The organism is Flavobacteriales bacterium, assembly GCA_016716605.1.
In the GTDB taxonomy this organism is placed as follows: domain Bacteria; phylum Bacteroidota; class Bacteroidia; order Flavobacteriales_F; family PHOS-HE28; genus PHOS-HE28.
Genome location: JADJWA010000002.1, coordinates 54962 through 110355, shown reverse-complemented (window position 1 = coordinate 110355; position 55394 = coordinate 54962). Strand labels below are relative to the sequence as shown.

The 55394-nt window shown below is 62.6% G+C and carries 58 protein-coding genes (1 of these 58 cut by a window edge); 27 read left to right on the top strand and 31 right to left on the bottom strand.

The genetic code is table 11. The features are described 5' to 3' along the window. Positions 1 to 220: 220 nt before the first annotated feature. The 6 genes from IPM12_15440 to IPM12_15415 all read right to left on the bottom strand — a co-directional run bounded on the left by IPM12_15440 (position 221) and on the right by IPM12_15415 (position 5700). Positions 221 to 1234, bottom strand: coding sequence for a serine protease (locus IPM12_15440; protein MBK9149198.1), 1014 nt, complete (start codon positions 1232 to 1234; stop codon positions 221 to 223). 172 nt (positions 1235 to 1406) lie between these two features. After that, a complete protein-coding gene (locus IPM12_15435) occupies positions 1407 to 2267 on the bottom strand; it encodes a T9SS type A sorting domain-containing protein (GenBank protein MBK9149197.1) in 861 nt (286 codons plus the stop codon). Positions 2268 to 2640: 373 nt separating this feature from the next. Then, positions 2641 to 3252 (bottom strand): hypothetical protein, encoded by a 612-nt coding sequence (locus tag IPM12_15430; GenBank protein MBK9149196.1) that lies wholly within the window; start codon positions 3250 to 3252, stop codon positions 2641 to 2643. Positions 3253 to 3845: 593 nt separating this feature from the next. Continuing rightward, positions 3846 to 4415, bottom strand: coding sequence for an ester cyclase (locus IPM12_15425; protein MBK9149195.1), 570 nt, complete (start codon positions 4413 to 4415; stop codon positions 3846 to 3848). Between the two features lie 119 nt (positions 4416 to 4534). Then, positions 4535 to 5020 carry a hypothetical protein gene (locus IPM12_15420; protein ID MBK9149194.1) on the bottom strand — a complete coding sequence of 162 codons (486 nt, stop codon included), beginning with the start codon at positions 5018 to 5020 and terminating at the stop codon, positions 4535 to 4537. Beyond that, positions 5017 to 5700 carry a hypothetical protein gene (locus tag IPM12_15415; GenBank protein ID MBK9149193.1) on the bottom strand — a complete coding sequence of 228 codons (684 nt, stop codon included), beginning with the start codon at positions 5698 to 5700 and terminating at the stop codon, positions 5017 to 5019. Before IPM12_15415 ends, IPM12_15420 begins: the two co-directional genes overlap by 4 nt. Before the next feature lie 66 nt (positions 5701 to 5766). On the opposite strand from IPM12_15415, the gene IPM12_15410 reads away from it, so the two are divergent. The 3 genes from IPM12_15410 to IPM12_15400 are packed head-to-tail and all read left to right on the top strand — an operon-like array spanning position 5767 to position 8005. Next, positions 5767 to 6276, top strand: a complete 510-nt coding sequence (locus IPM12_15410) for a hypothetical protein (GenBank protein ID MBK9149192.1) — start codon at positions 5767 to 5769, stop codon at positions 6274 to 6276. After that, a complete protein-coding gene (locus IPM12_15405) occupies positions 6273 to 6839 on the top strand; it encodes a hypothetical protein (protein ID MBK9149191.1) in 567 nt (188 codons plus the stop codon). Before IPM12_15410 ends, IPM12_15405 begins: the two co-directional genes overlap by 4 nt. Beyond that, entirely contained in the window at positions 6836 to 8005 is a 1170-nt protein-coding gene (locus IPM12_15400; GenBank protein MBK9149190.1) for a hypothetical protein, read from the top strand. Before IPM12_15405 ends, IPM12_15400 begins: the two co-directional genes overlap by 4 nt. 59 nt (positions 8006 to 8064) lie before the next feature. Here the strand turns inward: IPM12_15400 and IPM12_15395 are convergent, their stop codons facing one another. Further along, positions 8065 to 8439, bottom strand: coding sequence for a hypothetical protein (locus IPM12_15395; protein ID MBK9149189.1), 375 nt, complete (start codon positions 8437 to 8439; stop codon positions 8065 to 8067). Positions 8440 to 8463: 24 nt separating this feature from the next. Beyond that, positions 8464 to 8736 (bottom strand): heavy-metal-associated domain-containing protein, encoded by a 273-nt coding sequence (locus IPM12_15390; protein ID MBK9149188.1) that lies wholly within the window; start codon positions 8734 to 8736, stop codon positions 8464 to 8466. Between the two features lie 109 nt (positions 8737 to 8845). On the opposite strand from IPM12_15390, the gene IPM12_15385 reads away from it, so the two are divergent. Together IPM12_15385 and IPM12_15380 are read left to right on the top strand one after the other, a co-directional pair. Then, positions 8846 to 9133 (top strand): hypothetical protein, encoded by a 288-nt coding sequence (locus IPM12_15385; GenBank protein MBK9149187.1) that lies wholly within the window; start codon positions 8846 to 8848, stop codon positions 9131 to 9133. Positions 9134 to 9513: 380 nt separating this feature from the next. Then, complete coding sequence (locus tag IPM12_15380) at positions 9514 to 9765, top strand: RNA-binding protein (GenBank protein ID MBK9149186.1); 252 nt, start codon at positions 9514 to 9516, stop codon at positions 9763 to 9765. Between the two features lies 1 nt (position 9766). Here IPM12_15380 and IPM12_15375 read toward each other — a convergent pair whose 3' ends face one another. The 3 genes from IPM12_15375 to IPM12_15365 are packed head-to-tail and all read right to left on the bottom strand — an operon-like array spanning position 9767 to position 12021. Further along, the gene (locus IPM12_15375) at positions 9767 to 9916 is read right to left on the bottom strand and encodes a hypothetical protein (protein MBK9149185.1); all 150 of its coding nucleotides are present in this window, start codon (positions 9914 to 9916) and stop codon (positions 9767 to 9769) included. Beyond that, positions 9916 to 11751, bottom strand: a complete 1836-nt coding sequence (locus IPM12_15370) for a ferrous iron transporter B (protein MBK9149184.1) — start codon at positions 11749 to 11751, stop codon at positions 9916 to 9918. The genes IPM12_15375 and IPM12_15370 overlap by 1 nt, the downstream gene beginning before the upstream one ends. Continuing rightward, positions 11752 to 12021: a ferrous iron transport protein A gene (locus tag IPM12_15365; protein ID MBK9149183.1), complete on the bottom strand. Its 270-nt coding sequence runs from the start codon at positions 12019 to 12021 to the stop codon at positions 11752 to 11754. It lies immediately after the preceding gene. Between the two features lie 174 nt (positions 12022 to 12195). Between IPM12_15365 and IPM12_15360 the strand changes: the two genes are divergently transcribed. Next, entirely contained in the window at positions 12196 to 12924 is a 729-nt protein-coding gene (locus tag IPM12_15360) for a hypothetical protein (GenBank protein ID MBK9149182.1), read from the top strand. A 240-nt stretch (positions 12925 to 13164) separates the two neighbouring features. On the opposite strand, the gene IPM12_15355 is transcribed toward IPM12_15360, so the two are convergent. From IPM12_15355 to IPM12_15335, 5 genes are all read right to left on the bottom strand, one after another. After that, positions 13165 to 14352: a TIGR03862 family flavoprotein gene (locus IPM12_15355; GenBank protein ID MBK9149181.1), complete on the bottom strand. Its 1188-nt coding sequence runs from the start codon at positions 14350 to 14352 to the stop codon at positions 13165 to 13167. Between the two features lie 34 nt (positions 14353 to 14386). After that, the gene (locus tag IPM12_15350) at positions 14387 to 15496 is read right to left on the bottom strand and encodes a hypothetical protein (protein MBK9149180.1); all 1110 of its coding nucleotides are present in this window, start codon (positions 15494 to 15496) and stop codon (positions 14387 to 14389) included. A 221-nt stretch (positions 15497 to 15717) separates the two neighbouring features. Further along, entirely contained in the window at positions 15718 to 17982 is a 2265-nt protein-coding gene (locus tag IPM12_15345) for an AAA family ATPase (protein MBK9149179.1), read from the bottom strand. A gap of 183 nt (positions 17983 to 18165) precedes the next feature. Beyond that, positions 18166 to 19242, bottom strand: coding sequence for a hypothetical protein (locus IPM12_15340; GenBank protein ID MBK9149178.1), 1077 nt, complete (start codon positions 19240 to 19242; stop codon positions 18166 to 18168). A gap of 10 nt (positions 19243 to 19252) precedes the next feature. After that, positions 19253 to 19531 carry a hypothetical protein gene (locus IPM12_15335; GenBank protein ID MBK9149177.1) on the bottom strand — a complete coding sequence of 93 codons (279 nt, stop codon included), beginning with the start codon at positions 19529 to 19531 and terminating at the stop codon, positions 19253 to 19255. 60 nt (positions 19532 to 19591) lie between these two features. Here IPM12_15335 and IPM12_15330 point away from each other — a divergent pair, with 60 nt between their 5' ends. The 5 genes from IPM12_15330 (at position 19592) to IPM12_15310 (ending at position 23632) form a co-directional block, all read left to right on the top strand. Next, entirely contained in the window at positions 19592 to 20323 is a 732-nt protein-coding gene (locus IPM12_15330) for a hypothetical protein (GenBank protein ID MBK9149176.1), read from the top strand. Positions 20324 to 20391: 68 nt separating this feature from the next. After that, on the top strand, positions 20392 to 21132 hold the full coding sequence (locus IPM12_15325) for a TerB family tellurite resistance protein (protein MBK9149175.1): 741 nt from the start codon (positions 20392 to 20394) through the stop codon (positions 21130 to 21132). A 74-nt stretch (positions 21133 to 21206) separates the two neighbouring features. Then, positions 21207 to 22505 carry a hypothetical protein gene (locus tag IPM12_15320; protein MBK9149174.1) on the top strand — a complete coding sequence of 433 codons (1299 nt, stop codon included), beginning with the start codon at positions 21207 to 21209 and terminating at the stop codon, positions 22503 to 22505. Continuing rightward, a complete protein-coding gene (locus IPM12_15315; GenBank protein ID MBK9149173.1) occupies positions 22505 to 23446 on the top strand; it encodes a glycoside hydrolase family 16 protein in 942 nt (313 codons plus the stop codon). Before IPM12_15320 ends, IPM12_15315 begins: the two co-directional genes overlap by 1 nt. Next, positions 23447 to 23632 carry a DnaJ domain-containing protein gene (locus tag IPM12_15310; protein ID MBK9149172.1) on the top strand — a complete coding sequence of 62 codons (186 nt, stop codon included), beginning with the start codon at positions 23447 to 23449 and terminating at the stop codon, positions 23630 to 23632. A gap of 30 nt (positions 23633 to 23662) precedes the next feature. Here IPM12_15310 and IPM12_15305 read toward each other — a convergent pair whose 3' ends face one another. Beyond that, complete coding sequence (locus IPM12_15305) at positions 23663 to 25888, bottom strand: insulinase family protein (protein ID MBK9149171.1); 2226 nt, start codon at positions 25886 to 25888, stop codon at positions 23663 to 23665. Positions 25889 to 25896: 8 nt separating this feature from the next. Then, positions 25897 to 27216, bottom strand: coding sequence for an insulinase family protein (locus IPM12_15300; GenBank protein ID MBK9149170.1), 1320 nt, complete (start codon positions 27214 to 27216; stop codon positions 25897 to 25899). Between the two features lie 193 nt (positions 27217 to 27409). Here IPM12_15300 and IPM12_15295 point away from each other — a divergent pair, with 193 nt between their 5' ends. Continuing rightward, positions 27410 to 28978, top strand: a complete 1569-nt coding sequence (locus tag IPM12_15295; GenBank protein ID MBK9149169.1) for a hypothetical protein — start codon at positions 27410 to 27412, stop codon at positions 28976 to 28978. 104 nt (positions 28979 to 29082) lie between these two features. Here the strand turns inward: IPM12_15295 and IPM12_15290 are convergent, their stop codons facing one another. Beyond that, a complete protein-coding gene (locus tag IPM12_15290; protein ID MBK9149168.1) occupies positions 29083 to 29436 on the bottom strand; it encodes a PUR family DNA/RNA-binding protein in 354 nt (117 codons plus the stop codon). A 228-nt stretch (positions 29437 to 29664) separates the two neighbouring features. Between IPM12_15290 and IPM12_15285 the strand changes: the two genes are divergently transcribed. The 4 genes from IPM12_15285 (at position 29665) to IPM12_15270 (ending at position 32986) form a co-directional block, all read left to right on the top strand. Continuing rightward, positions 29665 to 29856: a cold-shock protein gene (locus IPM12_15285; GenBank protein ID MBK9149167.1), complete on the top strand. Its 192-nt coding sequence runs from the start codon at positions 29665 to 29667 to the stop codon at positions 29854 to 29856. A gap of 121 nt (positions 29857 to 29977) precedes the next feature. Further along, on the top strand, positions 29978 to 31087 hold the full coding sequence (locus IPM12_15280) for an alkane 1-monooxygenase (protein ID MBK9149166.1): 1110 nt from the start codon (positions 29978 to 29980) through the stop codon (positions 31085 to 31087). Positions 31088 to 31135: 48 nt separating this feature from the next. Beyond that, positions 31136 to 32680: a hypothetical protein gene (locus tag IPM12_15275; protein ID MBK9149165.1), complete on the top strand. Its 1545-nt coding sequence runs from the start codon at positions 31136 to 31138 to the stop codon at positions 32678 to 32680. Positions 32681 to 32704: 24 nt separating this feature from the next. Beyond that, positions 32705 to 32986 carry a DUF551 domain-containing protein gene (locus tag IPM12_15270; GenBank protein ID MBK9149164.1) on the top strand — a complete coding sequence of 94 codons (282 nt, stop codon included), beginning with the start codon at positions 32705 to 32707 and terminating at the stop codon, positions 32984 to 32986. A gap of 72 nt (positions 32987 to 33058) precedes the next feature. On the opposite strand, the gene IPM12_15265 is transcribed toward IPM12_15270, so the two are convergent. The 6 genes from IPM12_15265 to IPM12_15240 form a co-directional block, all read right to left on the bottom strand. Continuing rightward, positions 33059 to 33757, bottom strand: coding sequence for an FKBP-type peptidyl-prolyl cis-trans isomerase (locus IPM12_15265; GenBank protein MBK9149163.1), 699 nt, complete (start codon positions 33755 to 33757; stop codon positions 33059 to 33061). 152 nt (positions 33758 to 33909) lie between these two features. Then, the gene (locus IPM12_15260; protein MBK9149162.1) at positions 33910 to 34542 is read right to left on the bottom strand and encodes an ABC transporter ATP-binding protein; all 633 of its coding nucleotides are present in this window, start codon (positions 34540 to 34542) and stop codon (positions 33910 to 33912) included. 34 nt (positions 34543 to 34576) lie between these two features. Further along, positions 34577 to 35797, bottom strand: a complete 1221-nt coding sequence (locus tag IPM12_15255) for an alanine dehydrogenase (GenBank protein ID MBK9149161.1) — start codon at positions 35795 to 35797, stop codon at positions 34577 to 34579. 140 nt (positions 35798 to 35937) lie between these two features. Beyond that, positions 35938 to 36360, bottom strand: a complete 423-nt coding sequence (tsaE, locus tag IPM12_15250; GenBank protein ID MBK9149160.1) for a tRNA (adenosine(37)-N6)-threonylcarbamoyltransferase complex ATPase subunit type 1 TsaE — start codon at positions 36358 to 36360, stop codon at positions 35938 to 35940. 54 nt (positions 36361 to 36414) lie between these two features. Continuing rightward, the gene (locus tag IPM12_15245) at positions 36415 to 36765 is read right to left on the bottom strand and encodes a hypothetical protein (GenBank protein MBK9149159.1); all 351 of its coding nucleotides are present in this window, start codon (positions 36763 to 36765) and stop codon (positions 36415 to 36417) included. Positions 36766 to 36944: 179 nt separating this feature from the next. Continuing rightward, a complete protein-coding gene (locus IPM12_15240; GenBank protein ID MBK9149158.1) occupies positions 36945 to 38498 on the bottom strand; it encodes a PglZ domain-containing protein in 1554 nt (517 codons plus the stop codon). Positions 38499 to 38707: 209 nt separating this feature from the next. Between IPM12_15240 and IPM12_15235 the strand changes: the two genes are divergently transcribed. The 11 genes from IPM12_15235 (at position 38708) to IPM12_15185 (ending at position 51205) form a co-directional block, all read left to right on the top strand. Continuing rightward, on the top strand, positions 38708 to 39922 hold the full coding sequence (locus tag IPM12_15235) for an HD domain-containing protein (protein ID MBK9149157.1): 1215 nt from the start codon (positions 38708 to 38710) through the stop codon (positions 39920 to 39922). A gap of 275 nt (positions 39923 to 40197) precedes the next feature. Then, complete coding sequence (locus IPM12_15230) at positions 40198 to 42192, top strand: hypothetical protein (protein ID MBK9149156.1); 1995 nt, start codon at positions 40198 to 40200, stop codon at positions 42190 to 42192. A gap of 71 nt (positions 42193 to 42263) precedes the next feature. Continuing rightward, positions 42264 to 42413 carry a hypothetical protein gene (locus IPM12_15225; protein MBK9149155.1) on the top strand — a complete coding sequence of 50 codons (150 nt, stop codon included), beginning with the start codon at positions 42264 to 42266 and terminating at the stop codon, positions 42411 to 42413. Between the two features lie 9 nt (positions 42414 to 42422). Beyond that, positions 42423 to 43199 (top strand): SDR family oxidoreductase, encoded by a 777-nt coding sequence (locus IPM12_15220; GenBank protein ID MBK9149154.1) that lies wholly within the window; start codon positions 42423 to 42425, stop codon positions 43197 to 43199. A 29-nt stretch (positions 43200 to 43228) separates the two neighbouring features. Further along, the gene (locus tag IPM12_15215) at positions 43229 to 43666 is read left to right on the top strand and encodes a hypothetical protein (protein MBK9149153.1); all 438 of its coding nucleotides are present in this window, start codon (positions 43229 to 43231) and stop codon (positions 43664 to 43666) included. Positions 43667 to 43668: 2 nt separating this feature from the next. After that, positions 43669 to 44223 (top strand): DUF2911 domain-containing protein, encoded by a 555-nt coding sequence (locus tag IPM12_15210; GenBank protein ID MBK9149152.1) that lies wholly within the window; start codon positions 43669 to 43671, stop codon positions 44221 to 44223. A gap of 6 nt (positions 44224 to 44229) precedes the next feature. Then, positions 44230 to 45279, top strand: a complete 1050-nt coding sequence (lpxD, locus tag IPM12_15205) for a UDP-3-O-(3-hydroxymyristoyl)glucosamine N-acyltransferase (protein ID MBK9149151.1) — start codon at positions 44230 to 44232, stop codon at positions 45277 to 45279. Between the two features lie 33 nt (positions 45280 to 45312). After that, a complete protein-coding gene (locus IPM12_15200) occupies positions 45313 to 45540 on the top strand; it encodes a hypothetical protein (protein MBK9149150.1) in 228 nt (75 codons plus the stop codon). 18 nt (positions 45541 to 45558) lie between these two features. Then, a complete protein-coding gene (locus tag IPM12_15195) occupies positions 45559 to 48417 on the top strand; it encodes a hypothetical protein (GenBank protein ID MBK9149149.1) in 2859 nt (952 codons plus the stop codon). A gap of 6 nt (positions 48418 to 48423) precedes the next feature. Continuing rightward, positions 48424 to 49707 (top strand): glycosyltransferase, encoded by a 1284-nt coding sequence (locus IPM12_15190; protein MBK9149148.1) that lies wholly within the window; start codon positions 48424 to 48426, stop codon positions 49705 to 49707. A 22-nt stretch (positions 49708 to 49729) separates the two neighbouring features. Next, positions 49730 to 51205 carry an oligosaccharide flippase family protein gene (locus IPM12_15185; GenBank protein ID MBK9149147.1) on the top strand — a complete coding sequence of 492 codons (1476 nt, stop codon included), beginning with the start codon at positions 49730 to 49732 and terminating at the stop codon, positions 51203 to 51205. Here IPM12_15185 and IPM12_15180 read toward each other — a convergent pair. The 6 genes from IPM12_15180 to IPM12_15155 form a co-directional block, all read right to left on the bottom strand. Then, positions 51202 to 51750, bottom strand: coding sequence for a class I SAM-dependent methyltransferase (locus IPM12_15180; protein ID MBK9149146.1), 549 nt, complete (start codon positions 51748 to 51750; stop codon positions 51202 to 51204). The two genes, IPM12_15185 and IPM12_15180, sit on opposite strands and share 4 nt — an antisense overlap. Before the next feature lie 135 nt (positions 51751 to 51885). After that, positions 51886 to 52626 carry an FkbM family methyltransferase gene (locus IPM12_15175; GenBank protein ID MBK9149145.1) on the bottom strand — a complete coding sequence of 247 codons (741 nt, stop codon included), beginning with the start codon at positions 52624 to 52626 and terminating at the stop codon, positions 51886 to 51888. A gap of 12 nt (positions 52627 to 52638) precedes the next feature. Next, positions 52639 to 53154, bottom strand: a complete 516-nt coding sequence (locus IPM12_15170; protein ID MBK9149144.1) for a glycosyltransferase family 4 protein — start codon at positions 53152 to 53154, stop codon at positions 52639 to 52641. Positions 53155 to 53191: 37 nt separating this feature from the next. Next, the gene (locus tag IPM12_15165) at positions 53192 to 53710 is read right to left on the bottom strand and encodes a hypothetical protein (protein ID MBK9149143.1); all 519 of its coding nucleotides are present in this window, start codon (positions 53708 to 53710) and stop codon (positions 53192 to 53194) included. A 33-nt stretch (positions 53711 to 53743) separates the two neighbouring features. Continuing rightward, positions 53744 to 54163 (bottom strand): DUF2147 domain-containing protein, encoded by a 420-nt coding sequence (locus IPM12_15160; GenBank protein ID MBK9149142.1) that lies wholly within the window; start codon positions 54161 to 54163, stop codon positions 53744 to 53746. A 6-nt stretch (positions 54164 to 54169) separates the two neighbouring features. Then, positions 54170 to 55394, bottom strand: partial view of a M1 family metallopeptidase gene (locus IPM12_15155; protein MBK9149141.1) — the end only. The gene runs 1985 nt beyond the window's last position; the window shows 1225 of its 3210 coding nt (coding positions 1986–3210); its start codon lies off the right edge, out of view; the stop codon is at positions 54170 to 54172.

The window sequence follows — 55394 nt, the reverse complement described above, 5'->3', positions numbered from 1 at the left end:
CGCGGCTGCGTGTGGCTCCGTGGCCTTTTGCCATGAGTTGGGTATCGTGCAGCATTAGGCCCTGCTTCGTATCCGCGAAGCATTCTGCCTTTGGCAGGCGGTAGGTGTTGAAGGTAGAGGCGGTGGGGGGCGCTGGGTACCATGCACCAGGATAGTTGTCACTGGGTGCAAGCGCAGGTTGTCGAAGACCCTGCTGCGGCCTAGTATTTTGAGATGCCCTCTAATAGGGCGGTGGTCCCTCGCGCAGGTTGTCATCCAGCCGCACGGCGCGCACGTGCTGTTCCATGCCGGCCAGCTTGTCACCTGCTGCGTGGAGCACTTCGCCCAAGCGCCAGGTGGCGTAAGCATGCGTGGGGTCGCTGGCCAGTAGGCTCTCGTAAGCGGTGCGCGCGGTCTTCAGGTCGCCGCTGCGCTGGATGCAACGCGCCATCAGGTAAAAGGCGGTGATGCTGTTGGGGCCGTTCTCCGCCGCGATCAGGCCCAGCGTATCCAGCACGGTGGCGCACTCGCCCATGCGCCAGCGCCGCCAGGTGCGCAGCCAGCGGGCATCGGGCGCGGGCAGGTCGTTGCGTGCTTCCACGGTTGCATCCTCCACGCGCTCCATGGGTATGGCGAAATTGAGGGCCTGCCCGCCACCATCGCTGAACCACACCGTGGGTATGCCGATGAGCGCGCCGCGCGCATCCACCAGCGCGCCACCACTGTTGCCTTCGCTCACCGGTGCGCTGAACTGGATGAGCTTCTGCGCGGTGTCCTGCCTGTTCGGTCGCAGGCCGCTCACCAGACCGTAGCTGATGGTGAGTTCCACACCGCGCGGATTGCCCAACGCATAGGCGTCCATGCCCGGGCGCAGCGCATGGCTGTATACGATGGGCAGTGCGGGCACCGCATCCCATGCCGCCTTCGGCGTGGTGCCCAGCACATTCACCACCAGCACATCGCGCGCCTTGTCCGCACAAAGGATGTTGCCCAAGTGCAGCGGCGTGTTGCCAAGCCGCGCGGTAAGCGTGCCACCGCTCTTGTACACATGGAAATTGGTCACCAGCAGGCCCTGGTCCTTCAGCACCACACCGCTGCCCCGGTACCGGTGCAGGCTATCCGTGCTTATGCTCTCCACCCAGGCCACCGCGCCGCTCACGCGCGCGTAAATGGTGCTGCCGTGGTCTTGCGCTTGCGCGTTGGGCGCAAGCAAGCCCGCGAACAAGACCGTTGCCGTGATCCTACCGTATGCCATGCCTCGCTGTGTTCAAACCTAAGCAAGGCACCGGGCCTTGCGTACCCTGCCCGGAGCGCGCTGGCAATCCGGGGCCATGGCACGCAAGGCCCAGAAGACGGGAGAATCTGCGCGGGCCGAGACTCCCGCGCCAGTGCGGGGGATGGTTCGGCTGTGATGCGGAGGCCCGGTGTTAGAGCTTCTGCACCAGTTTCACGCAGGTGTCGGCACCGTTCTGCAGGCGCAGGAGGTAGGTGCCCGCTTGCACATGGTCCATGCGGATCCGCGGCGAGCCCGTGCCGACCGACCTCTGGTGATGCACCGTGCGGCCTTGCGCATCGAACAGGGTGATGTCCATCGGTCCTTGCGCTCGCGTTTCGATGGCGAGCCGATCAACCACCGGGTTGGGCCAGACGGTCACATCGCGGAGGGAAGGACCTTCCGCGATAGCGGACGCACCGGGGAAGACAAGGTGACCCCAGGAAGAGGGAGCCAGCCGCGACGCACCGGCCGGCCACATGTTCCAACTGGTGGCCGTGTTGGTGAGCACCACCGCGATGCCGATGGTATCGCCGGGCTGCGGGGTTATCCCCAGGAGGTACCACCAGGGAATGGCGATCTCCACCATATCGGTCATGGGCGGACCTGGGCTGATGTTCGGATGGGCCGACCAGTTGTTCGGCAGGGGCGAACAATCGTCGTACACCCCATAGGCTCCTTGGTGGTGGCAACTGGTCGCTGAGACATGGTACCAGCGATCATCGCCGCTCCAAGCCGGTGTGCGATCGTGATCGATGTCCAACAGCACTTCCGGGAACAGCTGGTTGCTCTCCAGATGGCCCATGAAACCAAGGAACAAGCCCCATCCATCCACTGCGAAGGCGACCTGGCTCAGGTCGCCGCCGCCTGCTGGCACGTCCACCGTTGGGGCCTGGTCCCATTCACCGGCACTGAATTGACCATCTGCGAAGATCGATCCCCACAACGGGTGGATCACATTCTGCGCGTTCGTGGTCAGCGACAAAAGGAGGAGTGCGATGGGCAGCTTGCGCATGTTGCTGTTTTTGTTGCGAACCTATGCGCACGACCGGTGCTCTTGTGCGCGCTGCCGTCACACATCCAACCGTTCACCTTCGCGCGTTGAGGAACGGTCGACAGTGGGCGATCAAGGGTAGCGTGCGGACCGTGCATCCATGCGGATGCCCCCGAACCCGCCCCATTGCGAGCGAGCGTCCACGCTCGTGCGCTGCTCGTGTTCATGTGAAGCGCACCAACGCGAGAAACTCGAGCGCGGCGAACGGATCAGCAAGCTGGAAGCCGAACTGGCCCAGCTGCGCATGCTTGCCGCGAGAAGGATGCAGCGCAGGGTCCCCGAGGTCGGGAGAGCCTGCGGGAGGCTAGGCCACTAGTGTGCCCTGCCCACCAGGCTAGTCGGCCGCAGGGCCGGGCAGCAATGAATCGAGGAAGAGCCAATCGAGGATGAGCAGTGCGAGGAGCACTGCCGCCATGTAAGGCGCTGATTCGAGGTGGAGCAGCATGCAGACCAAGGGTGCGGCATAGCCCAGGTTCACCGCCACCCACCACCAACGTTTCATGGCTTCAGGTGTGTCGTCCTTGGCGGGTTTCCGAGACAGGATATCGGTTATTAGCCACGCTGTGCTGGCCACCAAGGCGGCGAGCATGCACCAGCTCATGACATACGGGTCCTCCAGGAAGTAGATAGCGGGGGCCCAGCAGAGCCAGGAGATATAGCCCAGGATCAAGCCCGCCTTCAGGGTGCGCTTTGCTTTCGCCGAAGCCTTGAAATCCCCACGGTCGACGGAAGCAAAGAATTCATCATCGTCGTGCATCATCTTGCCCCGGAAGAAGATCATGAACACGCCCATCAGGATCACATAGAGGGACGATGCACTCACTCCGGTTTCGAACCAGGTATGGCCACTCTCGTGATGCTGCATGGCCAGCTTGGCCAGCACGCTGAGCACGGTGGCGAGGGTGATGCTTACGGAGATGTTCTGGTAGAGCCCTATCCTGTTCATCGTGGCGGTGTTGAGCGCATTCAAGGTTAGGGTCTTTGCGTGTTCGGGCTGCGGGCTTGTAAACTCCCCCTGGTCAGGTGCCTTGTGAAACGCTCGGGATGGCTGTGCCAGCTGCCTGATGATCCCGACCTTCAACCAACCGGCATGAACCCTTCCAGAACCGACCGGGACGAGGCGCCACCGAAGAAGAGGCCTTGCATGCCGCACGGGACAGTCTGTTGCGGGTGAAGCGGAGAGGGATGCCGCTGGATGCCTCTTGGGGCCCTTGAGTTAAAGCCATTCACCGCTGTCGCGGACGCCAGGCTTGTCCGCGGCAGATGGGGTGGCTCCGGTGCTCATGGCCTTTTTCTGAAGATGTCATTCTTCAGCGCATGTCGCCGTGCGTCGCGGTCGGCCTGCTCATGCCTCGTGCCTCGTGGACTTCATACCCGCCAAGATCGCGATCGCGCACGGCATGGGCTGCCCTGTGCCCACGGACCGCCTTGCTCATGCAATGCGAGGGACGCGCCATCACGGGCGGGCAAAGCGACGCACGCGCTCGAAAGAGGGACGGCGGAGCACTGCCCCGCCGTTCCTTCAGGTCGTTGTTCGGTTCACTTCTTCTCCTCCGCGCCCGGCTCCGGCATCAGGCCCAGCTGGGTCATCATCTTCATCTCTTCCATGTAGCCCCAATGCTCAACGGCCTTGCCGTTCTCGAAGCGGATCACGTCCACGCCCATCACATCCATGGTCTTCCCAGTGGCGGGCATTTCGCCCCAGGGTCCGGTGTTCGTGCCTTTCATGCGGAAGTGAACGAAGGACATATCGCCGGTGGTGCTCATGGAAACGATGTCCTGGTGATAGTCCGGATAGGCGCCGCGCAACAGGCCCACCATGTCCTTGAGGCCTTGGATGCCGGTGGTGGTGATGGAAGGGTCCTGCTGATGATCCACGAAGTTCTCGGCGACCAGGTCGCCGATGTTGTCGAGGTTGCCGGTGTTCATGGATTCGAAAATGGCGCGCACGCCCGCCTCCCTGGCGGCCGTTTCGGCCTTGGCGGTGCTATCGGCCTTCATCATGGCCGCGTGCTCGGCGGCGGCGTGGTCGTGGCCGCCTCCGTCGCAGGAGGCGAGCAGTAGGCCGATGGCCAAGGGGGCGGATGCAAGGATCAACTGGTTGCGCATGGGTGGGAGGTTTGGGTTTGGAGCCGCAAGCTAGAATTCACGCTGGAACCGGCAAATCGACCCACGGTGCTAGGCCGATGGCCAAGGACGCCATGGCTGGTTGCGGCGTTGCGCGGTGCTCAGCGGCCGGCGCAGTGCTTCCGCTGCTCCTCCACGAAGCCCGGGCAGTCCCGGATCATCTCCAGCTTCAGGTGCTCCCGGTTCCTGCGTGCTTGCATGCGCCCGCCGAACAGGTTGATCGCACCGGGGATCCCTTCCTGCGCGCCGTAACAGCGCTCGTGCTCGGAGCCATCGATGATCACGCGCAGGCCGATGGTGCTATGCCCGGGCCAGAGGTCGAGCTTGGCGATGCAACGGTCCCACTCGGCATCGACCACGCCCGGTTGGCGGCGAAGGAAGGCCGCAAGGCTGTCGAAGGTCTGGTGGTGTGCGATGTAGGTGGTGGAAGGCGTGGTGACGGGGTGCCCCTTGCGATGGCGGTGCAATTCCCCCTTCATCCAGCGGTCGAGCGCGCGTTCGCTGCGCAAGGCCCGTGCGAAGCGACCCGTGTCCTGGGCCAGGGCAACGCACGGCAGGAGCAGGAGGATGGTCAGGAGCGGTCTCATTCGTTCAGCCAGTTCCGCCAGTCGGCGATGGCTTGCTGCACGCCGGCTTCGCTGCGATGCAGGCGCATATCACCTTCAGGCTCGGTCATGTGGTACTTCCCGGTGAAGAGGTCGAGCGTGAGCATCGCCTCGCGCAGATAGACGGAATGGATGGCAGCGTTCTCGCTTCCGTTGATGTGCATCGGCGTGGTCTCCATCACCTGCACCAGGTAACGCACCGCAGCACGGTCCTGCATCCCCAGTTTCGCCGCGCCTTCCTTGGTGGTGCACATCAATGGACGCATCCGCCGGTACTCCTGCAGTTCGCGCAGTCCGTCTATGCGCGTGTCGGCGAACCAGTGCGCGGTGGCGGCCATGGCCAGCGGGAAGCTCAGGTGCCGGCGGATGTAGGCATGCGTCCGTCTGGCATGCGGGTCCTCGCTCCAGTATTTCCGGGATAGGCGATCGAAGCAGTAGCTCGCGCTGTCGTCCTTCAGTTCCTCCTGCAGCATGCCGAGCAGTTCGCACGAGAGCGGCGCCACGGGCGGGAAATCGCGCGCGAACATCCCGGTGCTGTCGGTGAGCGTCCGCGAGATGTGCGCGGAGAAGGAGGGGGGGACGACGGTGCAGTCGTTCTGCTGCGCAACAAGCCCCGCGTTCGGCAAGGTCAATGACAGGAAGAGCGGAAGAAGCTTGCGCATGCCGGTCGGTACACTTTTCTCAGTGCGAAGTTCGAACCATCCGGCTCCTGAGGTGTACAGGCCCGCATGAGGATCGCCTGCATGCTGCTCGGCCTGCTCCCAGTTTGGCTATCCGCACAGCACTGCGGCTTCGATTCCTACTCCATCATCGTGGTGCGGCCCCATGCCGAAGGCGATACAGCACTGATCGAGGGGCTGCGGATCATGCTCCTCGACAAGGACAATCTCCCAGCCACGGCAACAGGAACGCCATTCTACCTTTTCCAGCGCAACACGGACCGGCCGACGCGATGGATGCATCCGACCACGTGGAAGCGCCATGGCAAGCGCCAGTTCCCTTTCGCACAGGACAACTACATCCTGGTGGTCCCGAACCATTTCCGCATGGAGGATCACCGCGTGCTCGTGCTCGATGAACGGCCAGGCAACCATGGGCCACGCTACCGGCAGCAGTTGCTGCATCTTCACGCCAGCCAATCCCATCGACTTTGTGGACGATTCGATGATGAAGTGTACGCTGTGGGGCCCGGAGAAGCCGCTTTCACCCCCGTGAACATCTCACTCTTCGAACGATGAGGTCATTGTTCTTCATTCCCGTGCTGCTCCTGGGTGCTCCAGCCTTCGCACAGCCCGGCTTCGACCGCAACTACTGCGGCTTCGCACCGAGCGACAGCATCGACATCACCCACGACGGTATCCCGGATCTTGTAGTGCAGGGTTTCAGCAGCGGCACCGACGATGAGCCGAGCAGTTCCGGCAATTGCTACCTCCATGTCATGAACCTGCCCGGTACCACCATCCTCAACATGCGCGATGAGCAAGGCTTCTGGCGCACCAGGGTCTGCGCCGAAGGGGAACGGATCCCTGCGATGCCCACCCGGCCCCAGGACGACCTGCAGATCCCGCTGGTGAGCTACACGGATGGCTCCATGCAAGTGGCCCACTGGGGCTACGGGCACCAGTCGGCGTTGGTAACGGTGATGCCCGGGCTGGCTGCCCAACGCTACGTGTTCCGAACGATGCACCAAGGCAAGCTGTGGCACGGTTCGTTCGCGATCGACCGATCCACCAGCACGGGCCACGTGATCATCCGCGTGGGTGCGCTGGTGCCGGCCGATCAAGCCTTCGTGGTGCGATGAGGACGCAGGCCCTGCTCATCGGCCTCGGTGCGCTCGCCGTGCAGCTGCAGGCGCAGACCAACCGCATCATCCCCGGCCCTGCGCCCGATGAGTACGTGGACGTGACCGGCGATGGACGCGCCGATCTGCTGATCACCAGCCGCACCATTCATGTTTCGGATCCCCAGCAACCCGGATACCTGGGATCGTACAAGGTGGGTGTGCGTACGTTGAGCGGCACCTCCGTCCTGATGTGGAGCACGCGGAGCAATCAGCGCTGGTACACCTTGGACAGCGCTGCGCGATTGGATACGGCGGTGCTCGCAGCGCGCATCCGGTTCAAGCAACTGCGCTGGACCGATCAGGATCAAGCCACGGAGTTCTGGTTGTTGGAGCGCCCCTTCGGGCCTGCGATCACGCAAGCGGAGGATGGCTGGTACGGCACCGGTGATCATCACGACGGGCACACGCTGGTGCTGCGCAGCGCCAATGAGCGCGGCACGAGCATCGCAGCTTTCGAATTTGAGCTCCCTTATCCCTATGGCCGCGTCGTGGTCAAGTCGAAGGAGGCCATCCGTGTTCCGAACGGCTACGGTGAGGAAGGCGATCCGAGGCCGACGAAGCCGATCGTGAAGGATGGCTACGATTTCGGGCACGAAGAGAGCGAACCACAGGTGATGGTGCCGCCGGGCCTGGCCCCGGATGAGTTCGTGGACCTCCACGATGATGAGGTGAACGATCTGGTGATTACAACCGTGGATGAGCACTGGCACGGCACCGACGGATCCGGGTACTACGTGCGTGGCATATCGCCCCTGCCGGGCACAGCCATCCTCATGACGAACACGCGCTGGGGCATTTGGGGTCCGTTCACGCTGACCGAGGTTGATGAACTGACGCCGGAGCACCTGGCCACCGGCCTGAAGAGCGGAACCATGCGTTGGGCTTCATCAGAGGGCGAGCGCGTGTTCATCGAAATGCTGCGCCACCCGCATGGCATCGACGGCACCGCGAAGGAATGGACCGCCACACCCGCTGCTTCCGCCGGCTACCTCGTGTACCGCACCACCACATACGGGCGGGTTCACATCGGGGCGATGGAGATCATGTACTCGCTGCCCGGTGGTGAGCTCGGTGCTCGGCCGCGGAATTGGGTGGAGGAAGGGCAGGTGCTCCAGGTGCGATGAGCACGATCCATTGGCGCCATCGACATCCGCTCCGACCAGCGGAGCAGGGCCTCAGTCCATCAGCACTTGTTCTGCGATACGCGCTCCACGTGCACGTGGAGGAATTCGACGGAAGTGGTGATGCCGGCCTCGTTGAGCAGCCGCCGCACGAGCGTGATGGCATCGGCCTTCTCCTGGATGGTCGGGCGTTCAAAGCGCACCACGATGATGCCCGCGCGCTGGCAGCTGTATTCGATGTTGGCACCGGTTTCCTTGCCCACGCGTAGGGCGAAGCGCTGCCACGCCTGCGCATCAACGCCGGGATCGTGCAGGGTGACGATGGCTTCCATGACACCGGAAGGACTGTCTTGCGCGCTGGCCGTCGAGGCCTGTAGCGTGAAGAGCGAGGCCAGCAGGAGGGCGGGCAGGCTGAGGCGGGAGAGGAAGCGGATCATGGCGGTGCAGGGGTTAGCGTTTCACTATTCGCCGTGGATGCGGCCGATGGCGCAGCTCACGTATGATTTTGCTTTCTCGGTGATGCCGCCGGTGCCGCTGAGCGGATAGCCCAGCTTATGCAGCAGCAAGGTGATGGTGCTGCGCTCCGTGGTGCCGTCGTGCGCAACGGTCACTGTGCCGTTGTCCACATCCACCGAGGTGGAGACCACTCCGGGCAGCTCATTCAAGCGCTTGCGCACGGTGCTGGCGCAGCCGCCGCATTTCAGGTTGTCCACATTCAGGTCGAGGATGGGCATGGGCTAAGGGTGATGGGCGAAACTTAGCCCGACGGATCGGCGAAGGGCCTGATCAACCTCACCTGCGGAGGTGATCGTGCTCAGTCGCAAGCGCGCATCTTCGCGGCCGATGGCGACCCTTCCTCTCGTTCGCTCCCTGCGCACCCTCAGCCGCACCGTGCTCATGCTCCAGACCGAATTGCGCCATGGCCGCGTGGACGAGGGCCTCATCGCCGACATCGAGGCGCAGATGGAGCAGGGCATAGCACTGGATGCGCGGTGCACGCCACTGGTGGGCGCTGTGGATGCCTTGCGCGAGAGCATCCTCACGCCGCGCGATGAGCTCCTCAACGATACCGTGCGTGCATGCGAGAAGCTGAAGGATGCGATTGAAGAGTCGGTTGTCGCGTTGCGCTGATCAGAAGCCATCTCAGCATGGTAGTTGGTTGCGAGCCGGAGGAATTCCGCGGCCAGCCGAGGCATGAAACCCAGGCATAGCTGGACGCTCGGTAAGGATTGAGAAACGAAGGATGGCCAGGGAAGGCCCTGGCGCAGCCCGAAGGATGATTTCAAGATGGCTTCTAGCCTGTTCAATTCCTCAATCGCAGGAAAGTCGCGCCAGGCGGGGCATTGAGCGCGCTCAGCAAGCGCCATGAATGATGCGATCGATGATGCTTCGTCGGGAAGGCCCTGCGTGAGCCGTACATTGCAATCCGGCATACAGGCGCTCGAGGGCCCATCGGGTCCGGCCTTGAGGGGTCAGCGCCGCTCTTCTTTATCAACCTGAACCGCTGACGCATGAACATATTCGTGGGCCGACTTTCGCATTCCATCACTGACCTCCACCTGCAGCTGCTCTTCGGCCACTTCGGCGAGGTGAAGCGGGCCGAGGTGGTCACCGACAGCATCACGGGCGTGAGCCGTGGCTTCGGTTTCGTGGAGATGAGCGATTCAAGCGAGGCCAGGAAGGCCATTGACAAGCTCGATGGCGTGAAGCTGGTGGACACGCGGCTGCTGGTGAAGCCCGCACGCACCGAGCAGGGGGACTGAGTCAGCGGCCCGAGCAGCCGCTGCAACCGGTGCAGGTGCCGCTAGCATCCTCTGAGGCGTTCGTCGCGGCCCCCTGCCGCTTCGGCGCCCACAACCACGCCAGATAGCCCGCTGCGGCGAGTACGATCCCGATGGTGATCACGGTCTGCATCAAGGTGCGCAGAGGAAAGCGGTGAGCTGGTAGGTGATGAGGCTGGCAAGGTAGGCCAGTGCGAAGAGGTAGCCGCCCATGATCCACATCTGCTTCCACGAACCGGTCTCGCGCTTCACCACCACGAAGGTGCTGAGGCATTGCGGGGCGAAGACCATCCACAGCAGGAGCGAGAGCTTGGTGGCCAAGGGCCATTCGCGCGTGATGCGCTCGCGGAGCTGCTCATCCAATTCGTCCTCGTCGCCATCCATTGCGTAGGCAGTGCCCAGCGCGCTCACCACCACTTCGCGCGCGGCCATGCCGGGCACCAGCGCGAAGGAGATCTGCTCGTTGAAGCCGATGGGCTTGAACACCTGGTGCAGAGCATGACCGAGCTCGCCGGCGAGGCTTCGTCCATTGTCGCGCGGAGAGGGCACGGTGTAGAGCGCCCACATCACGATGGTGATGGCGAGGATGATGGTGCCCACGCGGCGCAGGAAGATCACGGCGCGCTCCCACAGCCCGATCACGAGGCTGCGCACATCGGGCCATTGATAGGCGGGCAGCTCCATGAGCAGGGGTGAGCGGGCAGCGTGCTTGTCGGAGCGCTTGATGAACCAAGCCACCGTCATGGCCGCCACGATGCCGAGCGCGTACAGGCCCACCATCACCAGGGCGGCAGACAGGGCATCGTCGGGGAAGAGGGCCGCCACGAGCAGCGTGTACACCGGGATGCGCGCCGAGCAGGCCATGAGCGGGGCGATGAGGATGGTGGTGAGGCGGTCGCGCCAATGACTGATGGTGCGCGTGGCCATGATGCCCGGGATGGCGCAGGCGAAGCTGCTGAGCAGGGGGATGAAGGAGCGGCCCGAGAGCCCTGCGGCGCTCATGGGCTTATCGAGCAGGAAGGCCGCGCGCGGCAGGTAGCCCGATCCTTCGAGCGCGAGGATGAACAGGAAGAGAATCAAGATCTGCGGCAGGAACACGATCACGCCGCCCACGCCGCCGATGACGCCTTCCACGATCAAGCCGCGCAAGGGGCCGTCCGCCATATTCGCTTCAACAGCGCTGGCGATTGCGCCGAAGCCATCCTCGATCCAGCCGGAGAGCACATCACCGCCGGAGAACACCGCGAGGAAGGTGACGAAGAGCACGAGCGCGAGCACCGCGAAGCCCCAGACCGGATGCATCAGGAAACGGTCGATGCGGATGCTCGGGTCCTTATCGGTGGTTGGGGAGGTGACGGTGCGGTTGAAGATGCCGAGCACATCGCGCTGCGTGGCCAGCACCTGCTCCACGTCGGGCTGTTTCCAATGCGGCGGCGGTGCTGCACGAAGCGGTTGATCCAAGGCTGCGCGAAGCGCATCGGCGCCGTGCGCGTGCAAGCTCACGGTCTCCACCACGGGGAGGTTGAGCTCGCGGGCGAGCAGGGCCTTGTCGATGGAGATGCCGAGCTGCTTGGCGCGATCCATCTTGTTCAGCACCACCAGCAAGGGCAGGCCGAGCTGTCGCGCCTCGAGCACCAGGCGCAGGTGCAGCCTCAGGTTGGTGGCATCGGCAACGCACACCAGCAGGTCGGGCAAGGCCTCTTTGCTATGTCCGGTGATCACATCGCGCGTCACGGCTTCATCATTCGAGAGCGCGTTGAGGCTGTACGCACCGGGCAGGTCGAGCACCTTGATGCGTCGTCCGCTCGCGGTGCGCATCACGCCTTCCTTGCGCTCCACGGTGACGCCTGCATAGTTGGCCACCTTCTGGCGGCTGCCGGTGAGCAGGTTGAAGAGCGCCGTCTTGCCGCAGTTCGGATTGCCCAGCAGGGCGATGCGCAGCGGCAGGGCAGGAGTGGCGGCGCTCATCTACGCTGAAGGGGTCACTTGGATGAAGGCAGCTTCATGGCGGCGCAATGCGAAAGTGGTGTGGCCCAATCGCACGGCAATGGGATCCCGGCGATGACGGCCTTCATGGATCACCTGCACGCGCTCGCCTGGCACGAAGCCGAGTTCGAGCAGGCGCAGCACGAGGGTGCGCTCAGCCGCATCCGTGGGCACGGTGACGCCGGCAACCGTGGCCGAGCCCTCTTCGGGCAATTGGTCCAGGCTGATGGTGCGCTCGCTTTCCGGTATCATGGAAGGCGGCGAAGGTCCGAACGGAATGGTTGCGTCGGAATACCGCGATTGGGGTATGGTGGGTTGCTTCTGCGGCCATGCGTCGTTCAACCTTGCTTCTGCTGCTTGTCGCCGCATCCGTGGAATGAGCTGCGGAAAGGGCCGATTCTGCATCTTCACCGACCAACCCTGCCCATGCCCCGCATCTTCAACATCATCCGCCAGCGGCTCCTGAAGGAGAACCGCCTCACGCGCTACCTAGTCTATGCCGTGGGTGAGATCGTGCTGGTGGTGATCGGCATCTTGATCGCGCTGAGCATCAACAATGCCAGCGCTGAGGCCAAAACGCGCAGCAAGGAACTGGTACTGCTGCAGGAAATGCGGCAGAACCTAGTGGCGGACCTGCTGGACGTGCGATACAACGTCACCGGCAACCTGAAGCGCATCCGTGCGAATGAAGCGGTCCTGAATGCGTTCCAGGAGCGAACGCCTCTGAGCGATACGCTGGAGAAGCATTATGGAAACATCCTCGGCAACTTCCAGCTCAGCGAGAATACCGCGGCCTGGGAGAACCTGAAGTCCGTGGGCATCGACCTGATCTCTGACGACAGCCTGCGCAATGCCATATCAGCCCTGTACTCCATGAAGTACGTGTACCTGGAGAATGTTGAGAAGGGCCTTGATGATGGCTACCAATGGAACCATGTCTATCCGCAAGTCCTGGAGCACCTGAACGTGGAAGCCATGTGGGTATCGGCCACGCCAGTGGACCATGAGCGGCTCATGGATGACAGGAAATTCCAGGAGGTCGTGAAGATGAACCTCTTCATCCGCAAGTACATGCAAGGGCGGTATGAAGCGATGGAGCATGACATCGCTTCCATTCTGGCACAACTCGATGATCACATTCGGGATCTTAAGTAGAGCAACACCGACCATGATCCGCTTCTTCCGAACCATCCCCCAAAGCCTGCTGGCACAAGGCGGCATCACGCGCTGCTTCACCAATGCCGCTGGCGAGATCGTGCTGGTGGTGGTCGGCATCGGGGCTCACTCGATAGCGAACCTCAAGGCCATCCTCGCTCCGTTGGCATCGGTCAGCTCCAGCAGGCAGGCACCTCCGGGGATCCCATCGAGCGCGATCCCGCCGGATCACGTTCGGGGTCAGCGTGCGGCGAGGATGCACTGCGCCGCATGGTGCCCCATCGCGAAGCAGCCTTGCAGCAGGTAGCCGCCGGTGGGGGCGTCCCAATCCACCATTTCGCCGATGGCGTGCAGCTGCGGGTAGCGCGCTATTGCGAACGCGGGCGTGAGGTCTGCCGGACGTATCCCCCCCACGGTCGAGATCGCTTCTTCAATCGGTCGCAGACCGGTGACCGCTATGCGCAAGTGCTTGCTGTCCTGCACCAGATCGGTGGGGGAGAAGAAGCGCTCCTTCGGCGTAACGGCCTTCACCATGGCCAACTGCACGCGATCCAGGCGCAGGGCCTTCGGGTAGTCGGCTGGTGTGCTGCCGGAAAGCTTGTGCAACAGGTGCTCGGCGGTGCTGTTCGGTTTCAGGTCGATGCGGATGAAGGCCTCCTCACCGCGCTCCAAGGCTTCGCGCACCACCGGCACGATCGGGTAGATCGCGTTGCCCTCGAGGCCGTGCTCCGTGATCGTGGCCTCGCCAAGCACGCTTCGGTCGCCAGCCGTGATGCGGATGTTCTTCAAGGGCTTGCCGGCGTGCGCGGCGATGAAGTGCGCGGGCCACTGCACGTTGATCCCGCAATTCGATGAGCGGAACGGCGCGATGTCCAGGCCGAGCGATGCGAAATGCGCGACCCAATGGCCCGTGGATCCGGTGACGGACCATGACGCGCCGCCCAACGCGAAGAGCACGCGATCCGCTTGCACGGCTGAACGACTGCCCGCATGCTCGATGATCGGGCGCACCTCGGCATCGAAGCCGATGAAGGCATGTTCCAAGTGGAATCGCACCCCGCGCGCGATCAGCCGGTCGCGGATGGCCTGCAGCACATCGATGGGCTTGGTCCCTTTCACCGGGAAGACACGGCCACTGGTGCCCACGTAGGTTTCGATGCCCATCTCCTGCAGCCACGCGCGCAATTCCGCGGGCCCGAAGGATGCGAGGGCTTCATCCAGGAAACCGGGTGGCGCATACATCGCCTTCAACGTTTCGCCCTCCGCACTGTTCGTGAGGTTGAAACCGCCTTGTCCGGCCACGAGGAATTTGCGGCCTACGCTCTTGCCTTGCTCATAGAGGTGCACCTCGCCATGTTGGGCGAGCGCATCGGCTGCGATCAGGCCAGCAGGTCCTCCCCCGATGATCGCGATGCGTTTGCGTTCCATGGAGCAAAGGACAATGATCCGATCCGGCGTTGCCCTAATCCTTCATGATCCGCAAGGTCGTGCGCTCACCCTCCGCATCATGCAGTTGCAGGAGGTGCGCGCCTGCCGGAATGCGCTGCACATCGATCATCCCGTTCATCGGCCGGCCTTCTTGCAGGATCGCACCGGCCATGCTCAGGATCAGGTAGCTCACAACAGATGATCCGTTCACGAGGCGGAGCCTGTCGCGCGCGGGCACCGGCACCACCGATACTTTCGCGCTTGAGGCAGCTGGTCCATCAAGACCCATGGCGTATGGCTGGCCCACGTAAACGATCAGGTAGCTGTTGTCAGCCACCTTCACCACGCTCGGGTCGCCGCCCATGATGTTGGTGCTCACGTAGCCGTTCCAGGTGCCGCCGTTCGGCGAGGAGTTGTACCAGACCCCGTTCTGCCCAGCGCCATAGAAGCGGAGCTCGTTCGGACTTTCCACCATGTAGTTGCCGGTCCAGTTGTGCATGGCGTCGGACGGAATCATGGGCACGGCGTTGAAGTCGATCCCATTGGGCGAGAGGTAGTGGTAAGCGCCATCCTGCGGCGCACCGGCCGGCGCGGCGTAGTGCCAGCCCGGCCCGAAGCGGATCACGGCGGGATCGATCACGGGCATGGTGGCCACGTCCACGCGCGCACCTGGCTCGAAGGTGTAGTTGACGCCATCGGTGGTGTGGGCCGAATAGGTGTTCACTGAGGCATCGAGTCCCATGGGCGGCGTGGCGCTGGATGAGAAGTAGATGCGCAGGCTGTCGCCGCCAAGCTTCACGAGCGTAGGGTCGAAGGGCCGTTGATAGCCCGATGGCAGGCCGTTCACAAGGATCGCTTCGGGCGTAGTCCAGCTCTGGCCGTCATCGTAGGAGAATTTCACGGCGACGCGGTCCCAGGATGGTGAGCCCATGGGCTGGCGGAACCATTGGAAGGCGCATATGAGCGTGTCTGGCTTCCAGCGGATCACTGACGGCACGCCAGAGGAATCCTGGAAGATCGAGGGCACGGAAAAGGTGACGCCATCAGCCGACCACGCCTGCATCAGCGGGCGTTCCCAAGGCTGGGCCTGCACGATGATGGCGTTGAAGGAAGCGCCGACAAGCAGAAGGTGCAATACATGCATGCCGCAAGCTACCTCATCAATGCCCAGCGGCTAGCGCCACAGTGAATGGGTGCTCGCTTCGCCCGATTCGTTATCCACGATCACCACCAAGGGCTCGCTAAGCTTGTCAGGCAAAGGAGGCCTAGTGCTGACGAATGCGTAGGCGCCCTTTCCGGTCATGACTTGTGCGAGTTTGAAGCGATGGATTGGACAACCCCTTTACAGCACAATGCATGGATCATCTACCTATCCGGTTTCGGTAGCACCACCATATGGGGGAGTTTCGCGCGAAGACCTGCGGTATCGGCACCGACGGGTAATTCGCATGCACCGATCTCTATCCGTCGCGGTTGGGGTAATGGTGGTAGTTCATCCACCATCTCGAACAACCACGGCCCATGCAAGCGCAAGGTATCCATGGCAGGTAGTGCCGTCAGCGCGCTCAGGTCGACAAGGCTGTCGCAAAAGGAGATGTCAAGCGCCCGGAGTGAGGTCAACCCGCGCAGCGCTTCGAGGTCCTTCAGCCGAACGCACCTCTTCAAGTCCAGACGACTTAGCCGCGCAAAGCCTTGCAGCCCGCTGAAGTCGGTGAGTTGTTGGCAATTACCCAGGCGAAGTTGCTCCAGCGAATCCAAGCCGCGTATCGCGTTCAAGTCCTTCAGCCAGTCGTTGCTCGCCAGGCTCAGCGTTCGCAGGCTTGTCAGGCCCGACAACTCTTCGATACCGTTGAGCTTTGGGCAATATGCCATAGAAAAGAACCTGAGCCCGTGGAGGTGTTGCAGCCCGCCCAGTTCCTCGATACCGGTGTTCAGAGATATCTCAAGTTCCACGATTCCGGGTGCCCAATGCAATCCACTAAGATCCTTCAGCTCATTGCAGCCAAGGATATCAAGGGATCGCAACGATTGAAGTCCCTGAAGCCATTCGAGATCGACCAATACCTCGGAGTAGACACTCATCGCTTGCGGATCAAGGAGCACCAGATCGCCTTTCCGTTCACGGATCATTTCCGATGAGAGGTTCTCCTCGGCGTAGCTTGATGACTCGATCGTCCGCCGTTCCGGATCCCACATCAGCCCGACTTCACGGAGCGAGCGTGCGGCTCTGTCTTCGGGGCTATTGGCGATGAATGAGGTAAGCAGGATGACGATGAGCAAGGCTGTCGGAGCGAGCCACGGGCGGATCGCACGGAAGGTCGTTTGATGAATGCCGGGCATTACGCGATCCACCTGCAAGGCGAGGAAGTCATGCGCGATCTGCCATTTGCGCTCGCCAGGCTCCGGTTCGGCGGGATTCAGGCAGCGCAGCAGGCCATGGTGTCCGAGTAGTTCCAATTGGTTCTCCAGGGTGCGTACGGACCAGCGCGTCGAGCTCGCCAATTTCCTGACGGCATGCGGTGTTGCGGTCCTGAAATCAGAAAGCAGCGATCGGAGCACTTTGGCCCGGTCGAGCCGCAATTCCTTACCCAATCCGCTCTCCACGTAATAGCGCAGTAGATCGTCGGTCCTTCGCCAGGCCGTAGGATGGTCGACCATACGGAGCAGCACGAGCCCGAGGATGTTAGACACGATCGGCCGGATGCCCTGGCTATCCTCGTACCGTGCGGCCTCTGCGATCACCTTGTCCATGCGCTCCTTCGGCACATTGAGGCCGGGGCAGGCGTTGATGAAGGCCCGCGTGCTGGCAAGTGACATCGGGTACACGGGCATCCAGTTGAGCCGCTCGGTCCGCGCGGGCAGTTCAAGTGCGTCCACCATTGGCTGGTGGTCTTCACGATAGGAGAGCAGGATGGAAAGGCGCGTTGGCCGCAGTACCAACAGCCTGCGGAAAAAATCCCGGAGTTCCTCAACCATCGGCTGATGCACGATCGGTTTTCCCGCGCTCACGGGATCCGCATTGGCGACCGCGCCTTGCAACAGGAAGAACTCCTCGAATTGGTCCAGCACGATCAGCGTGCGATGTCCAGCAGGTGCGATGCTTTCCAAGGCGCTCACCAGTTGAAGGGCATCCAGGTTGCCGGCATCATTGCCGAAAGCCTTCAGCCGTTCAGATAAGGCACCCTTCAACTCAGCAAGCGGATCCTGCCCTGCACGCAAACGGACGACCTCTATACGCGGCTCGGAGTGTTTGCTCAGCTCAGGCGCCAAGTACGCATCGACCAACGAACTCTTGCCAACCCCCGATTGACCAGTGAGCATCAGGACGGGTTCATGCGCGCTCATCAGCCAGCTCAGAATCTTCTCGTATTCCGGTTTACCATTGAAAAGCGCGCTATCCGCTTCCGTCCGTGGCGACGTCGTGAAGTACTCCGCCGTGGGGTCGCCGGTAGGACGGATGCGCAGCTCGCGCTGCCTGATCATGGCAGGCCGCAGGTTGTAGAGGTAGATCAGCAGCAGGATCACCGGCACGGCCATCCAGAACAGGATGCGCAACAGCCACATGCTCTCCGGCAGCTTGTGCAGGTTGTACGCAAGGTAGCCCACCACGCTGGCGAGCAGGGCGAGCACGATGATGTACTCCTTCAGCTCCTTGAGCAGGTCAAGGACCGTTGGCTCACCTTGGGATCCTTTGGACATCGATGGGCTGGCGTTGGAACCCTGTGAATCAAATGTAGACGGATCCTTCCAGACCTCGGGGCATCAAGTCAATGCGGCGGAGAGCAGGCGCGTGTGACCGACCGGCGCTTTGGTCTACCTCCACAACGTCTCCGAGCGCACCTCACCTGTGGCATTATCCACGATCACCACCAAGGGCTCACTCAGCTTATCCGGCACGGGCAGCCGCGTGCCCACGAAGGCGAACGACTCTTTCCCCGGCAGGATCTGCAAGAGCTTGAAGCGATCGATGGCGGTATCCACTGACCAAATGACCCTGCCATCAAGGTCGACACGAGAGATGGCGGTGGTGCCCTTGAGCCCGGGCTCAGAGGTGTGGATCATGAGCGCGCCATCGGGATCGGTGAGGCGAATCGGTTCCGCATCGTCGTCCATGCGCAGGAAGGCCGCATTGAAGTACGCATCGTTGCTGAGCGGATCCATGGAAATGATGCGATGGTACTTCTCATCCACGGGCGCTTCAAGCACACCGCGATGGAATCGGCGCACTGGTAGGCCGTCACCACGAGCAGAGCGAAGTGGCTGCGGGACCACGCGCCGCAAGAACTTCTTCGGAGCGAACTCGCTCATCAGCTCCTCTTCTGAATGGAGCCCGAGCCATTGTCCGTGCGCTACGATGAAACCAGCGGAGAGGTAGGTGTCAGCGCTGATCGCGAAGGGCCATGCGGACTTCGGCACGTAGGGGTCTCGCACTTCTGCGGGTTGCAGCAATGCCAAGCGCTTCAGGTCCACGCCGCCGATGCCGTTGACGTCGAACCACAGGACCTGTCCATCACTGCCGAGGATCTTCGCTAAGGCGAACTGATTCGACGTGAGGCCCTCGGCGATCAGGATCTTCTTCGGCTCGCTCCCATCCATCGGAATGATCAGGATGCTGACGCTCGTGGTGGTGTTTCCGCCGCGGCCGCTGATCTCGGGCAGGTGCGGGTCGGTGGCTTGAATGAGCGAGGCGATGTGGCTTTCGGTGCGCACGCATTCGCCCAGCGGAACTCCGCTCGCGGGGGCCACGGAGAGGACCTTCTTCCCGAACCACATCACAGCGCCGAAGATGAGGGCCGCAACGCCCACGAATAGCGAGAGCTTGAGGCCCAGCGAACGGTACCGCCGGTACCATGCGACGGCGGTCTCCTGTTCATCCTTTGTGTCGCTCATCCGCTGTAGATCATCGTTTGAGCGTGATCCATCCGCCCTCCTCATCGATCACGGCCTTGCAGCTGCTGGCCTTTTGCCGGATCACCTCATCCGCGATGAAGCGCATGATCTCTACGCGCTGATCCACCGCCCAGGAGTGGCCATGCCGCCACTCGCTGGCGCTGCCGATGTGAACGATCGCCACGGCATCGCCTCCGGCGAATTCCCACCAGCCGGAGATGCGGCGGCCATCGGATTCAAAAAGCACGGAGCCGGAGCGCCCCTCTTCGGTGATGATGACCTGTGCCATGCACTTGCTGTTCACGCCTGAATGCGTCGAAGATGCGATCTTCACCGGCACGCGCCCACCATGTCCTGGAAGATCGCCCTCGTCGTCGCCCTGCTCACAGCCATCATCACGGCCTTCGCCACGGTTTTCGTGGCTGACAAGGTCACGGGCCTGCACGGCGTGAGCGACTTCGAGGGCAAGCGCGGCTATGCGATCGTCTTCCTCTTCATCCCAGCGGGCTTCATCGGCGGTTTCTTGTTGGGACTGCTGGGAACCAAGCTCGTGAGCGCAGCGGAATGGATGCAGTTCTGGAAGGCATTGGGCTTGTCGCTGCTGCTGGCCCAAGTGGCGCTCTTCGGCATCGCAGGGCTCAGCCTGCTGTCCATCCCACGCCCCTTGAAGCATCAAGGCGCCTTGCTCGCCTTGGAGGTGGAGGTGCGCGTGCCGCTGGAGCGGATCACGGACCGATCGCGTGAGCCTGATCAGATCCGCATGAGCCTGTATGCAGGACCGAAGGACAACGGCTACGCGACCGTCGATCGATCGGAGTTCCGGGAGGAGGGGGGCTTCTTGATCGTGCCTGTGAGAGCGGATCTGAACACCCGTTCGAGCACGCGCATCCTCAGCTTCCACATCGAGGAGGATACCTGGCTCGCCTTCGACCTGCCCTTGCCCGAATCACCGGAGCCCGGCGATTGGAGCGATCCATCACCGCTGCGCGATGCGCGCACCGCAGGGAATGAGACCGTGTGGTCGGATGTGCTGCTGCGGTACCGTGTGGTGCCGGCTGAAGCCGAGCAGCAGGAGCAGTAGCCGCTCGTGCATCGGCGCGCTGGCACTGCACGGCCCAACATTCATCTTTGCCGACCTCAATTCGCGCAATGGCTTTCAGCAAATGGATCGGTGGCGGGCTCGGCTGGGCCTTCGGCGGCCCCATCGGCGGCATACTCGGCTTCGCCATCGGGGCCATGATGGATCACATGGGCGGCAGCACGGATGGAAGCACCGCGCAGCCTCCGCCGCGCGCCCGCTCCACCACTTCCGGCGACTTGGCCATGAGCCTTGTGGTGCTCACGGCCGCGCTGATGAAGGCCGATGGCAAGGTGACCCAGCGCGAACTCGATCATGTGCGGCGCTTCTTCATGCAGCAGTTCGGCGCGCAGCAGGCCGGTGAGTTGCTCGTGCTGCTGCGCGATGCGCTCAAGCAGGAGATCCCCGTGCACGAGGTATGCGCGCAGGTGCGCCACAACATGCCGCACCCCGTGCGCTTGCAGCTCCTGCATTACCTCATCGGACTGGCCCATGCCGATGGCGAGGTGCACCGTAGCGAGATCGGCCTGCTGCGCACCGTCGCGCACGAACTCGGCATCAGCGAGAAGGACCTGGGCTCGTTGAGTGCCATGTTCCGCACCGCCGATCCAGGTGCTGCGTATGCGGTGCTCGAGATCGACCGCACCGCCACCGACGAGGAGGTGAAGAAGGCTTACCGCCGCATGGCCATGAAGTACCACCCGGACAAGGTGGCGCAGCTCGGTGAGGAGGTGCAGAAAGCGGCGAACGAGAAGTTCAAGAAGGTGCAAGAGGCCTATGAGGCGATCCAGAAGGAGCGGGGGATGAAATAGCCTTAGCGTAAACTTGACGCATGGCCTTTGGGAGAAACGGTAAGGTGGCGAATGCGCTAACAACCGTAGTCTCCATGGTAGCGTTGCTCTGGGTGGCGATATGGAACGGTTACCCGCTGGTTTACTCTGATACCTCCACGTATCTCTCGTCGGGATTCGTCTTGGATACTCCGATCGACCGGCCCATCACTTACGGTGTTTTCTTACGGCTCGTCAGCCTGAATGGCGTCACGCTGTGGACTGTGGTTCTGGCGCAAGCACTGCTGTTGGCCGTCGTTCTTCATCGCCTGCTGAAGGAGGTGGGTTGGGTCGGCGCATGGTCGCGCGCTGGAGGCATCACGTGGATAGCGCTCGTGACCGGCCTGCCCTTCAGCTCGGGCCAGCTGATCACCGATGTGTTCACCCCAATCCTGCTTTGCACGTTGTATCTGTTGCTATGGTCCAAAAGCCTTCCACGGAGGGAAATCTTCGGTTACGGCGCGCTTCTCCTGGTCAGTTACGCCATGCACATGTCGCATATCGGGTTGACGGCGATGGTCCTTGCGCTTGCCTCGATGCTGAAACTGTTCCGGCGATCAAGTGCGCACCCTTCATGGAAGCGCATCGCGCTCCTGGTGCTAATTGCATGTGCTGGTACCGTGCCTATGGGGCCTTCCCTGGCGAAATCGAAGAATACTTTCTATGCCGCACGCATGGCCGAACACGGCGTTCTCCAGCAATACCTGGTGAAGTATTGCGACACTGATCCTGTCACGCTGTGCAAACGGCGAGAAATCATACCGGCCAGCGCTGATTCGTTCCTCTGGGCGAAGGACTCGCCGCAATCGCTTTACACCGATCGGTCAATAATGGAATCGGAGTTTGGCCGGATTCGGTCCACTGTGCTAACAGACCCCGAGCTCCTCATGGCTGAAGGGCGCGCAACTTTGAGATCTATAGCGATTCAACTCACTCGGTTCGCGCCGGGCGATGGAAACGGGGCTTTCGGTCCGGGTACCCTGCTGCACGAACGCTTGGTGCGCCACGTGCCCATGGATGCCAACGCGTATTCACAGGCCCGGCAGATGCACAGGGATGTGTTCGAGTCCGCCATGCCCACCTGGCGCAATGTCCATGAGGCGGGTGTCATGATCGGGCTGGCTGCATTGGTTCTTTTGGCTGCGATCCATCGGCTGCGGGTTCGGATTGGAAGGACAACTTGGGTGATGATTGCTTTCTTGCTTGGAGCGTGCGTGCTCAATTCTGCAGTGAATGCCGGTCTGGTCACTATCGCTGATCGATTCGGCATCAAGATGGCTTGGGCGATTCCCTTCGCAGCGATGATCGGCCTCTACGATGCTCTTAGAAGGGTGCCCCTTGGAAACAGAGCGTGATGGAGCCGCGAATTACCAGCTTCATTTACTCCGCCCTGCTTGTAGCATGGGATTGCAATGGTCAACTCTACTCCGATCCACTTCGCCACAGGCTTGTTGCTGTAGAGGAAGGAGATCTTTGCGCCCATGGTGCATGGGACCTCGTGTTCGAGGAGGAATTCGTTGGTGAGGGAATAGATGCGGATCGTTGGCTCACGCACTATCCATACTGCTACCATTCCGATGAATGTTACGAGAGCCGCGTACATGGTTGGCCGGAGGTGCTCACGGTCAATGCGGATAGCAATGTCATCGTGACCGGCGATGGGTTTCTGAACATCTTGGCCCGCAAGGGCGAACGGGCGTTCTGGTATGGTGTGTCTTCGGTATACACATCAGGCGTTCTTCATAGTCGCCAGTCTTTTTCGAGAGGTCGATTTGAGTGCAGGCTCAAAGTCCCGAAAAGCGAGAGCAAGCATCTCTGGCCGGCATTCTGGCTCTTCGGTGGTGGACCGAATTGCGTTGAGATCGACATTTTGGAGGTAATGGCAAGGCCATCAAATGAATACCACTATGCCCTGCATCGGTACAATGAGCCTTGCAATGGGAAAGTGGCAAGTGAATCAGGTAATCGGGAGCTGGTTGACTTGGCCGACGACTTTCATGTTTACCGTGTGGATTGGGATGTCTGGTTCGTTGATTTCTACATCGATGATGTGTTGATTCATCGTGCGAGTCGTCTCTACGATGTCCTTAATCGCCCCGTGACCACTTGCAACGCACCGCCAGGTATCTATCTGCAGAACCAAGCATTTCCAGCACAGGATGCCCATGTGTCGGTGATCTTGAGCTTGGCTGTGAAGCGGAGGCTATTCACTTCGCCAGCGGGCCAGGACCTCGGCATACATGATCTGCCAGCGACCATGGTTGTGGACTATGTGCGGGTTTACAGGCGCAGGTGAGTGGACCAGATCGACCGCACCGCCACCGACGAGGAGGTGAAGAAGGCCTACCGCCGCATGGCCATGAAGTACCACCCGGACAAGGTGGCGCAGCTCGGTGAGGAGGTGCAGAAAGCGGCGAACGAGAAGTTCAAGAAGGTGCAAGAGGCCTATGAGGCGATCCAGAAGGAGCGGGGGATGAAGTAGAACCGCAGGCCGGCAGAGGGCTGGCGCGGATCAGTCCTCCGGCTTCGGTTCGACCTCGACCGGGCTCTCTTCTCCGGGTTCCACGTAGGGCACTTCCTTCCGTTCGGGCAGGTTGGTGGCGAAGAAGGCCGGCTTCAGGTTGGAGTTGATGGTGATGGCTTTCACCGTGAGCACGACCTCGCCGCCGGGGCCTCCCATCTGCACGATGCTCCGCGGGAACATCACGCCGCCGCTGGCCTGGTGGTCGCTGTAATCAGTGGTGATGGTCACGCTGCGGTCGTCCACCTGCTTCTGCTCCACGCGCCGCACCTTCAACCAAGTGGCTTCGTCGTAATAGTCGCCGAAACTGCCGCCATCGGGCAGCATGGCCACCAGCTTGATCACCGGTTTGCCATCGATGCGGGTGCGGCCCGCCAGGATCAGCCGCTCGATGGTGGCGCCGTAATGCAGCTCGGGCACAGGGTGGCCATTCAGCCGCATCTCGCCCAGGTCGCGGTCCTCGAGTTCCTGCTCGCCCATGGGGCTCCGTCGCACGGCGCGCTCCCCGTCGAACGCCTCTTCCTGCAGCACCGCGCCGTTGCTCTTGGCCGAAGAGCGGAAAAGGCCACCGGGACCGTACCACTGCGTGATCTCCACCGGCACGCCCATCATCTCGGCCTCGATGTCCATGCGCAGATCGGTGATGCGGCCGATGGCCGGGCGGCCACCGATGGCCATGAGGTGGCGCTCGATCACGTCTTGTGCCGTGAGGTCGGTTACCCGCTCAAGTTCTTCGATGTAGCGCTCGGCGTTGTGGTCGAGCTCGATCACCTTCGGGTTGCTGGCCCAGCTCAGGGCCTCGAGCTTATTGAAGAGCTTGCGCCGGTCGCCCACCACGGTGATCACTGCATTGTCCGGATGGAGGAAGGCCTCCGCTGCGGCCTGGATATCGTCCGCTGTGACCGCCTCCAGCCGCTCGAGGTAGGTGGTGTAATGGTCCTTCGGCAGTTCGTTCAGGTAGGTGTTCAGCGCGAAGCGCGCCACGGTGCGCGGGTCCTCGAGGCTGCGTGCGAAGCTGCCGGCCATGTACCGTTTGGCCAGGTCGAGCTCCTCGGCGGTGACACGGCCCATGCGCATGCGCTCGATCTCCTTCAGGGTCTCCGTGATGGCGCTGTCGGTGACATCGGTGCGCACATTGGCGGTGGTGTGGAAGTGGCCGTTGAAGCGGTCGCTCTCGAGGCTCGAGTAGCTGCCGTAGGTCCATCCTTTGTCCTCGCGGAGGTTCTGCATGAGCCGCGCATTGAACACGCCACCACCGAGGATCGTGTTCATCACCTGCGCCGGCAGGGCGCGCAGGTCCTTGGGCTGGAAGCTCAGCGGGAAGCTCACGCGGATCACCGATTGCGCAGCGCCGGGCCGATCCACCAGCACCACGCGGCGCGGACCGCTGGGCGTCTTGGGCTGGGTGAGGAAGCGCAGGGGGCCGATGCCGGGGAGCGTCTCCACATTGTTCTCATCCACCACGGAGTACTTGGGTGCGGGCGCCCATTTACTGAAGCGTTCTTTGGCCAAGGCCTTCGCCTCTTTCTCTGTGACATCGCCTACGAGCACCAGGTAGGCATTCTCCGGACGGAAGAACTTGGCATGGTACGCCACCAGCTGTTCGCGCTGCACCTTCTTCAGGCTGGCCTCTGTGGTGACCTCTCCATACGGATGGGCGCGCCCGAAGGTCATGGCACGGCTTACGGTCTCGCTGGTAGCGGCAGGGTCGTCCTTGCGCTGCTCCACGCCGCTGAGCATGCGGGTGCGTGCCTTGTTGAGTTCCTCATCCGGGAAAGAGGGTGCAGTGGCCACCTCGGCCACGAGTTCCATCATGGGTGCCAGGTGCTTCTTGAGCAGGCTGGCGTGCACGCCATCCGGAGAGGTGTGCAGAGTGGCGCCGAGGCGGTCCACCAGCGCGTCGATGTCCGCTTTGGCCCTTGAGGTGGTGCCCGCTTCGAGCAATTCACCGAACAAGTCGATGAAACCGGCCTTGTCTCCCTGGCTCATGGGGGCATGATCGAAGCGCAGCTGCACATCGACCTTGGGCAGCTTGTGGTTCTCCACCACGATCACGCGCATGCCATTCGGCAGGGTGAAGAAGGTGTGCGCGGCCACCTGCACTTGCGGCGGTGGGGCAGGAGCGGGCGGTTGGCTGCGATCGAGCTGTGCGTTCATCGATGCGGATAAGAGGATCAGGCCTGTGCAGAGGCCGTGGCGCGCGGCGTGGGGCTTCATGCGGGGCATCAGGGTTGTTTCTGGCCGACAGGCAGGTAATGGAGCACCACGCGCGCTTGCTCCGGGAAGTATTGCAGCGCGGCACGCTTCAGGTCGGCCGGGGTGAGCGCGAGGTATCGATCGATCTCGGTGTTCACCAGTTTGGTGTCGCCCAGCAGCATGTGGCAGCGCGCGAGGTCGCTGGCGATGCCCGCCACGCGGCTGCGGTCGTTCACGAGCTCCATTTCGAGCTGTGCCACCAGCTTGTCGAACTCGGCCTTGTCCACGCCTTCCTGCTGGATGCGCCGCAGCTCCTGGGTCATGGCCTGCTCAAGCGCCTCGGCGCTAACGCCCATGTTGGCGATGGCATACAGGATGGCCAAGCCGCCCTGCTCGAAGGGCAGGCTGAAGGCGCCGGTGGCGACGGCCTTCTGCTGCTCGTCCTTCAGCGAGCGGTTCAGGCGGCTGCTGTTGCCGTTGCTCAGCAGGCGATTCACCAGATCGACGGCATAGAAATCAGGCGAACCGGTGGGAGGCACCCGGTAGCCGAGCACCACGGCGGGCAATTGGATCCGGTCGTTGATCACCGCCCGCACTTCCGTGGTGGGACCGGGGTCCTGCACCTGGGGCTGCTGCACGGCGGTCCCTCGAGGAATATCCTTGAAGTACTTGGTCACCATCGCCCTGGCCTGCACCGGGTCGATGTCCCCGGCCACCACCAGCACCGCGTTATTGGGCACGTAGAACTTCTTGTAAAAGGCCTGGTAATCGGCCTCGCTCGCCGCGTTCAGGTCCTCCATGAAGCCGATGGTCGGCCAACGGTACGGATGCGTGGTATAGGCGCGATCGAGCACTTCGAGCAGGATGGTGCCGTATGGCTGGTTCTCGTACCGCTGACGGCGCTCTTCCTTCACCACCTCGCGCTGGGTGTCCACGCCTTTCTGATCCACCTTGGCGTGCAGCATGCGCTCGCTCTCGAGCCAGAGCCCGAGCTCCAGCTGATTGCTGGGCAGCACCTCGTAGTAATAGGTGCGATCGGCTGTGGTGTTGGCATTGAGGACGCCGCCGGCCTTCTCCACGTGCTTGCTGAACTCGCCCCGCCCGATATGCTCGCTGCCCTCGAAGAGCAGGTGCTCGAAGAAGTGCGCGAACCCGCGGCGCGCAGGGTCCTCGTTCTTGCTGCCCACATGGTACATCACGCTCACGCAAACGATCGGCGTGCTGCGGTCCTCGTGCAGGATCACATGCAATCCGTTATCGAGGTCGAATTCTGTGTAGGTGATCGCGCTGCGCTGCGCGGTGGCGGTTGCTGCGAGCATGAAGGCAAGGGGGAGGGCTTGGGTTCGCATGATAGGCCCGACGGCCGGGGGCGCCGAAGGTAAATGGAGGAGGGGTGCACGGTTAAGTCAGTTGGCTCATAGGTGGAGGCAAGCGGCGGGTGGGCAAGCGGCGGGATTCAAGTGACGGGCATGCACGGCGATTGATGGCGCTCGAACAATGGAGGCGCTTTTCGGTTTTCTTCGCGCATCCCAAACCACGCACATGAACCTCCGGATCCTCCTTCCCTGCCTTTTCCTGGTTTCATTGCCCGCCGCCGCGCAGGTCTCCGGCGATCCGGACCTCAGCTTCAGCGGTGATGGCGTCGCGGCGATCGATTTCCCCTCGAACCACGACGACCGCGGGCTTTGCATGCTGGTGCAGCCCGATGGGCGGATCCTCGTGGGCGGTGGATCGCACCAGGGCAATGGGACCAAGTTCGCCCTGACCAGGCTCATGCCCGATGGTTCGCTCGATGTCAGCTTCGGCTCCGGAGGCCGCGTGGCTACGCAAGTGGGCTCACCGCCCAACCTCGATGAGGCCTTCCAAGCGCTTGCCCTGCAACCCGATGGCAAGATCATCGCGGTGGGACGCACCTTCGTGAACGGCAGCGGCTACCGCGCCGCGATCCTGCGCTATTCAGTCACCGGCGTGCTCGACCCCTCTTTCAGCGGCGACGGCATCCAAGTGGATGACCACGGCACAGGTGACGACGATACCTACTACGGCGTCGGCGTGCAGGACGATGGCCGGATCGTGGTGGCCGGGGTGGCCAAGGGCAGCACGGAGTACGATGTGCTCGTGGCCCGCTACACCTCTGCCGGCGCACTCGATGCCACCTTCAGCGGCGATGGCCGGCTCCTCCTTGACATCGGCGGCGTGGACAATCGTGCCAGCGCCATGCTGCTGCAGCCCGATGGGAAGATCGTGGTCGCAGGGACCCAAGGGAATCCATCGCTCGATAGCGACTTCCTGCTCGCGCGCTTCACGGCGGCGGGTGAGCCCGATATCAGCTTCGGCACCAACGGCACGGTGATCTCCGTTTTCGGGCCCTCCACGGATTGGGCCTACTCCATTGCACAGCAGCCCGATGGCCGCTTGGTGGCCGGCGGCATGGTGATCAACGGCGCAGCGGCGAACGTGGCCGTGGCGCGCTACACCACGGCCGGGGTGCTCGATCCCAGTTTCGACATCGATGGTTTCGCCTTGAACCCGTTCAGCGCCGCATGCTATGCGCGCGGGATAGCGGTGCTGCCCGATGGCCGCATCGTTGCCGGCGGCAATTCCGGTTTGAGCCAGCTGATCTGCATGTTCAATGCGAACGGCACGCTCGATATGGGCTTCAGCGGCGATGGAAATGCCACGCCGATGCTGGGCACGGGCAACGCCTTCGGCTACGCGGTGGCGGTGCAGTCGGACTCAAAGGTGCTCATCGCTGGGCAGTCCATCCAGGGCAATGCGCAGAACAACTTCACGGTCACGCGCTATCACACCGGTGTGAATATCAGCGTCGAGGAGGTCAGCCGCTCGGCCATTGCGTTGCAGGTGGCGCCCAACCCGGTCGGTTCGGCGCTCGAGCTGCGCTATGCCTTGGATCGCGCGGAGCGCATCAGCATCAACCTGCATGATGCGAATGGGCGCATGGTGCTCCCTGCGGTCACCGATGCATTGCAAGCCGCAGGCGAGCAGCGCCTGAGCATCGCGCTTGATGCCGGCCTTGCACCCGGTGCGTACAGCCTCGTTGTTTCGAGCGAGCGCGGCGTCATCGGCAGCGCACGCGTGGTGGTGGAGTGATCGTCTATGCCCGAGCCGGGCCTTGCCTCGGCCGGCCATCGCACGGCATCACGTTCACCTCATGGTGCTCTTGCTGAAAGCCTTGGTCAGGGGTCGGAACTAGGTCAGATGTCCTTCCGGTCCAGGTCCTCGAAGTTCACATCGGAGAAGGGCGGAGCATCAGCCGGATTCTCGCGTGGCGGCTGCTCCGCTCCATTGCCGTACTCACCGCTGGCTCGGAGCCGGTCGATCTCGCCAATGGCATCGCGCAGGCCATCGATGAACTTCTCGAAATCCTCTTTGTAGAGGAAGATCTTGTGCTTGTCGTAATGCGCGGAGCCGTCCTCGTGCGTGTGCTTCTTGCTTTCGGTGATGGTGAGGAAAAGGTCCCGCCCGCGCGTGCTCTTCACATCGAAGAAATAGGTCCGCTTCCCGGCCCTTACGGCCTTGGAGTACACATCCTCACGATCGTCGTGCATGGCAGGGTAGGCTTGGGCAAAGCCAAATGTAGCAGCAGGGCTGAAACGGCCAAATCCAGGCGGTGCGGCTCCAAGGCGGGATTCCCGTGGCGGTCGTGCATGCGTCCGGGGCAGGCCGAGGCCGCAGGCATCGCTCATCCGTACCGCTGCAAGGCCTACCTTTATCCCCTTGGCGCTTTTGCCAAGACCAACAAGCGCTGTGCGAGCAGCGCACGATTCCCCAATTCAATGGCAAGTGGTACAGTGAAGTTCTTCAACACGGAGAAAGGTTTCGGGTTCATCACCCCCGAAGATGGCGGCAAGGATGTCTTCGTCCACAAGACGGGCACCGTTGACCAGATCCGTGAAGGAGACAAGGTCACCTACGAGGTGGAGCAAGGCCCCAAGGGCCTCAACGCCGTGCAAGTGAAGCGCGGCTGAACGCACAACGCAGCACCGGAGCCCTCCGCCGTAAGCGGGGGGCTTCTTGTTTCTTGTGGTGGGGGCGTGCAGGCAGCACCCCCTCAGGGCTGAGCGTCACGTGACCAGCTAACTTTCACACGTGCGCACCGCCCAACCGAAGCACGACGTACGCCGCCGCATGCGATTGCGGGCGCTGCGTTACATGGTCACTTTCATGGCCCCTGCCTGGGGCGCTGTGAGTTTCGTTGCCCATGGGGCATGGACCTGGGCCTTGCCCTTGCATGCCTTCGCGCTCGTGCCCCTGGTTGAGCTGTTCCTGCCGCAGCGGCCTGATAACCTCAACGAGGAGGAGTCCGATGCGGCACGGCGCGATTGGGTCTTCGACCTGCTGCTGTATGTGCTGGTGCCCGTGCAATGGGCATTGCTGGTGCTCTTCCTGTTGCAGGTGGGCGAGCCGGGCCTGGCTTGGTGGGAGGTGGCGGGCCGCATCGCGGGCATGGGCATCCTCTGTGGAATCTATGGCATCAACGTGGCGCACGAGCTGGGCCATCGCGCCACGCGGTGGGAGCGCGATCTGGCGCGCGCGCTGCTCCTCACCAGCCTGTACATGCACTTCATCATCGAGCACAACCGCGGCCATCACGCCCGCGTGGCCACGCCCGATGATCCCGCCAGCGCGCGCTATGGCGAATGGCTCTATGCTTTCTGGATGCGCAGCCTGGTGTTCAGTTTCTTGAGCGCCTGGCGCATCGAGGCCGATCGGCAGCGCCAGGCAGGCCGCGCTCCTTTCGGATGGCGGAATGAAATGCTGCAGGCACTCGGCTGGCAATCCGCCCTGGTGGCGGTGATCGGTGCCGCGCTGGGGCTGAAGGTGATGGTAGCCTTCCTGGCCGCTGCGCTTATGGGTGCGCTGCTCCTGGAGACGGTGAACTACATCGAGCACTATGGCCTGCGCCGCAGGCGCGATGCGCACGGCCGTTACCGCCGCGTGGAGCACGTGCATTCCTGGAACAGCGACCACTTGCTTGGCCGTCTCACCTTGTTCGAGCTCACGCGCCACAGCGACCACCACTGGAAGGCGAGCAAGAGGTACCAAACACTGGACAGCATCGAAGCCGCACCGCAGCTGCCCACGGGCTATCCGGGCACCATGATGCTGAGCCTGCTGCCCCCGCTCTACTTCAGGGTGATGCACCCCCGATTGCATGCGCTGGCTGCGCGAGAGCGCGCGCTCGAGTTGGCTGCATGATCGGCGCTCCAGGTTGCACAACCGAATGCCCGGCAACACCGTAGAAGCGTGCGCTTCAATCTGAACATGGAGGCCACCGCCGTTGATCGCGCGCTCGGACCACGGGTGCAGGACCTGCTCGAATTGCTCCTCGACCGGTATGAGCAGCGGCGCACGGCATTGCTTCCGTTGCGTGAGAAGCGCCGCACGGCGCTGGCCGCGGGCGAAGTGGCCCGGCTGCCGGATACGGAGCATGTGCGCCGAACCGAATGGCGGATCGATCCCGTGCCCGAGCAACTGCTTGAGCGCAGGGTGGAGCTGATCGGCGGTTGCACGCGCAGCGAGCTGATCAACGGCCTCAATGCCGGTGCCAAGAGCTATGTGGCCGACCTGTGGAACTTCACCTGCGGCGATGCATGGAGCGTGATGCGCGCGCATCGCGTGCTGGAGCGCGCCACCCGCGCCGACATCGCCTACCTCGATCCGAACGAAGGGCGCGTCCGCGCCAATCCGCGCAGCACATCGCGCCTGATCATCGGCCCCCGGCCGCTGCACGTGCTCGAGCCGAGCGTGCTGGTGCGCGGGGAACCCGCGCCGGCGGCCTTCCTCGACCTCGCCATGCTGGGCACGCATGCGCTGGCTGCTCTGGTTGAGCGCCAAGGCGGCCTTTACCTGCTGCTGCGCGATGTGCAGGGCCACATGGAGGCGCGGCTCTGGGCGCAGCTGCTCGACGAGGTGGAGCAGCACGCCGATCTCCCGCGGGGCAGCATCCGCGCCACCGTGATGATCGATTCGCTCGCCGGCGCCCTTGAAGCCGACGAGATCCTCTTCGAGCTCATGCACCATGCCGCCGGCCTCAGCATCGACCCGCAGGGCTACGCCGCCGACCACATCGCCATCTTCCACGGTCCCGATTCGCCGGTGTTCCCGGATCGCGAGTCGGTGGGGCTCAACGCCCCGTTCCTCCGCGCGCTGTCACTGCACCTCATCGCCGTTTGCCACCGTCGGGGCGCGCATGCCATCGGCGCGCCCAGCTTCGTGCTTCCGCCGCTCGATCCCGCGCGCGTGAAAGCCGATTACCAGGAGATGCTCAACGACAAGGAACGCGAGGCCGCCGATGGCTTCGATGGCACCATGGTCGTCCATGCCGATACGGTGAACGCCGCGATGGCGCAATTCAACAAGGTGATGCCGCTGGCGCACCAGCTCGAATACCAGCGCGATACCGATATGGCCCCCGCCGACCTGATCCGCCGGCCCGAGGGAAGCATCTCCGTGGATAGCCTGGTGGCCGCCATCCGCACGGCCTTGCGCTGCCTGGTGTTCCGCTGGCAAGGGAAGGCCTGGGTGGTTCAGGGCAGCCGCCTGCACGACCGCAGTTCCCTGCGCCTCGCCTTGCGCCTGCTCTGGCATTGGTGCCACTCGCGCAACGGCGTGATCACCGCCACCGGCCTCGACATCAATCCCGAGCTGATCGGGTACCTGCTCCGCAAGGAGAGCGAGAAGCTCTTCGTTGAGGGCGATGCGCGCACCAAGGCGCTGGCCAAGCAAGCCGTGCAGCTCGTGCTCGACCGCGTGATGGGCGATGCTGTGCCCTTGGAGCCGCAAGCGTGAGCGCGTCGCCTCTACCTTGGCGGCGTGAGCCGCTGGGTGCCCGTTTCAGAACGCCTTCCTGATGATGGCCAGCGTGTGCTCTGCTATCTCCCCAAGAACACGGTATTCCTGCCTGGCAAGACCGGCGCAACGGAGGAGCGGCAGGTGGTGGTGATGCGCTTCGCGCACGGCTTCTTCACGAAGAACCCGAGCAAGACGGGCTACGCGGGGCCACCGCACTTCTGGCTGGGCGAAGGCACCAGCAACCGCTTCTTCCACGAGGTGACGCATTGGATGCCGCTGCCGGAGCGGCCAGAGGGGAGCTAGAAGCAGCAGGTCAGGAAAACGAAAAGGTGCAAAGGCTTGCACCCTCGCACCTTTCCCAAGGTTCAGTCGCGATCACTGCTGCACCACGTCGAGCAGTTCAAGATCGAAGATCAGCGTGCTGTTCGCGGGAATCTTGCCGCCTGGTGCGCTCTGCGAACCGTAGCCGAGATCGCTGGGGATGAAAAGCTTCCACTTGCTGCCGATGGGCATCATCTGCAGGGCCTCCTGCCAGCCCCGCACGAATCCGTTCACCTGGTAAACGATCGGCTCGCCGCGATCCACCGAGCTGTCGAAAACGGTCCCGTCGATGAGGGTGCCATGGTAGTGCACCTTCACCTGCTGCTCTGCCGTGGGCTTGGCTCCGCTGCCCATCGTGATCACCTCGTACTGCAGGCCGCTGGAGGTGGTCACCACTTCCTTGCGCTTGCCATTCTCAGCTAGGAACTGCTCGCCCTTCACGCGGTTCTCTTCGCCTTTCACACGCTCTTCGGCCATCTTGGCCTCCTGCAATTTCATCATGTAGCCCTGCACCACTTTGTTCACCAGATCCTCTGGCATCAGGCTGGAGCTGTCGAGCGCATCGCCAAGGCCCATGGCCAGGGCCTGCACGTTCACATCAGCGAGCTGGTTGCGCTTGAAGTTGGTTCCGATGTCGGCGCCAATGGCGTAGCTCACCGAATCGATCTCGGTGGCGAGTGCCACACGGCCTTTCTGCCCCTGCGAGCAGGCGGTGATGAAGGCGGTGGCCGTAAAAAGGGTGACAAGGCGCATGGTCATTGGTCGGATTGGGGTTATGGTCCGCTGTGCGGGGGCGCGAAAGTAGGGCGGGGGAGCGCGCGGCTTCGCATCAATCCGGGTGATTGGCTAGCCTGCAGCCCGAGGCCTAAGGACTCCAGGTTGAGCGGTACTGCATGGTTGGAGCCTCAGGCCGCCACCGGCACACCAGCACGCAGCTCCAATGCCCATTCACAGAGGTCGTGCTCCGCAGGCTGGCGGTTGCTGGCCACCACCAGGGTGCGTCCAACGGCGTGTTCACGCAGTAGGTCCCGGAACCAGCTGATGGCCTCTTCGTCGAGGTTGCTCGCGGGCTCATCGAGCAGCAGGAGCGGGGTGTGGCTGAGGATGGCCAGGGCGAGCTTAAGCCGCTGTCTCATGCCGCTGCTGAAATGGCGCACCGGTTTCTCCATGGCGTGATCGAGGTAGGCGATGCGGGCCACATCGGCCTCGCTGAGGCCCGGCCTGAACGGCTTGAAGCGCGCATGGAAGGCGATGCACTCGCGCAGGCTCAGGTCCTCGTACAGTCCGAGGTAGGGTGCGGCGATGCTCACTTCGCGGTACACCATATCTGCGGCCACGGCCTTGCCACCCAAAGCATGGGTGATGCTGCCGCTTGAGGGCACCAGGGCGCCGGCGATCAACTGCAGCAAGGTGCTCTTGCCGCTTCCATTGGGGCCGAGGATGGCCAAGCGCGACCCGCTCCTCAGCGCGAAGCTGGCCTCTCGGATCACGGCCTCGCGCCCGAAGGTCTTCGAGATGGCGGCGAGGGTCACTTCCATTCCGATGCGAGCGCTGATTGAGGAGTGCTTCCGATCAGAATGCGGCCAGCAGGATGTCGAGGTCCTTGTAAGGCAGCTTGAAGGCTTCGCCGAGGATGGGGCTGGTGACGGTGCCGTTGTACAGGTACACGCCGTGTCGCACGCCGAGGTCGCGCTTGATCAGGTCCTCGAAGCCGCCCACCTCGCCCATGTTCAGCAGCATGGGTCCGAAGATGTTGCTGAGCGCGGTGCTGGCGGTGCGGGGCACGCGGCTGGCGATGTTGGGCACGCAGTAATGCATCACGCCATAGCGCTTGTACACGGGGTCCGTGTGCGTGGTGACCTCACTGGTCTCGAAGCAGCCGCCGCGGTCGATGCTCACATCCACGATCACGCTGCCGCTCTTCATGTCCTTCACCATCTCTTCGGTGACCACCATGGGCGTACGGCCTGCTTCGGGCCGAAGGGCGCCGATGGCCACGTCGGCATTCTTCAGGGCCTTCTTCAGCTCTTCCGGCTGCACTACGCTGGTCCATACGCGCTGGCCAAGGTCGTTCTGCAAGCGGCGCAGGCGGTAGATGCTCTTATCGAAGACCTTCACGCTGGCGCCGAGGCCCAGTGCGGCGCGCGTGGCGAATTCGCCCACGGTGCCCGCGCCGATGATCACCACCTCAGCAGGCTCCACGCCGCTGATGCCGCCGAGCATGAGGCCCGGGCCACCCTTGTCGGCCGTGAGGTATTCGCTGGCGATCTGGATGCTGGTGTTGCCCGCGATCTCGCCCATGGCGCGGATGATGGGGTAGATGCCCTCACGGTCCTTGATGAAGTCCCAGGCCACAGCGGTCATGCGCTTCTCCATCATGCGGCGCAGCGTGTCCTTGGGCTGCACAGTGAGCTGCAGGGCGGAGATGAGCGTCTGCTTGTGGCGCAGCATCTCGATTTCAGCGTGCGTGGGCGGCGCCACTTTCAGGATGAGGTCGGCCTTGAATACCTCGGTGGGCCCATCGACCACCATGGCGCCGGCTTCGCTGTAGTCGCTGTCCTGGAATTGCGCGGGCTGGCCGGCACCGCGCTCGATCACCACCTCATGGTCGCGCTGCACCAAGGTGGCCACCGCGGCTGGGGTCAGCGGCACACGGTGCTCCTGGAAGGTGATCTCCTTGGGGATGCCGATGTAGAGGCTCTTCTTCTTGCGGCCCACCTCCATCACCTGTTCCTGCGGCAGCAACGCCGATTCACGGGCCAATTGTTTGAGCAGGTCAGTGGATGCGGGCATGTTTCCGTGAACGGATGGCGAAAATACGTCAGCCGGTTGAGTGGCTGAGGGTTGGCCGGGAGGCAGGTTGAGGATTGGAATGCACCGCGGCGAAACAGGGCGATGAGGCTGCTCTTGGCCAATCGCGCCTTGGCAACCGCCTAGCGGGTCACTGTAATGGTGCGACAGCCATTCGGCTTCACCTCCATGAGGAGTTGCAGTGCATCAACCGGCAGCAGGTCCGCAGCCAGCTCCGGCCATTCGATGAAGCAGTAAGCGCCGCTGTCGATGTACTCGGTGAAGCCGATGCCTTGCAGTTCCTCGGCATCCTTCAAGCGGTAGAGGTCGAAGTGGTACACCGGCCCGCCATGCTCGGAGCGGTACTCGTTCACGATGGAGAACGTGGGGCTGCTCGCCTGATCATGCACCCCGAGCGCATCGCAGAAACCCTTGATGAGCGTGGTCTTTCCGGCGCCAAGATCGCCGTTGAGAGCGAAGACCCGATGTTCTGGGTATCCGTCAAGAATCAAACGGGCCGTATCTGGAACCTGTGAAGGCGTGCGAATGGTAAGGGTGTTGAGCACGGGACGAAGATCAGATGATCAGAAAATCAGCGCTGTACGGTTGAATGAACTCTCTCAGAAGACCGCCTGCAGTCTTCGAAGCGCATCCGCATCATCATCCAATCCACCATAGTGTTCAATCGTCCGGTCCGTGATGTCACATGGTGAGAGCTTCTTCAGGTAGATGCCCTCGCTATCCATTCCAAGGGCTAAATACCGTTTGGCATACACCTCGTGCACACGCCCACGTGAATTGAAGTGAACCCAGAGCATGGGGAAGGGCAAGACGCGCACTACAGGCTTCCGGGTGAATGCCCATGTTGTTCGTTCGGGCTCCTTGCAGATTCGCTCTTCATTGCATCGGCAATAGAAGTCGAAGCTACTGCGCACCTCCACTTCCAATGGCTCACCAAGGATCAATCTCACTTCTTCCATGGTCATTCCTGGCCGAACGGAAAGGATGCCTTCTGCTCTCAGGCCAAGCCTGCTGCCGTGGCGGTCCCATAGCACCAAGCCAAGCAGTATACTAACTGTAACCAGCCACTTCCTCTTTCGCTTCACATCGATCATCTGATCATCTCATTCTCTGATCATCCGATCGGTCTTCACCTCGCCTTCAGCACCGCCCACGGCACGATCATCTCCTCCAGCGATATGCCGCCATGCTGGAAGGTGTCGCGGAAGTAGGTGACGAAGTGGTTGTAGTTGTTGGGGTACACGAAGAAGCGCGCGCCCTTTGCGAAGATGTACACCGTGCTCATGTTGGCCTTGGGCAGGTGGGCCTTGGCGGGATCCTTGATCACCAGCACATCGCGGTCCTCGTAGCTCAGGTTGCGGCCGTGCTTGTAGCGCAGGTTGCTGTTGGTGTTGCGGTCGCCCACCACCTTGCTGGGGTCGGTGACGCGGATGGTGCCGTGATCGGTGGTGATCACCACGCGGCCGCCGCGCTCGGCGATGCCCTTGAGGATGTCGATGAGCGGGCTGTGCTCGAACCAGCTCTTGGTGAGGCTGCGGTAGGCGGCATCATCGCTGGCCAGCTCGCGGATCACCTCCATCTCGGTGCGCGCGTGGCTGAGCATGTCGACGAAATTGTACACGATCACGTTGAGCGGATTGCCCATGAGCTCATCGAGGCTCTCCGCGAGCTTCTTCCCGGCATTCAGGTTGAGGATCTTGTGGTAGCTGTGCTTCACGTTCCTGCCCAAGCGCTGCAGCTGCCCGGCGAGGAACTCGGCCTCGTGCGCGTTCTTGCTGCCCTCTTCATCCTCGTTGATCCACTTGCCGGGGTAGCGCTTCTCGATCTCGGCGGGCATCATGCCCGCGAAGAGCGCGTTGCGCGCGTATTGCGTGGCAGTGGGCAGGATGGCGTAGAAGAGGCCCTGGTCCTCGGTGCGGAAGAACTCGCCGAGCACGGGCTCCAGCACGCGCCATTGATCCAGCCGCAGGTTGTCGATGAGCACCATGAAGAGCGGCGGCTGCTTCTCATCTATCAGCGGCGCCACCTTGGCCTTGAAGAGCTGGTGCGATTGCAGCGGCGCATCGGTGGCCTTGCCGCTGAGCCAATCGGGATAGCGGTCGGCCACGAAGCGGCTGAACTGCTCGTTGGCCTCGTTCCATTGGCTGCGCAGGATGTCGGCCATGCCGGGGTCCTGGCTGCCCGTGAGCTCCAGGTCCCAGCGCACCAGCTCCTTGTACAGCTCGGTCCATTCCGCGGTGCCCATGCGGCCGCCCAGCTGCATGGCAAGCTGGCGGAATTGCTGCTGGTAGCTGCTGGTGCTCTTCTCACTCACCAGGCGGCGGCCCTCGAGGTGCTTCTTCAGCGAGAGCAGGATCTGGTTGGGGTTCACGGGCTTGATCAGGTAGTCGCTGATCTTGCCGCCGATGGCCTCTTCCATGATGTGCTCCTCTTCGCTCTTGGTGATCATGATCACCGGCACATGGGGCAGTACGGCCTTGATGCGGTTCAGCGTCTCCAGCCCGCTGAGGCCGGGCATGTTCTCGTCGAGGAAGATGATGTCGTACTCCTTGGCCTTGCTCTTCTCCACGGCGTCGAGCCCGTTGTTCACGGTATCCACGGTGTAGCCCTTGCCTTGCAGGAAGAGCACGTGCGGGCGCAGCAGGTCGATCTCGTCGTCTGCCCATAGGATGTTGGCGGTCATGTTCGGGATCAGGGCCCCTTTCGGTGCCGCAGGTTCTTGGGTGAAGGTTCGCATGCAAGGCCAACGACCGATGCGCTCGGATGTTGCCCTGTACTTTCGGGGCCGCCAAGTTATCTAGAAGGTTTAGGGTTGAAGGTTGGCGAATGGTTGAGGGTTGATGGTGCAACCCTCAACCGCGTATCAACCTGCAACCTTCAACCGCAAGAAGCATGAAGATCCTCAACGACCCCATCTACGGCTTCATCACCGTGCCCAACGCGCAGGTGCTGGCGCTGATCGACCATCCATGGTTCCAGCGCTTGCGCTACATCAAGCAATTGGGGCTGGGCCACCTGGTGTATCCTGGCGCGCTGCACACGCGCTTCCACCATGCGCTCGGTGCCATGCATCTGATGGGCGAAGCGATCGCCACGCTCCGCGGGAAAGGTCATGCGATCACCGACGACGAAGCGCAAGGCGCCGCCATCGCCATCCTCTTGCACGATGTCGGCCACGGTCCTTTCAGCCACGCGCTGGAGCACAGCCTGGTGGAGGGCATCGGCCACGAGGATGTGAGCGCGCTGGTGATGGACGCGCTCAACGCGGAGTTGAAGGGCGCGCTGGATCTGGGCATCCGCATCTTCCGCGACGAATACCCGAAGCGTTTCCTGCACCAGCTCGTCAGCAGCCAGCTCGATGTGGACCGCATCGACTACCTGAACCGCGACAGCTTCTACACCGGCGTGAGCGAAGGCGTGATCGGCGGAGAGCGCATCATCAAGATGCTTCAGGTGGTGGATGACCGGCTGGTGGTGGAGGAGAAGGCCATCTACAGCATCGAGAAATTCCTTGTGGCGCGTCGCCTGATGTATTGGCAGGTGTACCTGCACAAGGCCGTGGTGGCCTGCGAGATGATGCTGGTGGAGACGCTGCGACGCGCCAAGCAGCTCGCCACGGGCGGCATTGCCGTGTTCGCATCACCAGCGCTCATGCGTTTCCTCATTGCTGATCATGATCGCGCATCGTTCCAGGATCCTGCGGTGCTGGCTGATTTCCTGAAGCTCGACGACCACGATGTGATGGGCGCCGTGAAGGTGTGGTGCGATCACCCGGACACCGTGCTGGCGCGCCTGGCCACCGACCTGGTGCAACGCCATAACCTGCACATCCGCTTGCAGGACGATTCTTGGGACACCGACCGAATCGCCGCGCTGAAACGCCGCGTAGCCGACCACCTGAAGATTGAACTTGCAGACGCCGACCGCTTCGTGATCACCGGCAGCATCGTGAACAACGCCTACGACCCGACGAACGACCGCATCGAGCTCCGTTACAAGGACGGCACCCTGCGCGACATTGCTGAGGCGAGCGACAACCTGGGGATCGCCGCGCTGAGCAAGCCCGTGGAGAAGTGGTATTTGGCGTGGCCGAGGTGGGTGCAATGAGCGCAGTGCATCACTAGCGTCTGTTCCGCCCGGGTTAAGGTCGGCATCCGGCTACTGGAGCAGTCCTTATTGACGGAACAAGGTGCCTTCATCGGCTTGATTACATTCGCCACAAGGCAAGGCTGCCTTTGCGAAGGACAACTTTTTCTCTGTGGCCCGCAGCTAAAAGCCAATGCCTCAGATCAAGCAGCCTCTTGAAGATGAATAGAAACTTGGACCGGAGACCCTTAGTTCATCAATTGCGCCTAGTGGGCGCTTTCGTATGCGCTAGCGTGATGCTCGAGGCTGATGGACAAAACCCGAATCTGAGCTACGCGTGGCCGCGCCCATCTGACAGATCCGATGCGAACGTTCCGCGTTCGCCAACAGGTGCGGTCATCCTGCGAAAGGACATCGTGATCGCCGAGCAGTGGATTGAGAAGGACCATCGTCAGTTTGGCGGTCCGAACAACTTCCGCCTCGCCGGGTTTGATTACGGGAACTACGTGAGCCAAGAGATCATCACGGAGCGGACGCTTTTTCATGAAGATCTGTCCGAAGGCGAACTCCCTCTTCCTTGGCAACAGTTTGCTGGTGGCGGCAAGGTCACGGTTTGCGATGCGCGCATCACCATGGAAGATGGTACGGTCATCGACCTCGATTCCGCGGCATTCGAATGGGAGACGAAGTACTTCACGCATTTGCGAAGCCAGTACGTCGCTGTCCATTACAAAGGACCTCGCATCCGCGCCGGAGATATCGTGGATGTAGCAATGGCCTTATCCATCGAAGGGCGTTTGACGATTGACCAATGGGATGTGCGGGAACAGCACCCGATTCGTGACCTGAACCTCTTCGTGACCAGCTTGGCGAAAAGGAAGAGGCCCATGAAGGTTATCACCTATGGTGGATTCAACCATCTCTCCACAGATACACTTGACGGTACCGTGTACCGGCATTGGAAAAAATCGGACATACCGGAGTTGGCCAAGAGCCCATTTGGCCAACGGCTGATCGATGCGCCCTGCTTCTCCACGCGTGTGTTCGAGCATGATCATCCCGATTATCTCGCCTCCTGGTTCAGGTATCGATACCCCTATTTCCAGTATTCCCCAGCACGCAATTGGCAGGCGTTCGCTAATCATGTTGAACGACGTCGCAGAGTGGTCAAGGGAACTGCCCCGCTCGTTGCCGACATCATGGGCTTCCTCAAGGACAGCATTGCTGTTGTGCCGGAAACCGAGCTGCCGCCCGGAACATCCGTAGGAGTCCACTTTCACAATCGGGTCATGAGCAACGAGCAGATTGTCGTGCTGTACCGGCAGCTCTTTAACATCCTTGATGTCCCCTTGTACGCGTGCTTCACACGCGATCGCTATTCCGGCATGTTCAGCGATACCCTGTACGCCGAAGATGTGGACGCCATACTCCTTGCGTTCAAAGCTGAGGACGAGCGCTGGCATTACGTCATGCCTAATTCCTCGAAGGCTGCGTATCTATTGGATGAGGTCCCTTATTGGCTCGCTGGCCAACCGGCTTTTCTTGTGAGGATCAGCGAGACTGAACGAAAGGATGGCGCGCCGGAAAGGACCGTGCTGCCGATACGCCGGCACAGAGACAACCTCCAGACCGAGCATGTGCTGGTTGAATTCAGCGATGATTTGCGCACGGTTCAGGTAACCGGTCGCGGAACCTTGAGCGGTATGGCGCGCATGAGTATGAATGCGACATGGCTGAACTGGATGCCCAGGCCCGATCTGATTGCCCCGCATTCGAAGTGGAATCCACTTGCATTCGATAGCACCGCTATCTGGCCTAGCACCAAGCAGGTTTACCGATTCGGCCGAGCCCTTCCCGCAAGCAACATGGTTGCGGTTGGCGCTGACGGTATCACTACCATCGACCTGATTGATATGTTGTACCGCGAGGGATTCGGCCGCGATCCGCGAAAAGGGCATCCGCTCGCACTGCTCCCTTATCCGTTCACGCAACGGCAGGACATCATGTTGTCATTCCCCTTCGATGTCGAACTGGTGCCCGGAGCGGAGTGCTCCGTCTCAAATACAATCGGTCAAGTCGCTGCAACGATTACGCAAATAGGTCCTCGCATGATTCATTGGCACTTGGACCTGGTTATTGCGAACACGCATCTGGATGTATCGCTCTATAAAATGTATGAAGCACTACTTGAAGCGCTAGGTGAAGGCAAATGCACTAGAATTGCCTTGAAAAGAGCAGGCGGCGTATCAGGTTCTCACGACCCGCGAAACCAGGATTCTCCATCACGCTGAGCACACCGGTGGAAAAGTGGTACCTGTCGTGGCCGAGGTGGGTGGCACCCATTGAAAAGCACTGATGGCCGATGCTCATCCTGTTCCTCTTTGGCTTCATTGTCTTCGCACTCGCCGGTGCGCTGCAGGTCTACGCCGTGTGGAAACGCCGTCGGCAGCAGCGGGAGGAGATTGAACGCGCGATGAGGGCAGAGTTTCCGGACGAGCAGATGAAGAAGTAGGTTCGCCCAATGTCCATGACCATCCTCATCACCGGCGCCACCGCCGGCTTCGGCGAAGCCACGGCGCGTCGTTTCGCGAACGAAGGCTGGCGCGTGATCATCACCGGCCGCCGCAAGGAGCGCCTCGAAGCCTTACGCAAGGAGCTCGAAGGCTTGCACGGAACCATCGAAGGCCCGCCGATCATCCATCCCCTGCATTTCGATGTGCGCGACAACGCCGCAGTTGAGGCCGCGATCGCTTCATTGCCGGAGGAGTGGAAGTCCATCGATGTGCTCGTGAACAACGCGGGCCTTGCCGCAGGCTTCGATCCCATTCATGAAGGCAGCCTCGACGATTGGAACCGCATGCTCGACACCAACGTGAAGGGCCTGCTGCACGTGAGCCGGGCGGTGATCCCCGGCATGGTGGCGCGCGGAAAGGGCCACATCATCAACATCGGCAGCGTGGCCGGCAAGGAGGTGTATCCCAAAGGCAACGTGTACTGCGCCAGCAAGCACGCGGTGGATGCGCTCACCAAGGGCATGCGGCAGGACCTGCTCCCGCACGGCATCCGCGTCACGCAGATCGCTCCGGGCCTGGCCGAGACCGAGTTCAGCCAAGTGCGCTTCCACGGCGATGAGCAGAAGGCGACGCAGGTGTACATGGGCATGACCCCGCTCACCGGCTCCGACATCGCCGACCTGATCCACTTCGCCGCCACGCGCCCGCCGCATGTGTGCATCAACGACCTGGTGGTGATGCCCACCGCGCAGGCCGCAAGCACGCTGGTGCATCGCAGGGGCTGAGCTACTTTCACCGCCCAAATCCACCTTCCATGGACAGCGGCAACTGGGCCAAGACCCTGCTCTTCACGCTCATCGGCTTTGGCCTCGGGTGGGCCATCTGCTGCCTCACCTGCGGGCGCTGCGGGGGTGATGATTGCCGCGGCGGGAGCTGCGGCAAGGAACAGAGCTGCCATGCCGGCGCGAGCCAATGCGATCATGGCGGCAGCTGTTGCAGCGGGAAAGGCGGCCATTGCGACAAGAAAGGCTGCGACCATAAGATGGGCGGCGCCTGTTGCAAGGGCGGCCACGGCATGGGCCATGGCGAGGAGCGGGTGAAGGTGATCGTGGCCGATCTGGAGAAGGCCGGCTTCCAGGGCGATACCACCATCGCCATCGAGGATGGATCGATCCACATCATGCGCGCGGGCGACAGCACCACCGTGCGCGTGGAAGTGAGCAAGGAGGAAATGCACGAGCACGCACATTGACCATGTCCAAGGCACTGAAGCGGATCCTGATCGCGGTCGTGGTGATCGCAGGCTTGGGTTACGTGGGTTTCGCGCTGATGAAGCGCAATACCAAGAAGCACAGCCCCGAGGCCACCTATTCCTACTTCAGCGGCGAGCAGGAGCTGATCAAGGTGACCTATTGCCGTCCGTCGAAGAAGGGCCGCGAGATCTTCGGTGCGCTGGTGCCGTACGACCAGGTGTGGCGCACCGGCGCGAACGAGGCCACCACCATCGAGCTGGGCATGGACCTGATCATCGGCGGCAAGTCCGTGAGCAAGGGCAAGTACACCTTGTGGACCAAGCCGGGCCCGACCGTGTGGGAGGTGTACATCAACAAGAAGATGTACCCATGGGGCGTTGACTTCGACGGCAATGCGCAGCGCGACCCCTCGGCCGATGCGGCGGTGATCTCCGCACCGGTGGAGCAGTTGCCTGAAGAAGTGGAGATGTTCACGATCCACGGCCCGGAGGATGGCAGCGCGCTCTGGCTCGATTGGGACCGTACGCGCATCAGCCTGCCCTTGGGCACCCGTTAGCACCTCATGCAATTCACGGCGGAACAGATCGCGGAGCTCCTCGAGGGAGTGGTTGATGGCGACCCTCAGGTGCTGGTGAACGACCTGGCCAAGATCGAAGAAGCCCGCAGCGGCACGCTCACCTTCCTGGCCAATCCGATCTACACCGAGTACATCTACAAGACGAAGGCGACCATCGCCATCGTGTCCATTGACTTCGCGCCATCGCGCGCGCTGCCGAAGACGCTCACGCTGATCCGCGTCGCCGATCCGCGCATGGCCTTCACGCAATTGCTCGAGCGGAACTACGAGCTGCAGTACGAGAAGAAGGGCATCGAGCAGCCCAGCTTCGTGAGCCCCAAGGCCAAGCTCGGCAAGAACGTGTACATCGGCGCCTTCAGCTATGTGGGCGACCAGGTGGAGCTGGGCGACGGCGTGAAGGTCTTCCCCAATTGCTTCATCGGCGATGGCACGCGCATCGGCGATGGCGCCCGCATCCATGCCGGCGTGAAGGTGTACCACCAGACGGTGATCGGCGCGCGCTGCGTGATCCACAGCGGCGCGGTGATCGGCTCCGATGGCTTCGGCTATGTGCCCGATGCCAACGGGGTCTATGAGAAGATGCCGCAAGTGGGCAACGTGGTGCTCGAGGACGATGTGGAAGTGGGCGCCAATACCACCATCGACCGCGCCACCATTGGCAGCACGGTGATCCGGCAAGGCACCAAGCTCGATAACCTGATCCAGGTGGGCCACAATGCCGAGATCGGCCGTCACAATGTGATCGTCGCGCAGACCGGCATCGCGGGCAGCAGCACCGTTGGCGACCACAACCAGATCGGCGGGCAGGTGGGCATCGCGGGGCATCTCACCATCGGCGATCGCGTGCGCATCGCGGCGCAGAGCGGCATCGGTTCGGACATCGCGGATGGCAGGACCGTGCAGGGTTCTCCGGCTTTCGACAAAGGGCCCTACGACCGCAGCTATGTGGTGTTCCGCAAGCTGCCCGAGCTGCTCAAGCGCATCGATCAGCTGGAGCGGGAGCTGAAGGAACTGCGCGAGCGGAAGGGCGCCTGAACGCTCATGGCCCGGCCCCTACTTTCGCCGACCATGATCGCCGAAGCCAGCTTCTCAGGCACTGCGCGGCTCATCCTGGTGCTCCTGACCATCTGGCTGGTGGTGCGCTGGTACATGCGCAGGCAGCAAGCCGCCCGGCGCGGTGATCGGGCCGATGGCCGCAAGCCCGGTGATGTGCGCATCGAGAACGCGTCGCCTTCCAGGTCCGGCGAGGGCCCACCGGGCCGCATCGTCGATGCCGATTTCGAGGAGATCAAGTAACCGCAAGACCTACGCATGATGACCCACTTGAAGAAGCTGCTGCCGGTGCTGGTGGCGCTGGCCGTGTTCTATGCCCTCAGCCTCGTGTACTTCAGCCCGGCGCTCGAAGGCAAGCGCTTGGTGCAGGGCGATCTGAAGAATTGGCAGGGCATGGCCCAGGAGATCCTCGAGCACCGCGATGCAACCGGGGAGGATCCGCTGTGGACCGGCAGCATGTTCAGCGGCATGCCCGCCTACCAGATCACCGTGCTCTGGCCGCAGAACCTGCTGCGCTTCGCCGATGATGCATTGCATGGTTTCCTGCCGCGGCCCATGAGCTTCCTCTTCCTCTACCTGCTCGGCATGTACATCCTGATGCGCTGCCTGCGGATCAATCCGTGGCTCAGCATCGTGGGTGCCGTGGCCTTCGGCTTCAGCTCCTACTTCTTCGTGATCCTCGAAGCCGGCCACAACAGCAAGGCCAACGCCATCGGATACGCCCCCATGGTGCTGGGCGCCCTGTGGGTGCTGCTGCGCGGCCGCATGCTCCTGGGCGCAGCCCTGCTCGCGCTGTTCATGGGCCTGCAGGTGATGATGAACCACGTGCAGATCACCTACTACCTCGGCCTGGTGCTGGTGCTGCTGGCCCTGGCCGAAGCCGTGCGCGCAATGCGCGAGAAGCAGGTGGTTGACCTTGCGAAGCGTGCCGGCCTCGGGCTCTTTGCGGTGGCACTGGGCCTCGCGTGCAACCTGGGCATGCTGCGCACCACGGCGGAATACGGCAGCCATACCACCCGCGGCAGGAGCGAGCTCACCATCCAGCCGCCGGGCATGGAAGAGGTGCGGCGCACCGATGGGCTCGATCCCGGCTATGTGACGCAATGGAGCTATGGCAAAGCGGAGAGCCTCACGCTGCTGGTGCCCAACGCCAAAGGCGGGGCATCGGCGTCCATGATCCAGTCGCAGGCCGATTTCCAGCGGATCACCGATGCCCGTGCGCGCGCCGCGATCAGCAAGGAATACCAGGGGGGCAATTACATCAACGCCTATTGGGGCGACCAGGATTTCACGTCAGGCCCGGTGTATATCGGCGCCATCGTCGCGCTGCTCGTGCTGCTGCTCATCGCGCAGCAGGAGCGCTTCGCCCAGTGGTGGATGCTCGGCGCCTTGCCCATGGCGCTGGTGCTGGTGGCGCTCAGCAATAAGGCAGCGACTGATGCGGATGGGGTGCTCCGCGTCTTCGGCATGAAGGCCTCCGTGCTCATGGGCGTGCTGGTAATCATCTACCTGTTGAAGGGCCTGTGGTTCGTGCGCGATACGCTCGTGTACGCGCTCTTCAGCGCGCTGGTGCTCACGCTCATGCTCAGCTGGGGGCGCCATCTGATGCCGCTCACCGAGTTCTTCCTCGACTTCGTGCCCGGCTACACCAAGTTCCGCGCGGTCACCATCATCCTGGTGATCGTGGAGCTCGCTGCGCCGGTGCTCGGCATGCTCTGGCTCGATCGCTTCATCAAGGAAGGCGCCTGGGACAGGGTCAAGCAGCGCCGCTTCCTGATTCCGGCAGGCGTTCTGCTCGCCCTGCTGCTGAGCGCGGCGGTGGCACCGGGCCTCTACTCCGATTTCCTGAGCGATGCCGAGCGCATGAAGTTCAACGAGCGGATCGACAGCGGCGCGGCCAAGGAAGCCGAAGTCATCGCGCTCGTGGATGCCATCAAGGACTACCGCAGCGGCGTGCTCTCCGCCGATGCCTGGCGCAGCTTCGGCTTCGCGCTGGGCGGAGCGTTGCTGCTCTTCCTCTACGGGAGGCGCACCATCGGCCGGGCCGTGCTGCTGCCCGCCCTGGGCCTGCTCATCCTCATCGACCTCTGGGCGGTGGATAAGCGCTACGTGAACAATGAGAAGGACAAGGGCCGCTATCTGGGATGGGAGGATGACAAGGTGCATCGCTATCCGCACAAGCCCAATGCGGCCGACCTCGCGATCATGGAGCAGGAGTGGAGCCCGAAGGCCGAAGCGATGCACAAGGCCGTGATGGCGCGCATGAAAGATGCGCGGTCAGGAGAGCGCGGCACCGGTAAGCTCATCACCAAGGAAGAGGAGCAGCTCGCCCGCTTCGCCGCCCTGCGCCGCGCCACCGACCACCGCGTGCTGTGGCTGGGCAATCCGTTCAACGATTCGCGCGTGAGCTATTTCCACAAGAGCGTGGGCGGCTACCATGGCGCCAAGCTGGGCCGCTACCAGGAGCTGATCGAATTCCACCTGCGGCCTGCCATCGCGCGCGTTGGCGCGCAGTTCGGCCCCGGCGCCACCATGGAGCGGCTCGATAGCGCACTGGCCCGGGAAGGCGTGCTCAACATGCTCAACGCGCGCCACATCATCTACAGCAACGAGCGCCCTCCGCTGCTCAACACGAATGCCCTGGGCAGCGCGTGGTTCGTGGATGAGCTGCGCTGGGTGAAGAACGCCGATGAGGAGATCACGATGTTGGGGACAATCGATCCTGCCCGCGTAGCGATCGCCGATGAGCGTTTCAAGCCCGAGCTGGGCGATGCACCGATCGGCGCCGATCCCTCAGCCTCCGTCACGCTCGATGACTACGCCACCAACCGGCTCGATTACACCGTGCGATCCGGGAACGGCGGCCTCGTGGTGTTCAGCGCCATCTGGTACGGTCCCGATTGGCAGGCCTACATCGATGATCAACCAGTGCCGCACGGCCGCGTGAACTATGTGCTGCGCGGCATGCGCGTGCCGGCCGGAGAGCACAGGGTCTCCTTCAAGGTGGAGGGACGCACCGCTGCGAAGGCAAGGCCCGTGATGCTCGGTGCCTCCCTGCTGGTACTGCTGCTGGTCTTGGGCACGCTGGCCCTTGAAGCGCGGAAGCTGATGAAGGCCTAGCCCGCGATGAAACGCGTGCTCGTGATCACCTACTACTGGCCGCCCAATGGCGGGGTGGGCGGTCAGCGCTGGCTGAAGATGTGCAAGTACCTGCCGCAGCACGGCTGGCAACCCGTGGTGTACACGCCATCGAATCCGGAGATGGCCGCGTTGGATGAAGGCTTGCTCCAGGATGTCTCGCCGCAGTTGGAAGTGATCAAACGGCCCATCACCGAGCCGTTCAGCTTGTACAAGCGCTTCACTGGAAAGAGGAAGGATGAACGCATCCAGACCGCATTCCTGAAAGAGGAGGGAAGCAACGAACCGAACTGGAAGGAGCGACTCGCCCTCTGGGTGCGCAGCAATCTCTTCGTTCCCGATGCGCGCGTGTGGTGGGTGAAGCCATCCATCCGTTACCTGAAGGAATACCTCCAGGCGCATCCGGTTGATGCCGTGGTGACCACCGGCCCGCCCCACAGCATGCACCTGATCGGCCTCGGGCTGAAGCGCGCGCTGGGCGTGAAGTGGATCGCCGACCTTCGTGATCCGTGGACCGGTATCGACTATTACCAGCAGTTGAGCCTCACGCGCGGGGCCGATCGCCGCCACCGGCGCATGGAGCGCGAAGTGCTCACCAACGCCGATCAGGTGGTCACCGTGAGCTGGCGGTGGGCCAGGGATCTGGAGGAACTCGGTGCAAGGGATGTGGACGTGGTCACCAATGGCTACGACCTCGCGGACCTGCCAGGCTCACCTGTTCCGGTTGACCAGGCGTACTCGCTCGTTCACTCCGGTTCCATGAGCCCGACACGCGATCAACCCGGCCTGTGGCGATTGCTCTCGGAGCTCTGCGCGAAGGACAAGGCATTCGCCGATCGATTCGTGCTCCGGTTCATCGGCCCCGTTGATGCGAGCGTGATCGCCAACGTGCAGGCTGCAGGCCTCGGTCGGCATGTGGAGCGCATGGGGCGCATCCCGCGCGCGGAGGCGATGCGGGAGATCATGCGCGCGCGCGTGCTCCTGCTGCCCATCAACACCACGACCAACCAGCACGGCATCCTGCCCACCAAACTCTACGAGTACCTCAGCACCGGCAGGCCCATCCTCGCTGTCGGCCCGCGCGATGGCGATGTGGCGCGCGTGCTGGGTGACCATCTGCTGCTCCAAGCCGAACCGCAGGCCAGTGATGCGCAGCGTGTCCGAGCCTTGTTCGACGCAAGCGCTGCGGCCCCGCCCGATCCGCGGTACCACCGGCGCGGACTCGCAGGGGAGATGGCCCAGTTGCTCAGTGCGATGACGGCCCGCGCCTGATCGCGCGCCTACTTTCGCCGCGATGGGCATCATCGCCAGGCAGGCCACGATCAACACGCTGCTCGCGTACTTCGGCATCGGCCTGGGCTTCGTGAATGTGGTGTTCCTGTATCCACGTGTGCTGGCGGCCGAGGAGTTCGGCCTCACGCGCCTGCTAGTTTCAATCGCCACCATCGCTGCGCAAGTGGCGCAGCTAGGCGCCGAGAACACCGTGATCCGCTACTTCCCCTACTTCCGCGATGCCGCGCGCAAGCATCGGGGAGCCTTGGCTATGCTGGTCCTCTTCGGACTCGCCATGTCGTTGCTGGCCATGCTCGTGCTCTGGGCCTTCCACGGAACGCTCACCCAGGTCTTCGCGGATCGCAGTTCGCTGTACGGCACCTACGGTTTGTTGCTGTTGCCCTTGGTGCTTGCAGAGGTCTTCTTCATCCTGCTGCGGAGCTACAGCCGCTCCCTGCGCCGCACCGTGCAGCCCACCTTCATCCGTGAGTTCGTGCTGCGCGCACTGCAGGCCGCGCTCATCATCGCGCATTGGAAACTGAAGCTGCCCTTCGGGACGTTCATGGCGCTCTACACGTCGGTCTTCCTGCTCTGCACGCTCACGCTGGTGCTCGACCTGAAGCGCTCAGGGCATCTCCAACTCGGCTGGAGCGAGCGGTGGTTGCCCCGACGCCTGCGCACCAGCATGGCCAGTTATACGGTCTTCACCTTCGCAGCCAGCGTAGCGGGCATCATCCTGGGCAACATGGACCAGATCATGATCGGCGCCATCCTGGGCGATCAGGCGCTCACGCAGGTGGCGCACTACGCGGTGGCCTTCTACTTCGGCAGCGTGATCGCGGCGCCCGGCCGGGCCTTGCAGCAAGTGGCGGCGCCCATGCTCGCTGATGCCTGGAAGCGCCGCGACACCGCCATGGTAGGGCAGCTGTATCGCCGCAGCTCCTTCGTGCAATGGCTGGCCAGCGGGCTGCTCTTCGTGCTCATGTTCACCGGTATGGAAGACCTCTTCCGTCTCCTGCCGCCCTCGTACACCGGAGCGGCGCTGGTGGCCTTCATCATCGGCTTGGCATACTTGCTCAACAGCAGCATCGGTCTCAGCGCCTCAGTGATCAGCATGTCGCGCAGCTACTGGCTCGATGCATTCAGCAGCTTGAGCATGGTGGTGCTCAACCTCGTGCTCAACTTCTTCCTCATCCGGAGCATGGGCGTGGTGGGTGCGGCATGGGCCACTTTCATCTCGCTCACCGCCGTGAATGCCTACCGCACCTGGTTCCTCTGGTGGCGCTACCGGCTCTGGCCTTTCGATGGCCGCTTCCTGCTCGTGCTCGCGCTGATGCTCGCGCTGCTCTTCATCACGCCTTGGATCCCGCTTACCGGGAAGCCATTGCTCGACCTGCCGTTGCGGGCGATGATCGTGGCCGCGCTCTTCATCCCGGCGGCCTATGTGCTGGGCTTGCTGAAGGAGGTGGAGGAGATGGTGAGGCGGATGGCACGCTAGGGCCGCGCATCCGGCAATCCCGCAATCGCCCGGATCGCGAAGCTCAGGTGCCGATCGGTCTCGTGCGTGAGCAGGATCAGCTCCCAATCGTGCTTCACGCAGAATTCATGCACGGCCTCCACCACACCGTAGCGCACGCCGCCGTCCCAGTTGCCCGTGACATAATCGTGGCCTGCGATGATGCCGCCAGGCTTGACCTTGGTGCGTGCAATTGCGAGTTCGGCTGCAGTTATGCGATAGCCGTGATCCGTGTCGATGTAGATCCAATCGAAGTACCCGTCGGGGAAGCGGGGCATCACATCGGTGCTGAGCCCAAGATCGATCCGCACCTGCTTGCTCTCGATCTCCCGGGCGAACCGCTTCCTGACGAGATCCTCCAATCCGCTGTGGTAGCGCTTGCTGCTCCAGACGTCGATGAGGTGCAAGGCGCTCGGCTGCGTTATCGCCAGGATCCGGGCTGAGAAGTCGCCATGATCAACGCCTGCTTCGGCAACAACACCGCCTTTGGGCAGCACGTTCAAGAAGGCCTCCCGGTCCGGTACGATCCGCAGATTGGAGAGATGGCGGTCCGACAGCTCGACACGGGGAATGGCCTTGCTCTGCTGCGCTCGTACGCGTCCCAGCAGGCCATTGAGCATCCGGTACGCTGGCTTCAGGAGGACGCGGAGCAGTGACATGGCTCAGTTCGAGCGTTTCTCGCAGAGCACGGCCCCGCCATGGAAGGAGTAGGTCCACTTCCAAGGTGCGATCGCCTTGAAGAACGCATCGCCGCATCCCGGCCGCCAGCTATCGTGCAATTCGATCGAGATCGCATCCACGCGGTCGATCCAGGAAACATCAGGTGCGCTGAACAGCTCGAGCTCGGATCCCTCGATATCGATCTTGAGCAGCGAGATGCGGTCGATGCCTGCGCGCTCCATGATCTGCGGTATGGTCAGCGCCTCCACGGGAGTGCCATCGCCTTCGGCCAAGGTCTGGAAAGCCGAGGGCCGCAGGCCTTCCTGCTTCAGGTTGATGGTTCCGCCGGTTGGCCATACACCTGCCTGGAAACACTGCACACCATCGAAGCCTTGAGTATTCCGCGCGAGCATGCCGAAGTTGCCAGCATCTGGTTCGATGGCGATGATGCGGACCTGGGGATAGGCGGCCTTCAGGAACCGGACGGTAAGGCCGATGTTAGACCCGCAATCGACAATGGTCTTGAATGCCCGATCCGCAGGCAGGTACGGGTGCAGCACGATCTGGTCGTAGATGGCCATGTCCGAAGTGCCGGGCCGGACCCATACGCTCCCGCCTGTAACCGGCGATGAGATGCGCGCCAGTCCACCGGTTCGACGGCTCTTCAGCCAAACGAGCCGAATGCCGCGCGCGAGCCCGTGTGCTTTCACATGGGTGCTGAGTTCGCGCAGGGGCTTCAGCATGGGGCGGCAAATCTATTCGCCTTGGCGCGATGGCATTTCCATCCCGATCACGTGGCATAGCGAGGCCATTCGACGGGACAGGCCGTATTCCAGGATGCGATCGCGTGCGTGCACCCGTTGCATGGCGGCTTGCCCAGGTTCAATCATCGTCAGCTTGCGGATCGGCTCAACGAGCGCCTCCGGTCGCCGATCCTGAACGACCGCTCCGCATTCGCCGGCGATCTCCGGCATGGAGGTCATGCTGGAGACCACTGGGAGGCACCCGCAGAGCATCGCTTCGCACAGCGCATTGGGGAATCCTTCCATCACCGAGGGTTGCAGGTAGAATGAACTCGCGCTGAGCAGCGTCCGCAGTTCATCCTGGCTCACGCCGCCCCGCACGCGCAGGTTCGATGGGAGCTCCGTGTAGGATCCGGGATCGGTTGCTCCCACTACCGTGAATGGCATTTCCTGCAGCGCCCGCGCCGCTTCGATGATCAGGTCGATCCCCTTCCGGAAGTGGATCGCGTTGCCGTTCACGGCGCCCATGGCCACGCAGATCGCTCCGGTTCGCTCACCGGAGTCTTCAGGGATCCTCCATGCTTGCGCATCGAAGCCATAAGGAACGGGAACGCTCCGCGTGCGAAGTCCGGGCACGAAGCGCGCATAGCCCTGCTCCACGTGGTCCGAACGTGCTGTATTGATTCTCGAAGCGCTCGAGGCTTCGATGCACCGGGAGCAAGGCCCGCGCCCTGCGCATGGCGAAGCGCATGGCTGCGCTCATGGTCGGCTTTCGGAAGCTCCCGTATTCGATCCCGGGGAAGGCGCATGCATCAGCCCCGGCGATGATGATGAAGGTCTTGAACCCCAATAGCGCAGGCAGCATGGCATGGTATCCCGCGAAGTGCACCACCGCCACATCGATGCCGGAGAGCCGCCACCAGAGCAAGCTCATGAATTGGCTCAGCAGCGCGATCGGTAAGCGCCAGGCCCGGTTACCGAAGCAATGCACGCGCACGTCAATGCCGCATTCCCTCAGCCCCTCAATGTCCTTGCGGACGAAGGCGTAGGGCGCCGGTGCGATGTAGGCGATGGCGATGCCCATCCTGGTGCGGTGCCGCGACAGTCTTCCTTCAGCTCACCGCACCCAGGTCTGTGTCCTGAAGAAGAACGCGATGTAGCCGCGCACCTGCAGCTTCCCGTCCTCGAGCCAGAGCTTGCAGTCGTACACCTTGCCGGTCTCGGGATCGAGGATGGTGCCGTCCTCCCACTCATCGCCATCGGCCTTCATGCCACGGATGATCTCCAGGCCCACGACGCGCTGGTTCTTCCGGTCATCAGGGCATTTCTCGCACACCTTCTCCAGCTTGGCCTTGTCGGCGAGGTCCACGATGCGGCCGGTGAGCGTGCCATTGCTGATCGTGATCTCCACGGTGCTGCGCGGCTTGCCGGTGTTGTCGTCGATGGTGGTCCATCGGCCGGAGACCCCGGCATTGGGCGGTTGCGCGTGCGCGATGATCGAGCAAAGTAGCAGGAGGGAGGTAAGGATGTGCTTCATGGTGCGTCAGAAACTGCGTCCGATCGCGAAGATGTAGCGGAAGGCGAGGTGTTCCGTTTCTGCAGCGGGCAGCGCGGAGAGGAAGAGCGGCATATCGAAGCGGATGGTCAAGGGCTTCAGGTCGGTGAGCGGCCCCCAGCGCTTGATGGTGAGCGCGAATCCCAGGCCGGCATCGGCGCGTGGCTGGGCGAGCTCCTGCACGGTGCCCGATCCATCGGTGCGGCGGTAGCCCATCACGCCAGCGTCTCCGAAGAGGTAGGCATCGAGGTGCAGCGCGCGACCGAATTTCCCGGGGCTGAATCGCACGAGGCCGTCGAGGTCGAGCTCACCGCTCACAGCAGCGCCCGTGTTGCCCAAGTAGGTGAGCACTTGCTTGCCATCGGCGTCGGTCTCCGGGGCGAGGTATCCCGCGTAGCCGCGCAGGCCGAGGCCGCCGCCATGCTGGAAGCTGGTGATGCCGCTGCCGTAGCCGGTCCAGTCGTAAGGCATCAGGCCCGCGCTGCGCACGTACTTGTTCTCCATCATCTCCTCCGGTGAAGCACCGGCGAGGTAGAGCGCGCTCTCACGCGGGGTGCTTCCGCTGCCGTACTGCGCGATGAAGCGCGTGCGCAACTCGAGCCGGCCCTTGCGGTTGGTGTTGATCGCCGTGAGCCGCATCCAGCCGTAGCCCATGGCCGATCCCGGTGCGCTGTTGCGGGCCTCAAGCAGCACGTTGCCAGTGGTGCCGCCTTTGCTGTAGCGGTGGCGCAGGCTCAGGTTCACCGAGGCATTCAGCGCATTGAGCTCCCATTGCTGCTGATGCAGCAGATAGAGCAGGTCGGTGCTGTCGCGGCGCCAGAAGTAGAGCGCTTCGGCTTGGGCTTCGGTGCGCCCATTGGGCAGGTCCCAGCGGAAGCCGCCGCCGAAGCGGTTGAGGCCATCGAGTGCGCGGGCATGCACGAACACGCTCGACCCGAGCAGCAATTTCTCTGTGCCGTTGGAATAGCGGAAATTCAGGCTCAGGCGATCGAAGCGGTTGGCCGTGCTCGTGCTCAAGGTGTCGCCGAGGTAGCCCGTGGAGGAAGGAGGCAGATGCTGCGCCAGGCCGGTGTTGATCCACGCGCTCAAGTGCAGCCGATGCTTGTGGCGCATGTAGTTGCCGTTCAGATGGAATCCTGCCTTCACACCATCATAGCCGTTCCACCAGAGGTCGGGGCGCGCGGCGGCTTCGTAGATCCGGCGATCGGGCAGG

Excerpts from the sequence above, each read along its gene's own strand:
- IPM12_15200 (MBK9149150.1), top strand. The coding sequence starts at position 45,313 with ATGATCGCCGAAGCCAGCTTCTCAGGCACTGCGCGGCTCATCCTGGTG.
- IPM12_15335 (MBK9149177.1), bottom strand. The coding sequence starts at position 19,531 with ATGGCACAGGTCATCATCACCGAAGAGGGGCGCTCCGGCTCCGTGCTT.
- IPM12_15425 (MBK9149195.1), bottom strand. The coding sequence starts at position 4,415 with ATGCGCAACCAGTTGATCCTTGCATCCGCCCCCTTGGCCATCGGCCTA.
- IPM12_15210 (MBK9149152.1), top strand. The coding sequence starts at position 43,669 with ATGTCCAAGGCACTGAAGCGGATCCTGATCGCGGTCGTGGTGATCGCA.
- IPM12_15255 (MBK9149161.1), bottom strand. The coding sequence starts at position 35,797 with ATGCCCGCATCCACTGACCTGCTCAAACAATTGGCCCGTGAATCGGCG.
- IPM12_15225 (MBK9149155.1), top strand. The coding sequence starts at position 42,264 with ATGCTCATCCTGTTCCTCTTTGGCTTCATTGTCTTCGCACTCGCCGGT.
- IPM12_15350 (MBK9149180.1), bottom strand. The coding sequence starts at position 15,496 with ATGCATGTATTGCACCTTCTGCTTGTCGGCGCTTCCTTCAACGCCATC.
- IPM12_15190 (MBK9149148.1), top strand. The coding sequence starts at position 48,424 with ATGAAACGCGTGCTCGTGATCACCTACTACTGGCCGCCCAATGGCGGG.
- IPM12_15160 (MBK9149142.1), bottom strand. The coding sequence starts at position 54,163 with ATGAAGCACATCCTTACCTCCCTCCTGCTACTTTGCTCGATCATCGCG.
- IPM12_15325 (MBK9149175.1), top strand. The coding sequence starts at position 20,392 with ATGGCTTTCAGCAAATGGATCGGTGGCGGGCTCGGCTGGGCCTTCGGC.
- IPM12_15385 (MBK9149187.1), top strand. The coding sequence starts at position 8,846 with ATGGCGACCCTTCCTCTCGTTCGCTCCCTGCGCACCCTCAGCCGCACC.
- IPM12_15435 (MBK9149197.1), bottom strand. The coding sequence starts at position 2,267 with ATGCGCAAGCTGCCCATCGCACTCCTCCTTTTGTCGCTGACCACGAAC.
- IPM12_15340 (MBK9149178.1), bottom strand. The coding sequence starts at position 19,242 with ATGAGCGACACAAAGGATGAACAGGAGACCGCCGTCGCATGGTACCGG.
- IPM12_15165 (MBK9149143.1), bottom strand. The coding sequence starts at position 53,710 with ATGGGCATCGCCATCGCCTACATCGCACCGGCGCCCTACGCCTTCGTC.
- IPM12_15235 (MBK9149157.1), top strand. The coding sequence starts at position 38,708 with ATGAAGATCCTCAACGACCCCATCTACGGCTTCATCACCGTGCCCAAC.
- IPM12_15290 (MBK9149168.1), bottom strand. The coding sequence starts at position 29,436 with ATGCACGACGATCGTGAGGATGTGTACTCCAAGGCCGTAAGGGCCGGG.
- IPM12_15360 (MBK9149182.1), top strand. The coding sequence starts at position 12,196 with ATGCCCCGCATCTTCAACATCATCCGCCAGCGGCTCCTGAAGGAGAAC.
- IPM12_15295 (MBK9149169.1), top strand. The coding sequence starts at position 27,410 with ATGAACCTCCGGATCCTCCTTCCCTGCCTTTTCCTGGTTTCATTGCCC.
- IPM12_15380 (MBK9149186.1), top strand. The coding sequence starts at position 9,514 with ATGAACATATTCGTGGGCCGACTTTCGCATTCCATCACTGACCTCCAC.
- IPM12_15265 (MBK9149163.1), bottom strand. The coding sequence starts at position 33,757 with ATGCGCCTTGTCACCCTTTTTACGGCCACCGCCTTCATCACCGCCTGC.
- IPM12_15260 (MBK9149162.1), bottom strand. The coding sequence starts at position 34,542 with ATGGAAGTGACCCTCGCCGCCATCTCGAAGACCTTCGGGCGCGAGGCC.
- IPM12_15405 (MBK9149191.1), top strand. The coding sequence starts at position 6,273 with ATGAGGTCATTGTTCTTCATTCCCGTGCTGCTCCTGGGTGCTCCAGCC.
- IPM12_15305 (MBK9149171.1), bottom strand. The coding sequence starts at position 25,888 with ATGAAGCCCCACGCCGCGCGCCACGGCCTCTGCACAGGCCTGATCCTC.
- IPM12_15390 (MBK9149188.1), bottom strand. The coding sequence starts at position 8,736 with ATGCCCATCCTCGACCTGAATGTGGACAACCTGAAATGCGGCGGCTGC.
- IPM12_15175 (MBK9149145.1), bottom strand. The coding sequence starts at position 52,626 with ATGCTGAAGCCCCTGCGCGAACTCAGCACCCATGTGAAAGCACACGGG.
- IPM12_15430 (MBK9149196.1), bottom strand. The coding sequence starts at position 3,252 with ATGAACAGGATAGGGCTCTACCAGAACATCTCCGTAAGCATCACCCTC.
- IPM12_15285 (MBK9149167.1), top strand. The coding sequence starts at position 29,665 with ATGGCAAGTGGTACAGTGAAGTTCTTCAACACGGAGAAAGGTTTCGGG.
- IPM12_15230 (MBK9149156.1), top strand. The coding sequence starts at position 40,198 with ATGCTCGAGGCTGATGGACAAAACCCGAATCTGAGCTACGCGTGGCCG.
- IPM12_15400 (MBK9149190.1), top strand. The coding sequence starts at position 6,836 with ATGAGGACGCAGGCCCTGCTCATCGGCCTCGGTGCGCTCGCCGTGCAG.
- IPM12_15220 (MBK9149154.1), top strand. The coding sequence starts at position 42,423 with ATGTCCATGACCATCCTCATCACCGGCGCCACCGCCGGCTTCGGCGAA.
- IPM12_15415 (MBK9149193.1), bottom strand. The coding sequence starts at position 5,700 with ATGCGCAAGCTTCTTCCGCTCTTCCTGTCATTGACCTTGCCGAACGCG.
- IPM12_15420 (MBK9149194.1), bottom strand. The coding sequence starts at position 5,020 with ATGAGACCGCTCCTGACCATCCTCCTGCTCCTGCCGTGCGTTGCCCTG.
- lpxD (MBK9149151.1), top strand. The coding sequence starts at position 44,230 with ATGCAATTCACGGCGGAACAGATCGCGGAGCTCCTCGAGGGAGTGGTT.
- IPM12_15440 (MBK9149198.1), bottom strand. The coding sequence starts at position 1,234 with ATGGCATACGGTAGGATCACGGCAACGGTCTTGTTCGCGGGCTTGCTT.
- IPM12_15170 (MBK9149144.1), bottom strand. The coding sequence starts at position 53,154 with ATGGGCGCCGTGAACGGCAACGCGATCCACTTCCGGAAGGGGATCGAC.
- IPM12_15410 (MBK9149192.1), top strand. The coding sequence starts at position 5,767 with ATGAGGATCGCCTGCATGCTGCTCGGCCTGCTCCCAGTTTGGCTATCC.
- IPM12_15395 (MBK9149189.1), bottom strand. The coding sequence starts at position 8,439 with ATGATCCGCTTCCTCTCCCGCCTCAGCCTGCCCGCCCTCCTGCTGGCC.
- IPM12_15185 (MBK9149147.1), top strand. The coding sequence starts at position 49,730 with ATGGGCATCATCGCCAGGCAGGCCACGATCAACACGCTGCTCGCGTAC.
- IPM12_15370 (MBK9149184.1), bottom strand. The coding sequence starts at position 11,751 with ATGAGCGCCGCCACTCCTGCCCTGCCGCTGCGCATCGCCCTGCTGGGC.
- IPM12_15365 (MBK9149183.1), bottom strand. The coding sequence starts at position 12,021 with ATGATACCGGAAAGCGAGCGCACCATCAGCCTGGACCAATTGCCCGAA.
- IPM12_15195 (MBK9149149.1), top strand. The coding sequence starts at position 45,559 with ATGACCCACTTGAAGAAGCTGCTGCCGGTGCTGGTGGCGCTGGCCGTG.
- IPM12_15240 (MBK9149158.1), bottom strand. The coding sequence starts at position 38,498 with ATGACCGCCAACATCCTATGGGCAGACGACGAGATCGACCTGCTGCGC.
- IPM12_15375 (MBK9149185.1), bottom strand. The coding sequence starts at position 9,916 with ATGCAGACCGTGATCACCATCGGGATCGTACTCGCCGCAGCGGGCTAT.
- IPM12_15330 (MBK9149176.1), top strand. The coding sequence starts at position 19,592 with ATGTCCTGGAAGATCGCCCTCGTCGTCGCCCTGCTCACAGCCATCATC.
- IPM12_15320 (MBK9149174.1), top strand. The coding sequence starts at position 21,207 with ATGGTAGCGTTGCTCTGGGTGGCGATATGGAACGGTTACCCGCTGGTT.
- IPM12_15215 (MBK9149153.1), top strand. The coding sequence starts at position 43,229 with ATGGACAGCGGCAACTGGGCCAAGACCCTGCTCTTCACGCTCATCGGC.
- IPM12_15315 (MBK9149173.1), top strand. The coding sequence starts at position 22,505 with ATGGAGCCGCGAATTACCAGCTTCATTTACTCCGCCCTGCTTGTAGCA.
- IPM12_15300 (MBK9149170.1), bottom strand. The coding sequence starts at position 27,216 with ATGCGAACCCAAGCCCTCCCCCTTGCCTTCATGCTCGCAGCAACCGCC.
- IPM12_15355 (MBK9149181.1), bottom strand. The coding sequence starts at position 14,352 with ATGGAACGCAAACGCATCGCGATCATCGGGGGAGGACCTGCTGGCCTG.